At 69.4% G+C, this 57,671-nt stretch carries 47 protein-coding genes and 1 tRNA gene (2 of these 48 cut by a window edge); 19 read left to right on the forward strand and 29 right to left on the reverse strand.

What is annotated here, in order from left to right:
- Positions 1–455, forward strand: the 3' portion of a protein-coding gene (locus NR792_RS38700; RefSeq protein WP_375757704.1) for an SDR family oxidoreductase. 358 nt of this gene lie to the left of the window's left edge; only the last 455 of its 813 coding nucleotides appear in the window; the start codon falls outside the window, past its left edge; its stop codon occupies positions 453–455.
- A 218-nt stretch (positions 456–673) separates the two neighbouring features.
- Positions 674–1,861: a CmlA/FloR family chloramphenicol efflux MFS transporter gene (gene cml, locus NR792_RS38705; protein WP_375757705.1), complete on the forward strand. Its 1,188-nt coding sequence runs from the start codon at positions 674–676 to the stop codon at positions 1,859–1,861.
- Here the strand turns inward: cml and NR792_RS38710 are convergent.
- Together NR792_RS38710 and NR792_RS38715 are read right to left on the reverse strand one after the other, a co-directional pair.
- Complete coding sequence (locus NR792_RS38710) at positions 1,858–2,652, reverse strand: helix-turn-helix domain-containing protein (RefSeq protein WP_375757706.1); 795 nt, start codon at positions 2,650–2,652, stop codon at positions 1,858–1,860. The genes cml and NR792_RS38710 overlap by 4 nt on opposite strands.
- Before the next feature lie 189 nt (positions 2,653–2,841).
- Positions 2,842–3,507, reverse strand: a complete 666-nt coding sequence (locus NR792_RS38715; protein ID WP_375757707.1) for a hydrolase — start codon at positions 3,505–3,507, stop codon at positions 2,842–2,844.
- A 180-nt stretch (positions 3,508–3,687) separates the two neighbouring features.
- Between NR792_RS38715 and NR792_RS38720 the strand changes: the two genes are divergently transcribed.
- Positions 3,688–5,754 carry an ArnT family glycosyltransferase gene (locus NR792_RS38720; RefSeq protein ID WP_375757708.1) on the forward strand — a complete coding sequence of 689 codons (2,067 nt, stop codon included), beginning with the start codon at positions 3,688–3,690 and terminating at the stop codon, positions 5,752–5,754.
- 43 nt (positions 5,755–5,797) lie between these two features.
- Here the strand turns inward: NR792_RS38720 and NR792_RS38725 are convergent, their stop codons facing one another.
- From NR792_RS38725 to NR792_RS38755, 7 genes are all read right to left on the reverse strand, one after another.
- A complete protein-coding gene (locus tag NR792_RS38725) occupies positions 5,798–8,155 on the reverse strand; it encodes a DNRLRE domain-containing protein (protein ID WP_375757709.1) in 2,358 nt (785 codons plus the stop codon).
- Positions 8,156–8,464: 309 nt separating this feature from the next.
- Positions 8,465–9,895, reverse strand: coding sequence for an NAD(P)/FAD-dependent oxidoreductase (locus NR792_RS38730; RefSeq protein ID WP_375757710.1), 1,431 nt, complete (start codon positions 9,893–9,895; stop codon positions 8,465–8,467).
- A gap of 7 nt (positions 9,896–9,902) precedes the next feature.
- A complete protein-coding gene (locus NR792_RS38735) occupies positions 9,903–11,291 on the reverse strand; it encodes a radical SAM protein (RefSeq protein ID WP_375757711.1) in 1,389 nt (462 codons plus the stop codon).
- A 3-nt stretch (positions 11,292–11,294) separates the two neighbouring features.
- The gene (locus tag NR792_RS38740; RefSeq protein WP_375757712.1) at positions 11,295–12,167 is read right to left on the reverse strand and encodes a hypothetical protein; all 873 of its coding nucleotides are present in this window, start codon (positions 12,165–12,167) and stop codon (positions 11,295–11,297) included.
- A complete protein-coding gene (locus tag NR792_RS38745) occupies positions 12,164–13,567 on the reverse strand; it encodes a hypothetical protein (protein WP_375757713.1) in 1,404 nt (467 codons plus the stop codon). Before NR792_RS38745 ends, NR792_RS38740 begins: the two co-directional genes overlap by 4 nt.
- An 8-nt stretch (positions 13,568–13,575) precedes the next feature.
- On the reverse strand, positions 13,576–15,000 hold the full coding sequence (locus tag NR792_RS38750) for a ferritin-like domain-containing protein (RefSeq protein WP_375757714.1): 1,425 nt from the start codon (positions 14,998–15,000) through the stop codon (positions 13,576–13,578).
- Positions 15,001–15,226: 226 nt separating this feature from the next.
- On the reverse strand, positions 15,227–15,808 hold the full coding sequence (locus tag NR792_RS38755) for a biotin transporter BioY (RefSeq protein WP_375757715.1): 582 nt from the start codon (positions 15,806–15,808) through the stop codon (positions 15,227–15,229).
- Between the two features lie 105 nt (positions 15,809–15,913).
- Here NR792_RS38755 and NR792_RS38760 point away from each other — a divergent pair, with 105 nt between their 5' ends.
- The gene (locus tag NR792_RS38760) at positions 15,914–16,327 is read left to right on the forward strand and encodes an MAPEG family protein (protein WP_375757716.1); all 414 of its coding nucleotides are present in this window, start codon (positions 15,914–15,916) and stop codon (positions 16,325–16,327) included.
- A 49-nt stretch (positions 16,328–16,376) separates the two neighbouring features.
- Here NR792_RS38760 and NR792_RS38765 read toward each other — a convergent pair whose 3' ends face one another.
- On the reverse strand, positions 16,377–16,907 hold the full coding sequence (locus NR792_RS38765) for a hypothetical protein (RefSeq protein WP_375757717.1): 531 nt from the start codon (positions 16,905–16,907) through the stop codon (positions 16,377–16,379).
- Between the two features lie 222 nt (positions 16,908–17,129).
- The gene (locus NR792_RS38770; RefSeq protein WP_375757718.1) at positions 17,130–18,014 is read right to left on the reverse strand and encodes a LysR substrate-binding domain-containing protein; all 885 of its coding nucleotides are present in this window, start codon (positions 18,012–18,014) and stop codon (positions 17,130–17,132) included.
- 100 nt (positions 18,015–18,114) lie between these two features.
- Between NR792_RS38770 and NR792_RS38775 the strand changes: the two genes are divergently transcribed.
- From NR792_RS38775 to NR792_RS38785, 3 genes are read left to right on the forward strand one after another with little or no spacing between them, the layout of a single operon-like run.
- Positions 18,115–19,746: an acetolactate synthase large subunit gene (locus NR792_RS38775; protein WP_375757719.1), complete on the forward strand. Its 1,632-nt coding sequence runs from the start codon at positions 18,115–18,117 to the stop codon at positions 19,744–19,746.
- A gap of 33 nt (positions 19,747–19,779) precedes the next feature.
- Positions 19,780–21,213, forward strand: a complete 1,434-nt coding sequence (locus tag NR792_RS38780; protein WP_375757720.1) for an aldehyde dehydrogenase family protein — start codon at positions 19,780–19,782, stop codon at positions 21,211–21,213.
- Positions 21,214–21,268: 55 nt separating this feature from the next.
- Positions 21,269–22,159: a bile acid:sodium symporter family protein gene (locus tag NR792_RS38785; RefSeq protein WP_375757721.1), complete on the forward strand. Its 891-nt coding sequence runs from the start codon at positions 21,269–21,271 to the stop codon at positions 22,157–22,159.
- Here NR792_RS38785 and NR792_RS38790 read toward each other — a convergent pair.
- A complete protein-coding gene (locus NR792_RS38790; protein ID WP_375757722.1) occupies positions 22,156–23,244 on the reverse strand; it encodes a carbohydrate-binding protein in 1,089 nt (362 codons plus the stop codon). The genes NR792_RS38785 and NR792_RS38790 overlap by 4 nt on opposite strands.
- Before the next feature lie 143 nt (positions 23,245–23,387).
- On the opposite strand from NR792_RS38790, the gene NR792_RS38795 reads away from it, so the two are divergent.
- From NR792_RS38795 to NR792_RS38815, 5 genes are all read left to right on the forward strand, one after another.
- Positions 23,388–24,440 carry a sensor histidine kinase gene (locus NR792_RS38795; protein ID WP_375757723.1) on the forward strand — a complete coding sequence of 351 codons (1,053 nt, stop codon included), beginning with the start codon at positions 23,388–23,390 and terminating at the stop codon, positions 24,438–24,440.
- A complete protein-coding gene (locus NR792_RS38800) occupies positions 24,437–25,222 on the forward strand; it encodes a LytR/AlgR family response regulator transcription factor (RefSeq protein ID WP_375757724.1) in 786 nt (261 codons plus the stop codon). Before NR792_RS38795 ends, NR792_RS38800 begins: the two co-directional genes overlap by 4 nt.
- A 103-nt stretch (positions 25,223–25,325) precedes the next feature.
- Positions 25,326–26,267 (forward strand): TolB family protein, encoded by a 942-nt coding sequence (locus tag NR792_RS38805; RefSeq protein ID WP_375757725.1) that lies wholly within the window; start codon positions 25,326–25,328, stop codon positions 26,265–26,267.
- Between the two features lie 126 nt (positions 26,268–26,393).
- Positions 26,394–27,386: a peptidoglycan-binding protein gene (locus NR792_RS38810; protein WP_375757726.1), complete on the forward strand. Its 993-nt coding sequence runs from the start codon at positions 26,394–26,396 to the stop codon at positions 27,384–27,386.
- Positions 27,387–27,468: 82 nt separating this feature from the next.
- Positions 27,469–27,762 carry a J domain-containing protein gene (locus NR792_RS38815; protein WP_375757727.1) on the forward strand — a complete coding sequence of 98 codons (294 nt, stop codon included), beginning with the start codon at positions 27,469–27,471 and terminating at the stop codon, positions 27,760–27,762.
- 12 nt (positions 27,763–27,774) lie between these two features.
- On the opposite strand, the gene NR792_RS38820 is transcribed toward NR792_RS38815, so the two are convergent.
- Both NR792_RS38820 and NR792_RS38825 read right to left on the reverse strand, forming a co-directional pair.
- A complete protein-coding gene (locus tag NR792_RS38820) occupies positions 27,775–29,148 on the reverse strand; it encodes a hypothetical protein (RefSeq protein ID WP_375757728.1) in 1,374 nt (457 codons plus the stop codon).
- A gap of 122 nt (positions 29,149–29,270) precedes the next feature.
- Positions 29,271–30,851, reverse strand: a complete 1,581-nt coding sequence (locus NR792_RS38825; RefSeq protein WP_375757729.1) for an amidohydrolase family protein — start codon at positions 30,849–30,851, stop codon at positions 29,271–29,273.
- A 146-nt stretch (positions 30,852–30,997) separates the two neighbouring features.
- Between NR792_RS38825 and NR792_RS38830 the strand changes: the two genes are divergently transcribed.
- The gene (locus tag NR792_RS38830) at positions 30,998–31,516 is read left to right on the forward strand and encodes a putative immunity protein (protein WP_375757730.1); all 519 of its coding nucleotides are present in this window, start codon (positions 30,998–31,000) and stop codon (positions 31,514–31,516) included.
- 9 nt (positions 31,517–31,525) lie between these two features.
- Here NR792_RS38830 and NR792_RS38835 read toward each other — a convergent pair whose 3' ends face one another.
- The 11 genes from NR792_RS38835 to rpsU form a co-directional block, all read right to left on the reverse strand.
- A complete protein-coding gene (locus tag NR792_RS38835; protein WP_375757731.1) occupies positions 31,526–32,740 on the reverse strand; it encodes a methyltransferase in 1,215 nt (404 codons plus the stop codon).
- Between the two features lie 38 nt (positions 32,741–32,778).
- Entirely contained in the window at positions 32,779–32,916 is a 138-nt protein-coding gene (locus NR792_RS38840; protein WP_375757732.1) for a hypothetical protein, read from the reverse strand.
- Between the two features lie 88 nt (positions 32,917–33,004).
- The gene (locus NR792_RS38845; protein WP_375757733.1) at positions 33,005–37,087 is read right to left on the reverse strand and encodes a DUF3857 domain-containing protein; all 4,083 of its coding nucleotides are present in this window, start codon (positions 37,085–37,087) and stop codon (positions 33,005–33,007) included.
- A gap of 166 nt (positions 37,088–37,253) precedes the next feature.
- Complete coding sequence (locus NR792_RS38850; protein WP_375757734.1) at positions 37,254–37,691, reverse strand: hypothetical protein; 438 nt, start codon at positions 37,689–37,691, stop codon at positions 37,254–37,256.
- Positions 37,692–37,757: 66 nt separating this feature from the next.
- A complete protein-coding gene (locus tag NR792_RS38855) occupies positions 37,758–40,685 on the reverse strand; it encodes a hypothetical protein (protein WP_375757735.1) in 2,928 nt (975 codons plus the stop codon).
- A gap of 115 nt (positions 40,686–40,800) precedes the next feature.
- Positions 40,801–40,873 (reverse strand) — tRNA-Ile (locus NR792_RS38860).
- 72 nt (positions 40,874–40,945) lie between these two features.
- Entirely contained in the window at positions 40,946–41,275 is a 330-nt protein-coding gene (locus tag NR792_RS38865; RefSeq protein ID WP_375757736.1) for an MGMT family protein, read from the reverse strand.
- A 94-nt stretch (positions 41,276–41,369) separates the two neighbouring features.
- Positions 41,370–43,490, reverse strand: a complete 2,121-nt coding sequence (gene rpoD / locus NR792_RS38870) for an RNA polymerase sigma factor RpoD (RefSeq protein ID WP_375757737.1) — start codon at positions 43,488–43,490, stop codon at positions 41,370–41,372.
- Positions 43,491–43,580: 90 nt separating this feature from the next.
- On the reverse strand, positions 43,581–45,422 hold the full coding sequence (gene dnaG / locus NR792_RS38875) for a DNA primase (RefSeq protein ID WP_375757738.1): 1,842 nt from the start codon (positions 45,420–45,422) through the stop codon (positions 43,581–43,583).
- 334 nt (positions 45,423–45,756) lie between these two features.
- A complete protein-coding gene (locus NR792_RS38880; RefSeq protein WP_375757739.1) occupies positions 45,757–46,215 on the reverse strand; it encodes a GatB/YqeY domain-containing protein in 459 nt (152 codons plus the stop codon).
- A gap of 107 nt (positions 46,216–46,322) precedes the next feature.
- Positions 46,323–46,517 (reverse strand): 30S ribosomal protein S21, encoded by a 195-nt coding sequence (gene rpsU / locus NR792_RS38885; RefSeq protein ID WP_014395136.1) that lies wholly within the window; start codon positions 46,515–46,517, stop codon positions 46,323–46,325.
- A gap of 136 nt (positions 46,518–46,653) precedes the next feature.
- Here rpsU and NR792_RS38890 point away from each other — a divergent pair, with 136 nt between their 5' ends.
- Positions 46,654–48,246 (forward strand): HEAT repeat domain-containing protein, encoded by a 1,593-nt coding sequence (locus NR792_RS38890; protein ID WP_375757740.1) that lies wholly within the window; start codon positions 46,654–46,656, stop codon positions 48,244–48,246.
- A gap of 57 nt (positions 48,247–48,303) precedes the next feature.
- Here NR792_RS38890 and NR792_RS38895 read toward each other — a convergent pair whose 3' ends face one another.
- Positions 48,304–49,215 (reverse strand): GGDEF domain-containing protein, encoded by a 912-nt coding sequence (locus NR792_RS38895; RefSeq protein WP_014395138.1) that lies wholly within the window; start codon positions 49,213–49,215, stop codon positions 48,304–48,306.
- 71 nt (positions 49,216–49,286) lie between these two features.
- Entirely contained in the window at positions 49,287–50,348 is a 1,062-nt protein-coding gene (locus NR792_RS38900; protein WP_375757741.1) for an asparaginase, read from the reverse strand.
- Between the two features lie 104 nt (positions 50,349–50,452).
- Here NR792_RS38900 and NR792_RS38905 point away from each other — a divergent pair, with 104 nt between their 5' ends.
- Genes NR792_RS38905 through truD form a run of 3 tightly spaced genes read left to right on the forward strand, consistent with a single transcriptional unit; the run spans position 50,453 to position 53,761 of the window.
- A complete protein-coding gene (locus tag NR792_RS38905) occupies positions 50,453–51,412 on the forward strand; it encodes a DsbA family protein (protein WP_375757742.1) in 960 nt (319 codons plus the stop codon).
- Between the two features lie 7 nt (positions 51,413–51,419).
- On the forward strand, positions 51,420–52,742 hold the full coding sequence (locus tag NR792_RS38910; protein ID WP_375757743.1) for a DUF4388 domain-containing protein: 1,323 nt from the start codon (positions 51,420–51,422) through the stop codon (positions 52,740–52,742).
- On the forward strand, positions 52,739–53,761 hold the full coding sequence (gene truD, locus NR792_RS38915; protein WP_375757744.1) for a tRNA pseudouridine(13) synthase TruD: 1,023 nt from the start codon (positions 52,739–52,741) through the stop codon (positions 53,759–53,761). Before NR792_RS38910 ends, truD begins: the two co-directional genes overlap by 4 nt.
- 101 nt (positions 53,762–53,862) lie before the next feature.
- On the opposite strand, the gene NR792_RS38920 is transcribed toward truD, so the two are convergent.
- Both NR792_RS38920 and NR792_RS38925 read right to left on the reverse strand, forming a co-directional pair.
- Positions 53,863–55,287, reverse strand: coding sequence for an OmpA family protein (locus NR792_RS38920; protein ID WP_375757745.1), 1,425 nt, complete (start codon positions 55,285–55,287; stop codon positions 53,863–53,865).
- 17 nt (positions 55,288–55,304) lie between these two features.
- Positions 55,305–55,622 (reverse strand): DUF4398 domain-containing protein, encoded by a 318-nt coding sequence (locus tag NR792_RS38925; protein WP_375757746.1) that lies wholly within the window; start codon positions 55,620–55,622, stop codon positions 55,305–55,307.
- Between the two features lie 158 nt (positions 55,623–55,780).
- Between NR792_RS38925 and NR792_RS38930 the strand changes: the two genes are divergently transcribed.
- Together NR792_RS38930 and NR792_RS38935 are read left to right on the forward strand one after the other, a co-directional pair.
- Positions 55,781–56,764, forward strand: a complete 984-nt coding sequence (locus tag NR792_RS38930; RefSeq protein WP_375757747.1) for a HEAT repeat domain-containing protein — start codon at positions 55,781–55,783, stop codon at positions 56,762–56,764.
- A protein-coding gene (locus NR792_RS38935; RefSeq protein WP_375757748.1) for an N-acetylmuramoyl-L-alanine amidase-like domain-containing protein crosses the window boundary here: on the forward strand, positions 56,761–57,671 show its 5' portion. Its footprint extends 79 nt past the window's final position; only the first 911 of its 990 coding nucleotides appear in the window; it begins with the start codon at positions 56,761–56,763; its stop codon lies off the right edge, out of view. Before NR792_RS38930 ends, NR792_RS38935 begins: the two co-directional genes overlap by 4 nt.

Consider the following 57,671-nt stretch of genomic DNA (forward strand, 5'->3'; position numbering starts at 1 on the left):
ACCTGCTGGCGGCGGTCCGGCTGGATCGCGCGCTCATTCCACCCATGCTCGAGCGTGGAAGAGGCGTGGTGCTGCACATCTCATCCATCCAGCGGAGGCTTCCCCTCCACGACTCGACCATCGCGTATGCCGCCGCGAAGGCCGCGCTGTCGACGTACAGCAAGGCCCTCTCCAAGGAACTGGGTCCCCGCGGGGTCCGGGTCAACTCGATTGCTCCCGGGTGGATCCGCACGACCGCCGCCGAAGCCCTGGTGAAGCGGATCTCGGAACACGCGGGGACCGACGAGGCGGCCGCGCGCCAGAGCATCATGGACGGGCTCGGCGGCATTCCCCTGGGACGCCCGGCCTGGCCGGAAGAGGTCGCTGAGCTCGTCGCCTTCCTGGCCTCGGAGCGCGCCGCGTCCATCCACGGCGCTGAGTACGCGATCGACGGTGGAACGGTCCCGACGGTCTGACAGGGCGGGCCCGCGCTCCCTGTCAGGAAAGGGCCGGCATTTTCGTCCCGCCCGGACCTGACGCACCCGGAGCCCGCCCGATGGGAGATGCCAGTTCCGCAGATGAGTGAGCCGCGGCGACACGTCCACCGTTGCCGCGGCCCTCTGCCCCAGCTCATCCCGGTCCCCGTGGAGAGGCAGAGCGCCGCCAGATGTTCCTCATTTGCGCGGATGCCCTCATGTCTCATTCGAAAACCCTGTCGTGGAATCACTCCGTGCCAGCAGCGCTGTTGCTGATGGCCCCCTTCGACCTCCTGGCCTCGCTGGCCATGGACATCTACCTGCCCGTGGTTCCGGCCATGACCGGGATCCTCCAGACGTCTCCCTCCATCATCCAGCTCACGCTGAGCCTCTACCTGGCCGTGCTCGGGGCCGGACAACTGGTGTTCGGCCCGCTCTCGGACCGCATCGGCCGGCGCCGGGTGCTGCTGGGCGGTGCGCTGGTGTTCGCGGCCAGCTCGTTCCTGCTCGCGGGCACCTCCGAGGCCACGACGTTCGTCGGGCTCCGGTTCCTGCAAGCGGTGGGGGCGTCCGCGGCCCTCGTCGCCACGTTCGCGACCGTCCGGGACGTCTACGCGGAGCGGCCTGAAGGCGCGGTCATCTACAGCCTGTTCAGCGCCATGCTGGCCTTCGTTCCGGCGCTCGGCCCCATCGCCGGGGCCCTGCTCGCGAAACACTTCGGATGGCGGGCCCTCTTCCTCACGCTCGGCATCCTGGCCACGGCGGCGCTGCTCCAAGCCCTGCCGCGCTGGCCTGAGACACGTCCCTCCGGCATGTCCCGTCAGGCCATGGCGCTCCAGCCCATCCTGCGCAGCGCCGCGTTCTGGACGTACACCCTGGGCTTCAGCGCGGCGATGGGCTCCTTCTTCGTGTTCTTCTCCACGGCGCCCCGGGTGCTCATGGGCCGGGCCGGCTTCTCCGCGTTCGGCTTCAGCCTGGCCTTCGCCACCGCCGCGCTCGCCATGATGGTGACGACGCGTTTCGCGAAAGGCTTCGTGGCCCGCTGGGGGCTGGCGGGGAGCCTTGCGCGCGGCATGGGCCTGTTGCTCCTGGGCGCGGGGCTGCTGACGGCCGGGCAGCTTCACGCGGCGCCGTCCTTCTGGACGTTCGTTGTGCCCATGTGGGTCATCGCGGCGGGGATCGTGTTCGCCGTGTCCGTCACCGCCAACGGCGCGCTCCAGGCCTTTGGCGCCGTGGCGGGAACGGCGGTCGCGCTCTACTTCTGCGTCCAGAGCCTCATCGTGGGCGTCCTGGGAACAGGGATGGTCGTCCTGCTCGACGGCGACACGGCGTGGCCCCTGGTGGGCTACGCGTCGCTCATGGCGCTCGTGACGCTGGGCTGCCTGGGATACCTGCGACGCCGTTAGCGCTTCCGGTCCCGGCGCCACCTCGCGGGGGTGGTGCCGTGGGCCCGCCGGAAGGCCTTGCCGAAGTGCACCGCGTCGGCGAAGCCCGTCGCCTCGGCGATGCGCTCCAGCGACCTGGGCGTGGTCAGCATCATCGCCTGTGCGCGCTGGAGGCGGGCCTGCAGCTGCCATTGATAGGGCGCCACGCCGGTGGAGGCCTTGAAGGCGCGGCTGAAGTGCGCCTGTGACAGGTCCACCAGCGCCGCCAGCTCCGACAACTCGACCCGCTCGGGCAGGCGCGACTCCAGGTAGTCGAGCACCCGCCGCAGCTGCCACGGGGCCAGGCCCTTGCGCGTCGGGGGACGCTCCTCACGGCGGGAGCCCAGCTTGGCGAAGATGGCGGCGGTCAGTCCGTCGCCGTAGAGCTGCGAGGCGGGGTCGTCGTCATCCACCGCCTCGGCGAGCAAGCGCATCAGCGTCCACAGCCGGTCATCAGCGAAGCGCAGCCTCGGCGAACCCAGCTCGGCGGAAGCCAGCGACTGGCCCAGGCGCTCGCCCAGGTCCTTCGGGTCGAACGTGAGCACGGCATCGCGCACCAGGCGTGAATCGGCGCTGTAGCCCCACAGCGGCATGCCGGCGGGCATGAGGTTCAGCTGCCGGGGCACGTACCCGATGGCGCAGGGCCGGCCTTCGCGCAGGCGGGGCTCGCACGGCGACCCGACCTCCTCCAACAGCGCGCTCAGGCGAGTCTGTCCTTCCAGGCACAACGAATACTCGGCTCGACCCGAACAGCGGCTCTCATTCACGTCCACGCAGACGCCATTCCACTTCCGCCGGGTGACGGAAATGCCAACGACGTTCTCTGGAAGGGGGCTCAGCCGTTCAGCGCGAGTCTCCAAGGCCATCGTTCTCCCAGGTCCCCTGGCGGCGGGGGCAGCTCCCAGGAGAACGATGTCAGCAGTCGGCAAGGCCGTCATCCCCTACAGGGGAGCGCCGTGCGTTCAGACGCCCCGGCCGGGCCGGCCCGCCAGCAGCTGGAGCTCCCAGGCGAAGGCCACCGCGCTGCCGCCACCGTGCTCGGCCAGCACGCCAGCGAGCTCGGCGGCACTCTCCTCGCGGGCCCAGTCGCGCTGCCACTCGGCGACCACCGCCATCCAGGTGATGGGCGTCACGCCCGCCATCTGCATGCGGCGCACCGCCATGTCATGCGCCTCGCGGCTGACGCCACCCGAGGCGTCGGTGACGGCGTAGACGTCAAAGCCCTCGCCCGCGGCCTGGATGGCGGGCATGGCCAGGCAGATCTCCGTCCACAGCGCGGCGATGATCAGCTTCTTGCGGTCCGTCTTCTTCACCGCGTCCACCACGCGGCGGTCCTCCCAGGTGTTGATGAAGGTGCGGTCGATGGGCTTCTGCTCGGGGAACACGTCCTGCAGGCCCTTGATGAGGTAGCCGCCGCGCTCCTCCAGGACCGTGGTGAGGAGGGTGGGTACCTTGTAGACCCTGGCCGCCTTGGCCAGTCCGACGACGTTGTTGAGCACCATCGTCGGCTCGTGGCTGTGCAGGTTGGCGAACTGGTAGGGCTGATGGTCGATCAGCACCAGCACGCTGTTCTGCGGCGTCAGCAGGGCTTCGAGCCCGCGGTGGGAGGGGGCCTGGGTCGTGCTCATGGTCTGGAGACTCCTGGGGTGAGTGACAGGGGGTGGGCGGAAATCAGGCCCGAACCCGGGAGCGGAGACACGGTCCGGGCCTGCGCCTTCTGGTCCGTTCCTGCTCCGGAATCAGGCCGGGCCGCCGGCGCGTGCGGCTTGCGGTCCCAGGACGTGGGTGGTCAATTCCTTCCCCTTCCGATGAGCGCCCCCCTCCAGACCCCTCCCAGCCAGGACCCCGCCCGGACAAAGCTCGACGTCCTGATCCTCGTGGCGGTCGTGGTGTGGGGACTCGCGCAGCTGGCGCCGCATCTGGCCCATCCCGCCATCTACAACTGGGACGAGGCGATGCATCAGGCCGCCGCGCGCGGCACGCACGACACCTTCTTCACGCCGCACATCTACAAGGACCCGCTCTACCCGAGCGACATCCGGCACTGGTGGGCCGCGAACGTCTGGATGCACAAGCCCACGGGCCCCTTCTGGTTCGGGGCGCTGATGATGCACGTCGTGGGGGTGACGCCGCTCGCGCTGCGGCTGGCGTCGCTCCTGGGCCACCTGGCCGCGGGGGCCGCCATCTACCTCATCGCCCGGCGGCCCGCGGGGCGGCTGTGGGCCACGCTGGGGGCGGTGGGCTTCCTGGCGCTGCCCTTCGGCTGGCAGCTCGTGCAGGGGCGCTTCTTCGGGGACGTGACGGACTGCACGCTGGCGGGCTGCAACGCCGTGGCGGTGGCGCTGCTCTTCCACGCCACCTGGGAGAACTCCTGGCGGTGGGGGCTGGCGGCGGGCGGGGTGGTGGGGCTGGGCTTCCTCTGCAAGACGGGGCTCGCGCTGACCCCGCTGGGCGTGGCCGCGACGCTGTGGGCCTTGAGCCGGCTGCGCTTCTGTCCGGGCCCGAGGCTCGGCACGGTGGTGGCCATGGTGGCCGCGGCCGGAGTGGTGGCGGCGCCGTGGAGCCTCTACTCCGCGTGGCGCTGGCCCGAGCTGCACGACCTGGAGTCGCGCGTCACGCGCGCGCACCTCTTCCATGATCCGACCGTGGACGTGGGGCCCTGGCGCCGCCCGCTGGACGCCGTCCTCAACGAGGTCAACCGCACGAGCTTCCAGCCCCTCGCGAACGTGCTGCCGCTCATCGCCTTCTGCTGGCTGCTGGTGCGCGCCGTGCGCAAGCGGGAGCTGGAGACGGTGGGGCTCGCGCTGTGGGTGGGCGCGACGTGGCTCGTCCTGTCGCTGGGCACGGTGAAGGTCCCGGCCATCGCCTGGGGCGCCGTGCCCGCCGTCCTCGCCGCCCTGGCCATCGCGGGCTCGGACGCGCGGCGCCATCCGGTGCTCGCGGCGCTGCTGCTGGCGGGGCTCGCCACGCCGCTGGCCATCGAGCACCTGCCCGTCCTGACCCGCCTGCGCGAGTCGCTTCCCGCGTCCTGGGACCAGACGCGGACCCTCCCGGGGCTCGCCGAGGGGCTGGTGCTGGCCTTCTGCGCGGCGGTGCTGACCGCGATTGTCTTCAGACTCGCGCGCAGGCCCCGGTGGATGTCCTTGGGGCTGGGGCTCCTGGCCTCGGCGGTGCTCGCGTGGCACCTGGCCATCACGCTCCCGGTGGAGAAGGCGCGCTACCAGGACGAGCACCTCGACGAGCTGTACGTCAGCCATTCGCGCGAGGTGGGCCTGGCACTCTCCCGGCACACGCCGAAGCGCAGCGTCCTCTTCGCCGCGCTGGACTACGACCCGCCGCTCAGCTTCGAGAACCTGAGCCTCATGTTCTGGAGCGGGCGCATGACGTACCGGCGGGCTCCGGACGTGGCCCTCTCGCGCGAGCGTGGCTACCACCCCTATCTCGTCTCGCCCCTCGCGGAGCCCTACGCTCCCGTGCCCGGCGTGCCACCGCAGGCCGCGCTGCGGGCCTATGACCTGGAGGCGCCGCTGCCCCAGCCCGCGCCCCTGCCCGACGGCCTCACGCCGCTGTCCGTGCGGCAGGGGAGCCTGGAGGTGCTGGGGTTCGCATCCCGTGGCGTGGGCCATGGCCGTGAGCGCTACGCCTTCTATGTCCGGGCGCTCGGCCCGCCCCAGCCGCTGCGCGTCACCTTCCACGGCCCCGACGGCATCGTGGAGCGGGTGCTGGAACCCGGGGCGACGCTGCGCCACCCCCAGGCCCTGCGAGGCGCGGCGTGGTTCATCCTGCCCGCGGTGGGCCCGCCCCGCGCGAAGGTGACGCACCTGGAGTTCGGTGCGGTGGGCCAGCGCGTGGCCCTTTCCCCGCCGGCTCCCTGAGCCGGCTGCCAGCGATGGACCGTGGCAGCCGGCGGTCCTCACCTCACGGCGTGGCCGTGGGGAGGGAGTAGTAGACGATGAGCCGCGGCCAGCGGGCCGAGGTGTTCGAGTACTCGCGCGAGTCGTACACCGAGCGGCTGCCCGGCGAGTCGAGCCGCAAGGAGAGCAGCCCGTCCATGGACAGGACCTCCTGCACCACCGGCACCAGCAGCGGGCTCGCATTGATGCCCGCCTGCGTGGTGTACGGCACGGGCCGGTTCGGGAGCTGCCAGGAGCCCAGCTCGCAGCTGAAGACGGAGGGCCTGGTGTTCCAGGTCATGCCCGTCTCGCTCCACGCGTTGTTGGGAACCCACCGCGTGTAGACGTTGCCGTCCGCGCCCGCCGTGACGTCGCTGCTGCCCGTGGCCGTGGTCACCAGGACGACGGAGGCCACCTGGGCGGTGGGCGGGAGGCCCGCGAGGTTGAAGCGCAGGAAGGTCTCCGCGTCGTCCCGGTTCACGGTCAGACCCATGGACGTGCCCGCGTTCGCGTTCGGGTTGCTCATCCAGACGGACGTGTCCGCCACCGGGAAGAAGGACGCCGCCTCTAGAGGGGAGGTCACCTGCGGATCGCCGGGCTCGAAGTAGCTGACGACCAGCCGGGGCCGCTCACTGGCGACGCCGTACTCCCGCGAGCGATACACCGTGTGGTAGCCCGGCGACCGCAGCCGGAAGGAGATGAGCCCATCCGAGTCCAGCGCCTGCTGCACGGGCGCCTTCAGCTTCGGGTCGGCGTTGACGCCCAGCTGCAAGGGTTTGGGCGAGCTGTTGCTGTTCCAGAGCCACCAGGAGCCCAGGTCGCTCCCATTCACGGGGGGCCGGTTGTTCCAGGTCATGCCCGTCTCGCTCCACGTGTCGTCCGGCACCAGGTGCGCGTAGACGCTGCCGTCGCCGCCAGCCGAAGAGCCGTCATAGGCCAGGGCCTCCAACCGGACCGAGGCGATGTTGGCCCCGGCCGGGATGCCGCCCAGGTTGAAGCGCAGGTAGGTCTCACCCTTGCCGGAGTCGACCCACAGGTTCTGGTTGGCGCCGTAGTTCGTGGTCGGGCTCAACGACCAGACGTACGTATCCGCCTCCGGCTCCAGGACCACCTGCGTGGGCGCGGAGGCGACGGGCGTGGGGCAGGGGGGCGGCACGAAGTAGGAGACGATGAGCTGGGGCCAGCGGGCCTCCGTCGCGCTGTACTCGCGCGAGTGGTAGAGCGTCCGGTACCCGGGCGAATCCAGGCGCAGGGAGATCATCCCGTCCGACTCCAGCGCCTCCTGCACGGGCGCCACCAGCTTCGGGCTCGAGTTGATGCCCACCTGGGTCGTGTACTGGCCGTTGCGGTTCCACAGCAGCCAGGAGCCCAGGTCGTCGCTGGAGGCGGCGGGCTTGTTGTTCCAGGTGATGCCGGTCTCGCTCCAGGAGTCGTCGGAGACCAGCCGCGTGTAGACGTTGCCGTCCGCGTCGTCATACGCGTAGCCGTCATTGGACGTGGCCACCAGGGAGACGGCGACCACCTGCGCGTTGAGCGGGACGCTCCCCAGGCCGAAGCGGAGGAAGGACTCCGCCGCGGTCCGGTCCACGGTCAGCACCGAGCTCATGCCCTGGTTCGTGGTGGGGCTGCCCGCCAGGACCTGCGCGTCCGCCTGCGGGTAGAGGGCCACGACCTGCAGGTCGGTGGTCACCTGCGGATCCCCGGGCTCGAAGTAGTTGATGATGAGCTTGGGCCGCTCACTGGCGACGCCGTGTTCACGCGAGCGGTACACCGTGTGGTAGCCCGGGGACATCAGCCGGAAGGAGACGAGCCCATCCGAGTCCAGCGCCTGCTGCACGGGGGCCTTCAGCTTCGGGCTGAAGTTGACGCCCACCTGCAAGGGTTTGGGCGTGGCGTTGGGATTCCAGAGCCACCAGGAGCCCAGCCTGTCGCCGGTCACCGCGGGCCGGTTGGACCAGGTCATGCCCGTCTCGCTCCAGGTGTCGTCTGGAACCAGGTGCGCATAGACGCTGCCGTCACCGCCAGCGGAGGAGCCGTCGTAGGCCAGGGCCTGCAGCATGACCGAGGCGATGTGGGCGCCGGCCGGGATGGCGCTCAGGTTGAAGCGCAGGTAGGTCTCGGCCTTGGCGGAGTCGACGTACAGGTTCTGCGCGGTGCCGTAGTTCACGCCCGGGCTGGCGGCCCGGACGTATGTGTCCGCCTCCGGCTCCAGGATGAGCTGCTTGGGCGTGGGGACCGCCGTGAGCGGCGCGGCCTGGGCCCGCGCCGGTGAGGCCGGCGCCGGTGGTGCTTCGCTGGCACCACAGCCAGGGACGAGCCCCGCCACGAGCGGCGCGATGAGAAGGGAACGAAGGGACTGCTTCCACGGGGGTGCGCGATGCATGCGATGGCACTCGGGGTCATGCGCGCCGGTCCTTTCCGGCGCGACGTGCGCACCTTGAGCAACCCTTGCGCCAGGGCGCGGAGGTCGCCGAATCCCTTGTCACTTCCGGAGGTTGTGCGACGCAGGGCCGCGTGACGCCACCCGCGACGGGGAGGAACGTGCCAGAACCGGCACGCGCGCGGAGGCCCCCAGCGGACGCGGATGTCGTGGGCCTCGAATCGAGGTGCGCACCGAGCGCAACGCCCACCTCGTCAACCACGTCATGACCGGCAAGCTGGACCTCGCGCTCGCCTGGAGCGGCGGGACCCGCTAACGGAGAACGGCGTCTCCAGGGCGGAGCATCCCCTGTGCGGCCATCCACCCAGCGATCTCCAGCCCCTGGCGCATGGGCACCCAACGCGACCACCTGCGCACGACGTCGAGCAACGTCCCCCCGCGCTCCACCTCGTCCAGGAGCGGGGCCAGCTCGATTCCCCCCAGGAACGCCACCGCCCGGAGCTGGTGGGGGGGCCGCACCGCCCGGCGGGACTCGATGAAGTCACCCACGATGCAGGGGACCTCGACCCGCTTCGCCTCTTCCGAGAGTGCGACCGGCGAATGGAGCAGGGACGCCGGATCGGACACCTGGGGCCTCGCGGGAGGCTCCACGAATGACGGCGGCATTGCCTCCGCCCGCTTCCGCCAGAAGGGCTGCTCCGCGTGGCGGACCACTTCACGATAGTGCCCGGCGGCCCACTGCGCGTGTCGCTCCACGTCTTCCTGCTGCCGGTCCGCGTGGAAGGAGAACACCAGCGTGGCACTCGCCGGGCGCTTCAGGAGCGTGTGCACCGACGTGCTCCCGGCCAGCGCCATCCGCATCGCCTTCTCGATGCCGGTGGAGGAAAGCGGGTCGAGCGCGAAGGCCGCCTCCCCCAGCTTCACGAAGTCATGCCCGATGCTCGCGGGATCCGTGTAGGGCGTCGCATCCCTCGCCCGGACGGGCTCCAGCAGCGCGGCACCCGCATGGGGCGCGAACAGGGGGGACGCGGCCAGGCGGTCCCGCAGCAGCCGCTCGAGGCCGCCGCGGCCCGCGCGGGCGATGACCTCCGGTTCGAGGAAGAGCATCGTGCTGAAGGCGCCGTCCGGCAGCCGCGTGCCCCAGTACCAGCCGTCTTCCACCGCGTCGACCCGGGGCCCGTCTGGCGTTGCGCCACCATGAAGATAGGCATGAAGCGCCAGGGTCCGGGCGGCCGTGGGGCGCCGCTCGCCGGGCAGGAAGCCCCCGCGGCCGCTCGCGTCGATGACGAAGCGTGCCTCGATGGAGAGCACTTCGCTTCCTTGAAGCGCGAGGACCTCCAGTCCCCCGACATGGCGCTGGACCCGCCTTGCCGTCGCGGGCCGCAGCAGGTGCACACCGCGTTCGGCGGCGGCCGCCAGCAGCAGCCCGTCGAAGCGGGCGCGATCCACGATGAGCCCGGGCGCGGGCCCTGTCTTCTCCACCCACTCCTCGTGCTCGTGGCCCCAGCGCACCCGGGGCCTCACCGCGGGCACGAAGCCCGCGGCCGCCACCCGGTCCGTCAACGCCAGCGTCTCCAGGATGGGCCAGATGCCTGGCGTCAGGGATTCCCCCTCACGCCGCCGGGCCGTCACGCCGCGCTCAATCAGACAGACCTGATGGCCGAGCGCCTTCAGCCGGAGCGCCGCGACAGCGCCCGCGGGTCCCCCGCCAATGATGCACACGTCGGTCCGCGTGGCCTTCATGCGCGTGTCAGTCCCGGGCCGCGATACCGAACCAGTCCGGCCTCGCCCGGGAGAGCCGCAGGTAGGCCCCCAGGCTGTAGTGCAGCCATCCCCGGATGTAGTCGCAGGCCGGGCGCCCCCGGTGGATGACCTCGTGGTGGCAACCTCCGCCACACAGGTAGCGTGCCCAGCAGCGGTCACAGGGCCGTTGTGCGTGGACGTGCCGCGCTGACAGCCACTGCCCCTGGCGCGAGGCGTCCACGCCCGTGTCGACGTGGCCCAACTGTCCCTCCTTGTCACCGACGAAGCGGTGACAGGCCGCCAGCTCCCCCTCCGCGGAGATGCCCACGTAGCCGGCACCTGCCCCGCACGGGTAGGGGCGGTGGGTGCCTTTGTGGAGCTCCCGGAGCGCGTTGACCATGTTGGCGAAGGGGTAGCGCTCCCCCGCGACGATGCGCCGTTCGAACTCCCGGCCGCAGGACACCATCTGCTCCAGCATGGCCTCCAGGTCCGCCCCCTGCATCTCGTCCCTGCCGGTGGGCGAACGGAGCATCGGTGAGAAGCCGACGCTGTGGAACCCCAGCGCCACCATCTCGTCCAACGACTCGCGAAGCTGGAGGTTGCGAGGCGTCACCGTCACGCGGGCCGAGACCTGCATCCGCCGCTGGAGCGAGAGCAGGGGGGCCACCGCGGCCATCACCGCGTCGTAGCTGCCGCGTCCTCCCTTGAACGGCCGCAGGCGGTCGTGCGCCTCCCGGGGGCCGTCCAGGCTCACGGTCACCGCGAAGCCGTGCTCCTCGAAGAACTCCGCGTCCTCCGGCGTGAGCAGCGTCCCGTTGGTCGTGAGGGAGAACGTCAGCCGCACCTCCCGCGCCCGGGCCCGTTCGGCGGCGTGCCGGGTGGCCGCGCGCAGCACGGAGCGGTTCGCGAGCGGCTCGCCTCCCAGGAAGGCCAGGTTGGCGCGGCTGCCGGGCGCCTTGCCTTCGAGCAGCAGGTCCACGGAGCGCAGCGCCACCTCCAGCGGCATGTTCCGGGCCGGACCGCCGAAGTCCCCCTCCCGCGCATAGCAGTAGGTGCAGCCCAGGTTGCACTTCTGCGCGACCGCGAGCGAGACGGCGGTCACCTCCGCCGAGGCAAGCGGCTCGTCCCCGACGAACGGCGGGGCATCCACCCCCAGTGCCTCCAGGAGCCGGCGCACCGCCGCGTCGTCACCCGCCTCGGCCGCCGCGTCCAGGGCCTGGAAGGACTCGGCGTCGACGTCGAACAGGCGGCTGCCGTCCACGAGGAGCAGGGCATGGCCGTCCTCGCCGGACAGCAGGTGCAGGTCCCTGGCCCGTGGCCTCGAGGCCGCGAACAGCGCACGGGCCTCCGCCGGCGCTCCAGGAGCAACGGGCCCGGCCTCGGGAGGAAGCGGCATGGGCTACTTGCTCCCTTCGTGCTTGCCCTGGAGGGACGGAGGCCCGGGAGGGGATGCGTCCGCGTCGCGCCCCTGGACCTGGAAGCGCAGCAGGCTCTGCCACTTCTCGAACAGGTCGTCGTACGAGAAGAGGCGCGAATCCTTCCGGTTGTCGGCCACGTAGTCGCCGGTGCGCTGCTTCTGCATCCAGTTGTCACCCTGGCTCCGCCCGTCCGGCCCGGGCTGGACGTTCACGTAGTCCGGGCGGCTCGCGGCCCAGTAATAACAAGCGCACTCGCGGTAGTCGTTCTGCCACGGCGAGCACAGGCCCTGCGTGAGCTCCCCGGGCCGGAGCAGCTCCGGGTTGAGCGCGACGCCTTGCGCGGAGCCCGGATGCTCGGGCGTGGCGAAGACCTTCCGGAGCTTCAGCTGATGGGACAGCATCTTTCCATCCGCGGGGATGGGGGCATCATCCGGCGCCGGAGTCAGTGTGAAGTCGCACGTCACCAGCTCGCCCTGCTTGCTCCACAGCCGCATCAGCGCGTTGGACCACTCCATGAAGGCGGTCGCGCTGGGGTTCTGGGTGGTGCCCAGCGTGCTGGGGTCCGCGCCCGGCATCTGCGGCCCCTTGACCGTCGTGACCAGGGGAAGTCCGTCCACGCGAAGCATGCGGTGCTTCAGCACGCCCGCGTACCGGTCATCCTCCACGGCGACGACGTAGTTGGAGTTCTCCGACATCACGATGCCTTCGAACATCCGCCGCCACAGGTTGCGGAAGTCGAACTCCAGGCCCGGGAACGAGTTGGAGATGGCGCTGTCGGGCAGGGAGCTGGCGGGGTTGCCGACCGCACGGTGGTTGAGCTGCGCGGTGAGGTTCCTGGGTTCGATCTTCTTCATTTCGTCTCCCCCTTGTTCAAGCCCTCACCATCGAACAGCGAGCGGCTGGCGGTCTTGAGGATGGTGTCGATCTGCCTCCGCGTGAGGGAGAGCGCCCGGCCGTCGGCGCCTCGCATCAGCGCGGGCATCTTGCGCCGGCCGGCGTCGGACATGTCGCCGATCTCCTCCGGCCGCCGCAGCACCTCGTAGAACCAGGGCGCCGCCCCGGCGCGCAGCGCGGTGAACACGCGCTGGTGCAGCGCGAGGATGGCCAGGTTGTCCACCAGCGTGGGGGCCATGATGGGCTCGTAGTCCCGGCCGAAGTCGTTGGAGTCCTGCCGGACCATCGTGCTGGCCACGTTGAGCCGCCCGTTCACCGCGTTGCCGTTCATCACCGCGGTGTTCATCAGGCGCACCGTCTCGAAGGCCCTGCGGACGATCTCCTCCGCCTCCGCGACGGGGACATCCGCCGCCGCCGACGGCCCCAGCAGCGCCTGCTCCAGGTCGTCGTAGACGGTGCGGATGGGCAGGGTGTCGGGCGCGAAGGCGGGCGGTCCGGCACCGATGTGCGCCATCGCCTTGAGTGAGCCTGTCGCCGTCTTCAGCTCCACGGTGACGAACCCATCGCATTCGTCATCCAGGTAGCCCCAGCTCACCCGATTGCCGTCATCCGTGTCGTAGCCCGCGAAGATCTGCGCGGGGTTGGTGTACGCCGGGTTGTAGGTGGAGGTTTCCTTGTAGTCGTTGCACCAGGTGCCCCTGGCCGGGTCGTAGAGCACCTTGTCCGCGCTCTTGATGATCGGGTCCGGCTCCAGATGCGTGGCGTCCGTGTGCCGCTGGGTGCTGGAGCCGTAGACCTCGCCCCGGGCCGGGGTGAAGCGGAAGCGGATCTCCGGGAACCGGGCGGTGGGCTTGATGTAGCGCACCGTCCCCAGGGGCAGCGTCTTTCCGGGGAAGAAGTTCTCGCAGTGGCCCTGGAGCGGATGGGCCGCGTGGTCATTGAAGGGGCCGACCAGGGCTTCGATGCGGTCCTTGGCCTCCTCCGTGCGGCGCTCGATCTTGATGTTCGCCACATGCACGGACCAGTGCAGCGCCCCCGCGTCCAGGCCCTCCTCCTCGAGGATGCCGAGCGTGAGGGGCTCCAGGTCGGCGGTGTCGCCGCGCCGGACGAAGACTTCCAGGAAGGGCGCCACCGGACGGATCTTCTCCCCATCCTTGAAGCGGATGGAGCCCGGGACGTAGCTGCGTTCAATCTCTCCCGTGGCGGCGTTCACCTCCAGGGTCTCCTGGGGGATGATTTGCCGGTAGCCCAGGGGGTTCTCCGGGTCCACGCGGAGCTCGTAGGCCTCCAGTGGCGTTTCGGAGTCACCGAGCCTCGCGATGGCGAGCGGCGGCAGGATGCGGATGTCTGTGATTGCCATGGAATCTCCTAGCCGCGCCTCGCGCGGGCCGCACCGGGGTGGTCATGGAGCATCGCCTGCACTGAACGCATGGCGCGCTCATCCACGCCCATGAGCGCGACCAGGTACTTCCGCCGCTCCTCGCTGGTGATGGGCTCCAGCTCCCGCACCAGCGTCGCGGAGGCCTCCAGCAGGTCGCGGTGGAGCCGCCAGCGGTTGCGCTCGCCCTCGGGGAGGTCGAGGGTGTACGGCATCTCGAACGGGGGCGCGGCGACGTCAGTGCCCGCTTGCGCGAGCGGGGTCCGGACCAGGATGTTGGCGATGGAGCGCAGGTTGTACATCTCACCGAAGGTCGCGTTGATGATCGCGCCGCGCGCCGTGGGCATGCCTTCCTGGGTGAGAGGCCCTTCGAGCACGTAGGTATGCGCGAGGTCCGCGAGCAGCATCCGGTAGCGCAGGTTGAACAGGTGCGCCCAGAGCACGGCTTCCGGGTGGGTGATGGGGGTGCCATCGGCCTGCCCCGGCTCGCCATTCGCATCCAGGTCGTCGGCGGTCACCGGATTGGACGGGACCTCGCGCGTGGCCCTCCAGGTCTCGCCCGCGCCGGACGCCTTGAACTCCTTGTAGATGTTGAGGAAGCGCACGAAGTGCGAGGGACTGTCGGTGTCTTCCTTGGGGGACTCCCCCTGCGAGGCAATGGCCTTGAGCGCGGCGACGGCGTCGTCCCTGGAAGCCAGCGGCCTGACCAGCACGTCGGGGGTCTGGGCAATGGCCGCCTTCGTGGCGGTGGCGTAGGTCGTGCCTCGGGCGCCGCCCTGGTAGCCGCGCCCCCATTCGTCCCACGAGGCCTGGAACGGATAGGTCTCCGCGTCGAAGTCGGAGTCCGGGATGAACGGCGCGCACCCAGGCTCCGGAGGGCTGAGCAGGTCGATCATCGCGGAGTAGAGCGTGCCCACGCTGTGGAGCGGCTGCCCTCCCGTGGCCTCCTCGGCCTTGCGGCGGATCTCCTCCGCGGGCGGGTCCGTCCAGTTCGGGGGCATCTCCGCGTAGACGTACTTGGCGAGGGAGTTCAGCGTCAGCGGTTCGAGGGTGAAGGGGAAGGGGTAGAACTCGCTGCTGTAGGGATAGTCCTCCCGGTCCAGGTTGAGCGGTCCCCCGACGAGCCGGAGGACGTTCAGGACCGAGATGAAGTGCCCCATCTCCTCCTTGGCGATGCCCAGGATGACCTCCTGCCAGCCCTGCACCATCGCCTGGTGCTCAGGGGGGACCTGAGGGCCGCCCAGGGAGTAGGCCGCGTAGAGGTATTCCACCATCAGCGCGTGTTCGATCTGCGCGCCAATCTGCAGCAGCATGATGGCGTAGTCCCGGTGGTTGAACTCGGGTGGCGGTTTGCGCTGCTCCTCGCTGGTGCCTATCGCCTTGAGCGCCGGGCCGAGCGCCTTCAAGGCGCCCACGCGGGCCCTCTCGGGAGGGATCCGGAACGAACCCAGATGACGTTTCAGCCGCGAGCGCATGTGAACCCCCGTGCGTGAAAGGAATCACGCGCGGCGCATGCCAGCATGGCAAGGCTGGAATTGCAATCCTTGAAGTGAATTCGAGATTTGCCGGGGGATGGCAATGAATGCCATTGCACGGCTGTTGACAGACGGTGGCCTGTCGAAGGCACAGCGCGTCAGGCCTTCATGCCGCGCGAGGCCGGACGAACTTCCACGCAAGGGGCATGAGCAACCCCGCGATGGCGGCCTTGAGCAGTCCGCCGGGAACGAAGGGCACGAAGCCCTTCTGGACGGCCGTGGCGAAGTCGAGCCCCGTCTTCACGCGGAGCCAGGACACGCCAATGGCCAGGATGAGCAGCTGGCCCGCGAGGAACAGCGGGCCCGCCGTCCACCACCGCCGGTCATGGCCACGGCGCGCCGCGAGGCCCACGAGGAAGGCCGCGGGGAGGAAGGCCACCAGGAAGCCGCCCGTCGGCCCGGCGAGCTGCCCCCAGCCGCTGGCCCCTTTCGCGAAGAAGGGCAGCCCCACCGCCCCCAGCAGGAGATAGGCGAACTGCCCGGCCAGACCCCGTCCAGGTCCGAGCGCCGCCGCCGTGAGGACGACCGCGAGCGTCTGGCCCGTGATGGGCACCGGGGACCCCGGCACCGGGATGGCGACCTGGGCAAGCAGCGCGGTGCAGAGCGCCGCGCCCAGGACGAGCACACCCTCCTGCGCGCGCGTGCGTACGAAGCCGTCGGCCAGGACTCGATGGGGGAGGGAAGACACGCGCCGATGCTCGGCGAGGGCGGACCCCGGTGCAAGGCTGCCGGTGCCCACGGAGGTCATGAACCGGCTACGTTCCCCGCCCTCTCGTGGTCGGAGGCTTCTCCTGTGACGACTCCCTTGCTCGGCACATCGTTGTTCCTGGTCCCGGTGACGTCGCTCTACGCCGCGCTCAACGCCTTCCTCACGCTGGCGCTCTCCATCAACGTCAGCCTGGTCCGCACGAAGCTCAAGGTCTTCCGGGGCGACGGAGGCCATGCCGGCCTCGGGTCCGCCATCCGCGCGCATGGCAACAACGTCGAGCAGGTTCCCCTGGCGCTCCTCCTGCTGCTGTTGGCGGAGCTGAGCGGTGGCAACTCGACGGCGCTTCACGTCTTCGGCGGCGCGCTGTTCGTGGCGCGGCTGGCGCATGCCTTCGGGATGCTGCGCGGAAGTCCCGTCCAGGCGGTCGGCGCGACGCTGACCCTGGTCGTGCAGCTGGGCCTGGCCGGTTGGGTGCTCTGGCTGCGGCCCTGGAGCTGAAGCCCCAGCCCGGGGGCGCGAGCGTCAGTGCCCGCGCCCCGCTCCGCGCCTACCGCTTGGTGATGTGCAGCAGGACGTTGCCGCAAGCGCCTTGATAACCCTCGACGATGATGAGCAATTGATAGCCCTTGATGAGCGTGAGGGACATGGCGGACGTCGTGCCAATGCTCGAGTCATCGTTGCACTTCAAGACCTCCGACGTGGCCTTGTAGTTCCGGATCTCCATGATGGTGTCGAAGTTGGAGCCCCTCGTGCTGAACGTATAGGTCGCCGTCTCGGGAACCTTCCAGATGTAGGCGACGTCTCGCGATGCGCCTGAACGGCACGTGGTTGCCCACTGATTGCTGGCAGTGCAGGTCGTGGGGTACGTCGCGACCGGAGAGCTGATGGCGCTTCCCAGGTCTCCCGCGAGCGCCTGCGCCTCCAGGCGACGGGGCTCCTCGGACTGGCTGTCGTCCAGGACCTCGGCCTCGCCGGGCACGGAGTCGTCGAACTCCTCACCCTCGGGAAGGGGGCCGCAAGCGCCGAGCAACAACGCACACGAGGCCACACCCACAACGGTCTTGCCGAAGTTCGCCATGGTTCACCTGGGGACGCCGCCATCCGGGACAAGAAGGCCCGCCTCCCCCTGATGGGGAATCCGGGCGGACGGACACGGACGGCTGTGTCCGACTTGAACCGAAGGTGCGTCTCCCCTCGAGTGACAGCCATTGCCCCAACCGGCCACGACACGGCCAGTTATGGATAGTGAGGATTCATGGCTTTCACGGGCTCCCATCGGCTGAGAGTCCCCGGGTAGTTCCTACCCTACGTCTTCCTTTGCGCGGGTCCGGACCTCCGCGGCGAACAGCTCCGCCGCGGGCGTGCGCGGAGCCCCCTTGCGCCAGAGGAGCGCCGCCAGCTCCGAGCGGGGAGCGGGAGACAGCCGCTTCACCACCAGCCGCTCCGCGTCCGCGAGCCGTGGCTCGGGAAGCACCGTGACGGCGAGGCCCGCGCGGACGATGGCCAGCACGGTGGCCACCGCGTTGGACTCGAGCGCGATCCGGGGCGCGAACCGCATCGCCGCGAAGTGTGCGTCCACCCGGGCGCGCACCCGCAGGCCGCGTGACAGGAGCGCGAAGGGTTCCTCCGTGAGCAGCTTCATCCCCACGGACTCCACGCCCGCCAGCGCATGTCCCCGTGCGACGACGAGCGCGAGCCGGCTGTCGAAGACGGGCTCCGCGTCCAGGTCCGCCAGACGCGCGGGGGCATAGCCCAGGCCCACCTCCAGCTTGCCGTCCGCCAGCTGCCGCTCCAGCTTCCGGACGACGGCCTCCTGCGCGCTCAACGCCAGCCCGGGGTGCTTGCGGAGCACCGCCGTCAGCGCGGGCACCACGAGGCCGCGCATGCTCGGCGGATAGCCCACGCGCAGGGCCCCCGTGGCGAGCCCCCGCAGCGCGCCCACCGCGGACAGGCCCGCGTTCACGTCCTCCAGCGCGCGCGAGGCATAGGTGCGGAACAGCTCCCCTGCCTGCGTCAGCCGCACCCCGGTGCGAGCCCTCTCGAAGAGCGGTGTGCCGACCTCTTCCTCCAGCTGGTGGATCTGGTGCGACAGCGTGGGCTGGGAGACGTGCAGCCGCCGCGCGGCGCGCCCGAAGTGCAGCGCGTCGGCGACGGCGGAGAAGTAGCGGAGGTGTCGAAGCTCCATGGGGCCATCATAGACGCCATCTATCGACCCGATGAAAACAGACGAATGTACGAATCGACGCCCGCCGGTACATCTTCCTCGCAACGAAGGAGAGGCACCCATGAAGGCATCGGATCTGTTCGTGAAGGCGCTCGAAGCCGAGGGCGTCCGCTGTGTCTACGGACTTCCCGGCGAGGAGAACCTGGACCTGCTCGAGTCCATGCGCGCCGCGGGCATGCGCCTCATCGTCACGCGCCACGAGCAGGCGGCCGGGTTCATGGCCGCGACGCAAGGAAGGCTCACCGGACGCGCGGGCGTGTGTCTGGCGACGCTGGGGCCGGGGGCCACCAACCTGGTCACCGCCGCCGCGTACGCGCAGCTCGGCGCCATGCCCATGGTGATGCTCACCGGCCAGAAGCCCATAAAGGCGAGCAAGCAGGGGCACTTCCAGATCGTCGACGTCGTCGGGATGATGCGGCCCCTCACCAAGTCCACCCGCACGCTCGTCTCCGCGGAGCACGTCCCCTCAGCGGTCCGCGAGGCCTTCCGCCGCGCGGAGGAGGAGCGCCCCGGCGCCACCCACCTGGAGCTGCCCGAGGACGTGGCGCGTGAGACCACCGAGGCCGTGCCCCTGTCGCCGGGTGTCCCGCGAAGGCCCGTGGCGGACGAGGGGTCCATCGCGCAGGCGGTGGAGGCCCTCGCTTCGGCCCGCCGTCCGCTGCTGATGATTGGCGCGGGGGCCAACCGCAAGCTGACCTCGGAGATGCTCCGCGCGTTCGTGGACCGCGTGGGCCTGCCCTTCTTCAGCACGCAGATGGGCAAGGGCGTGGTGGATGAAACACACCCGCTGTGGATGGGCACCGCGGCGCTGTCCGACGGCGACTTCGTCCACCGCGCCATCGAGGCCTCGGACTGCATCCTCAACGTGGGCCATGACGTCATCGAGAAGCCCCCGTTCGTGATGCGCGACGGCCGCCGCACGGTCATCCACCTGAACTTCTCCTCCGCGGAGGTCGACCCCGTGTACTTCCCGCAGGTGCAGGTGACGGGAGACCTGGCCAATGCCGTGTGGCGCATCGCGGAAGGGGTGGGCCCGCGCTCGCACTGGGACTTCACGCCCTTCGAGCGCTCGCGGGCGGGGCTCGACGCGCAGTTCGTGAGCGGCGCGGGTGACGACCGCTTCCCCATCTACCCCGCGCGGCTCGTCGCGGAGGTGCGCCGCGCCATGCCGGATGACGGCGTCGTGTGCCTGGACAACGGCATGTACAAGCTGTGGTTCGCCCGCTACTACCGCTGCCGCCGGCCCAACACGCTGCTGCTCGACAACGCGCTCGCGACGATGGGCGCGGGCCTGCCGTCCGCCATCGCCGCGAAGCTCGTCCACCCCCGGCGCAAGGTGGTGGCCGTCTGCGGTGACGGCGGGTTCATGATGAACTCGCAGGAGCTGGAGACGGCGGTGCGGCTGAAGCTCGACCTGACCGTGGTCGTGGTGCGCGACGACGGCTACGGGATGATCCGCTGGAAGCAGGAGGAGATGGGCCTGCCCGACTTCGGGATGACGTTGGGCAACCCGGACTTCGTCCGCTACGCGGAGGCGTACGGCGCACGCGGACACCGCCCGGCGAGCGCCACCGAGTTCGGCGCCACGCTCACCCGCTGCCTGGAGTCGGGCGGGGTGCACGTCATCGACCTGCCCATTGACTACACGGACACCGCGCAGGCGCTCGGTGCCGGCACCCTGGTGGAGTCGTGAGCCATGGGCACCCAAGTGAAAGTGAGGAACGCCATGCTGGCTGAGCGCTATCCGTACTATCTGGCCAACCGCCCGAGGCAGCCCAACGCGGAGCTGCCCGTCACCGACAAGTACTCGGGGGAGGTCGTCACGCGCGTGGCCGTCGCCGACGCGGCCGCGGTGGAGGAGGCCATCGCCGCGGCGGTGCGCGCGACGGACCCCATGCGCAGGCTGGCGCCGTATGCCCGGCAGCAGGTGCTGGAGCACTGCGTGCGCCGCTTCCAGGAGCGCGCGGAGGAGTTCGCGCTCGCCCTCTGCATCGAAGCCGGCAAGCCGCTGCGCGACGCGCGGGCGGAGGTCACCCGGCTCATCGAGACCTTCAAGGCGGCGGCGGAGGAGGCGGTGCGCGGCGGCGGCGAGGTCCTCAACCTGGAGGTGTCGCAGCGCACGGCGGGCTACCGGGGCTTCACGCAGCGCGTGCCGGTGGGGCCGTGCTCGTTCATCACGCCGTTCAACTTCCCGCTCAACCTGGTAGCGCACAAGGTGGCGCCCGCCATCGCCGCGGGCTGCCCCTTCGTCCTCAAGCCGTCGGACCGCACGCCGGTGAGCGCGCTGCTCATGGCGGAGGTGCTCGCGGAGACGGCCCTGCCGGAAGGCGCCTTCTCGGTGCTGCCCACGCGCCTGGAGGACGTGGGTCCGTTCATCGAGGACGACCGGTTGAAGCTGTTGTCGTTCACTGGCTCGGAGAAGGTGGGCTGGGATTTGAAGGCCCGCGCCGGCCGCAAGAAGGTGGTGCTGGAGCTGGGCGGCAACGCGGCCTGCGTGGTGGACGCGGACCAGGCAGGGCGCCTGGACTTCGTCGCGGACCGCATCGCCCAGGGCGCCTTCTTCCAGGCGGGGCAGAGCTGCATCTCGGTGCAGCGGGTCCTCGCGCACGAGTCGCTGTACGACGCCCTGCGGGAGCGCATCGTGGCGAGGGCGGGGGCCCTGCGCGCGGGCAACCCCCGGGACGAGTCCACCACGCTGGGGCCGCTGATTGACGAGCCCGCGGCGCGGCGGCTGGAGGGCTGGATTCAAGAGGCCGTGGCGCGAGGCGCCCGGGTGCTGACCGGAGGAGGGCGGCGCGGCGCGTTGCTGGAGGCCACGGTGCTGGAGGGCGTCGCCGAGGACGCGTCGCTGTGCGCGGAGGAGGCCTTCGGCCCCGTGGTGCTCCTCCAGCCGTTCCGCGACTTCGACGAGGCCCTGCGCCGGGTGAATGCCAGCCGTTACGGCTTGCAGGCCGGGCTCTTCACGCAGGACCTGTCACGCGCGATGCGGGCCTGGGACGAGCTGGAGGTGGGCGGAGTCGTCGTCGGTGACGTGCCGAGCTTCCGTGTCGACACCATGCCCTACGGCGGCGTGAAGGGCTCCGGGCTGGGCCGCGAGGGCGTGAAGTATGCCATTGAGGACATGACGGAGCTCCGGCTGCTGGTGCTTCGTCAAGGGTGAGTCTGCCTGCCGGCGGGCTTTCTGGCAGAGTGGGTGCTTTCGCTGGGGGCCCGCCATGCAGAGCAGTGCCATCACCGAGGTGTTCCTGCCGATTGCCCTGGGGGTGATCATGCTCGGCCTCGGGCTGAGCCTCACCCTCGCGGACTTCCGCCGCGTGGCGTTGTTCCCGCGCGCGGCGCTGGTGGGCCTGGGCTGTCAGACGCTGTTCATGCCTGGGGTCTGTTACGCCATCGCGACCGGCTTCGGGCTGCCTCCCCAGCTCGCTGTCGGGTTGATGCTGCTCTCCGCCACGCCGGGCGGCGCGACCGCGAACCTCTTCAGCCACCTGGCCAAGGGCGATGTCGCGCTGAACGTCAGCCTGACGGCGGTCAACAGCGTGCTGTCACTGTTCACGCTGCCGCTCATCGTGAACTTCTCCCTGGCGCACTTCATGGGGGAGGAGCGGGCCATCCCGTTGCAGTTCGCCAAGATTGTCCAGGTGTTCGGCATCGTCCTGGTGCCCATCTCGCTGGGAATGTGGGTGCGCGCGAAGCGGCCGGCGCTCGCGGATGGCCTGGACCGGCCCGTGCGCATCATCTCGGCGCTGTTCCTGGTGCTCGTGGTGCTCGCGGCGACGCTCAAGGAGCGGGACCAGCTGGTCACGTACTTCCAGAGCGTGGGGCTCGCGGCGCTCGCCTTCAACCTGGCCAGCATGGCGGTGGGGTTCGTGGTGCCCGTCCTGCTGCGGGTCGAGCGCAAGCAGGCGGTGGCGATCGCGATGGAGGTGGGCATCCACAACGGCACGCTCGCCATCGCCATCGCCTCCAGTCCCCGGCTGCTCAATGACGGCGTGATGGCCATTCCCGCGGCCATCTACAGCGTCATCATGTTCTTCACCGCCGGAGTCTTCGGCGCCCTGGTCGCGCGGCGGCAGGCCACCAGCGCGACCCGGACGCTCGGGGCCTAGTCGAAGCGCAGGCTGCTGAAGCTGCCGAACGTGCCGCCGCCGCTCACGCCGAACGAGATGCGGATCACGTGCGTCCCCTGGGTGAGCGGGATGGCGTTGAAGAAGAAGTTGCTGAAGGTCTGGGGGCCGCCGGTGGCCCCCACGAAGCCAATGGCCTGCGTGCCGCCATCCACGTCCACGTTGACCTGTCCGCCGCTGGCCGACGCCAGCCGGAGCATGAGGGAGTAGTTGCGCGTCTGGGTGGCGTAGACGGTGTACTCCAGCCACTCCCCGCTCTGGATGGAGCCGACCGCGTACCCCTGGCCATCCAGCCCCGCGAAGACGTCCACGCCCTCCGTCCGGTAGACGCCTCCCTCGTTGACCGCGTCCGTGTCGTGGTAGGCCACGTCCTCACCGCCGCTGTCGAACCGGGCGGCAGGAATGGTGTTGTAGGGGAGCGACGGCGGGTTGTTGGCGATGGGGTAGGGGAACTGGATGCCGCTGTCGTCCCGCTTCATTTCGAAGCCGTCCACGTTGCCCACGAACCCGGTCGGGCCCACCGTGTCGAAGACGAGCCGCAGCGTGTGCTCACCCGGCGGAAGGGGGAAGCTCGCCGTCACGTCCGTCCACGTCTGCCAGCCTCCGGTGTCCGGGACCTGGAGGCTGCCGGTGAGGGCGACGCCGTCCAGCTCCAGGTGGAACGTCCCGCCAACGCCCGCGGACGCCACGCGCGCCTTGAAGCTGTGCGTGTAGGTCGCGAGCTCATCCACCTCGATGGAGTAGTCCAGCCACTCGCCCGCGCGGGTCCACGAGAGGCTCGTCACGCCGTTGACCTCATCCATGTCCACGGACTCCGTGGGCCGCAGCGTAGAGGTGCCCCGGCGGAGGGTGTCCGTGTCGTGATAGGCGACCCCTTCGCCTCCCCGGTTGAACCACTCCGCCGGGAGGTTGATGGGGAGCAGATGCGCGCCCGGAGAGGGGTAGGGCAGGCCGCCTGCCAGCGCGGTGGCGCCGTGCAACAGCACCGACGCGGACAGCAGGCCTGTCGCCGCACGGCCGACGGCGCGCAAGGAAGAGAGCAGAGAACGGCGGGGAAGGGGCGTCATGCGTGGCTCCTGCAAGAGGGGGCGGCACCTTCGCATCGGCCTCTGACATTGGCGTGCCTGGCCCGTCTGTCGTGACTTGCGGGGAAGTGTATGGCGTTGAGCGCGTGAAGTCCCGGCCCGCGAACCCCGTAGAGTGCGGAACCATGTCACTTCGCGACACCTGGCAGGCGTGGGCCGCCGCAACCGCCTATTGGACGCTGGCCGGACTTGCGGCCGCGAGCGAAGCCCACGCCACGGGCGGGATGGGCTGGGGGCACGCGCTGCTCACGTCGATGGTGGCGCACCTCCTCTGGGTGCCCCTCACCCTCGGCATCCTCGAGTTCGGGCTGCGCTTCCCCCTGGAGCGGCGGCACGTGGCCTCGCGGGCCGCGCTCCACGTGGCGGGTGCGCTCGCCGTCGCGCTCCTCCGCGCGGCGATGATCTTCTCCCTGGACCCGTGGGTCGGCTGGTACGCGCAGCGTCCCGCCTTCCTGGACGTGCTCGTGCACGCGCTGCTCTCCAACCCGTTCGTCTACCTCACCGTGCTGGGGGTGGCGCACGCCGTCTACTACGCGGACCAGCTGCGGCTGCGGGACACCCAGCTGGCCCGCGCGCAGCTGCACGCGCTCAAGGCCCAGCTCCACCCCCACTTCCTCTTCAACACGCTGAACACCATCTCCGCGCTCGTGCATCGCGACCCGCACGGGAGCGAGCGGATGATCGCGCGGCTGAGCGACCTGCTCCGCGGCACGCTCGAGGCCGCGGGCACGGAGGAGGTGCCGCTCCAGGAGGAGCTGCGCTCGCTGCAGCCGTACCTGGACATCCAGGGGGTGCGCTTCGCGGACCGGCTCACGGTGAGGCAGGACATCGCGGCGGACGCGCTCACGGCCCACGTCCCCCACCTCGTCCTCCAGCCGCTCGTGGAGAACGCCATCCAGCATGGCATCGCGCCGGGCTCCGAGCCGGGGACGGTGACGCTGGTCGCGCGGCGCGAGGGGCCCGAGCTCCACCTGGAGGTCCGCGATGACGGCGTCGGCCTCAAGGAGCACCCGGCGGACGTCTCCCGGGGCGCGGGAGGCGGCCTCGGGCTGCGCATCACCCGCGAGCGCCTGGTGCAGCACTATGGCGGCGCCCACCGGCTGGAGCTGAGGGACGCCGTGGGCGGTGGCACCACGGTGGCCCTCGCCATCCCCTTCCGCACGGCGCCCAGCCCATGAGTGCCCCCCTGCGCGTGCTCATCGTCGATGACGAACCGCTCGCCCGTCAGCGCCTGAAGGACCTGCTGGCCGAAGCGCCCGACATGCAGCTGGTGGGGGAGTGCCGCAACGGTCACGAGGCCATCGCGGCCATCGGCGCCGAGCGTCCGGACCTCGTCCTCCTGGACGTGGAGATGCCGGGGCCGGACGGCTTCGGCGTCCTCCGGGCGCTCGCCCCGGAACCCACGCCCTCGGTCATCTTCGTCACGGCCCACCGTGACTTCGCGGTGCAGGCGTTCGAGGCCAACGCGCTCGACTACCTGCTCAAGCCCTTCGACCGGGAGCGCTTCCGCTCCAGCCTGGAGCGCGCGAGAGAGCGGCGGCGGACCGTGCCGGCCTCCCTGGACGCGGCGCTGCTCGCGCGGCTGGAATCGCTCGCCGCGCGCCCGTCCGCCGAGCCCGCGCGCTACGTGACGCGGCTCGTGGCCCGGGTGGGCTGGCGCATGCGCTTCCTGCCGGTGGAGGACATCGACTACCTGACGGCGGAGGGGAACTACGTCGCCGTGCACGTGGGGAAGCAGTCGCACCTCACGCGCGAGACGATGGCGGCGCTGGAGGAGAAGCTGGACCCGAGGCAGTTCCTGCGCGCGCACCGCTCGTTCATCGTGCGGTTGGATCGCATCGAGGAGGTGGAGCCCCTTCCCCCCGGCGAATACGTGTTCGTCCTGAAGGATGGCACCCGGCTGACCACGGGCCGCAGCTACCGCGCGCAGGTGCAGCGGGCGCTGGAGCTGCCGACCTGAGGCCGCCTTCCACCGTTCGTCCCTGACCCTCCACGGTTCGTCACATCTCCTTGGACCCCTTCGCCGCCGCCGGGCGACGGTGCTCTCAACAAAGGAGATGCACATGCACCGTTTCGCCAGGCAGTGGTCGATGAACGTCCTCCTCGCCGTCTCCGCCGTGACGACGGCTGGCACCGCCGGGGCCCAGGAGGCCGAAGGGTTCGCGCCGGAGTCCGCGTCCTGGGGACAGCCCCGGTGCGAGCCGGGAGGCAGCCTCTTCGCGCCCGGGGAGATCTCCCTGGAGGAGCGCTCGGAGTACCGGCTCGCGTTCTCCTCGGACGGGAGGACGGCGTACTACCACGTGGACTCGGACACGCCGCCGTACCAGGCCATCTACGTGACCCAGCTGAAGAACGGCCACTGGAGCCCCGGTGAGGTGGTGTCGTTCTCGGGGACGTACAAGGACTCGGATCCGTTCCTCTCCCCGGATGGGCAGTCCCTCTTCTACTCCTCCACCCGCCCGGTGAACGGCGGCGTCGAGCGGCCGGACACCGACCTCTGGGTCGTGCACCGCGTCCGCAACGGCTGGGGAACGCCCGAGCACCTGGGGCCGCTCGTGAACACAGACAGGGAGGAGCTGTACCCCAGCGTGACGCGCGACGGGACGGTCTACTTCGCGAGCGGCACGTTCGAGACGGACTTCGAGATGTACCGCGTGCGGCGCCTGGGCAACCGCTACACCGCGCCGGAGAACCTGGGCCCCGCGCTGAACAGCCCTGACTCCTGGGAGTACAACCCCTGGGTGTCCCCGGATGGGCGGGTCCTCGTCTTCGCCTCGCTGAACCGCCCCGGGGGCTACGGGCTGGGCGACCTGTACGTGAGCTTCAACGTCGCGGGCACCTGGACCCCAGCCGTCAACCTGGGGCCCGAGGTGAACACGGAGAAGGACGAGTTCCACCCCGTGGTGAGCCGCGACCTGAGCCAGCTCTACTTCGTGCGGCAGACGTGGGATCCGTTCGTCCCCTCGGACTTCTACACCCTGGACACGCGCTGCCTCTGGCGCTGACGGCGCGAGACGGCGGGGCAGGAACAGACGGAAAAGGGTTCCGCTGATGTTTTTTACCTGTGCTGGATTTTCTTGTTTCCCGAGGATCCAGCACAACATTCGGGCGGCTATGTTCGAGAATGGGTCATGCGCCTCAAGCCCGACGCCAAAGCCCCACACCCGCACCGCCTGGGGGTGGGTTCCAGCGGTCCCGACGTCAAACGGTTGGAGAAGAAGCTCATCCAGCACGGCCTGCTGAAGGGTCAGGCGGATGATCACTTCGACACGCAGACCCGGGCGGCGGTGAAGCAGTTCGAGCGCAAGAACGACTTCCAGCACGTGGACGGCGTGGTGGGCGGTGGCGTCTGGCGCCGCCTGGAACTGGGCGCGGCCCACGAGGGGCACGTCAGCGAGCAATCGCTGGCGGGCACCCGCGACACCTTCAAGACCGTCACCATCAACGTGAAGAGCAACCCGGTGATGGACCAGGCCGCGGTGGTGCACGACGTGAAGCGGGCGGCGTCCCAGGGCGGCCTGATTGGCTGGAACGAGATCAGCCCCGACCGCTACTTCAAGGCCATCCGCGACCTGGGCCCGGAGTGGGGGCACTACATGCCCCGCGACGGCGGCCTGCGGATTCCCAATCCCATCTCCTGGAAGAAGTCCGAGTGGAAGCTCCAGGACGAGGGCTTCCTGCGGACCCATGAAGGCAAGAAAGGGGTCTCCCCGAACCGCTACGTCACCTGGGTGAAGCTGAAGAACGAGGAGACGGGCAAGAGCATCATCCGGATGAACACGCACCTGGTCAGCGGCGCCTGGAGCGGCAACAAGCCCCACAAGGAGTGGCGGCAGGACATGTGGAACAAGCACATGGACCGGCTGGACCGGCTGGTCACCCATTTCGAGAAGAAGGGTTTGCCGGTCATCGTGGGCGGCGACTTCAACCGGGACAGCTACAAGGTCCTGGGCAACCAGGTGAAGTACGACAACAAGCTCAACGTCGGCACCCACGGCCACGGCACCCTCGACTACCTGATGCACACGCCCAGTGGCTCGCTGAAGAGCCACGGCGCCCACGTCGACCGCGGCTTCCGCTCGGACCACGACAGCGTGTCGGTGAAGTACACGATCAAGGGCTGAGCCCGGACGTGAGGGACCGGACGAACGCGTGCGTCTCGCGGTCCGTTTGCCGTGAGTGCGCAACGTCTCCAGGTTCCGGTCCATGGTGGACCTGTATGCGGTGCTTGGCGTGACGACGACCGCGGACGCGCGCGACATCCGGCGCGCGTACCTGCGACAGGTGCGAGAGTGTCACCCGGACCGGGACTCCCGGCCTGAATCCACGGAGCACTTCCTCCGCATCCAGGCCGCGTACGACGAGCTGGGCGACGCGGCGAAACGCCAGCGCTACGACGCCAGGAATCGCGTCGCCCCCTCCATGCCCGCGTCCCCTGCGCCAAGGTCCACGCTGAACATCCCCCGGGGACGCATGAGCGTGAAGGTGCGGATGCATTGATGCTGGCCGGGCCTACAGGCCCGTGCTCTTCAACAACAGACGCGCGTTCTCATCGGGGAAGAACCCGGATGAGTAGACGTTCGCGTCCGTGACGAAGGCCCGGTCGCCCAGGATGGCCAGCTTCGGTCCGGTGGTGGAGCGGACGAAGAGCGGGACCGCGAGCTGCGTCTCCGGCCAGCGCACCATGCCGTCCGTGCCGAAGGACGTGTCCAGGTCGCCGTTGGCCTGGAGCCGGAAGAGCACGGGCTTCGCATACACGTCCGCGAAGACGAGGACCTTTCCATCCGCCTGGATGCGCAGGCCGCTGACGTCCACCACGTCGAGCACCCCCGCGGGCGCGGTGAGCTGCCGCACGCCCGCGGGACCGAAGGTGACGTCCGGCTTGCCGTCCGCCGTGTACGCCACGAGCTTGAGCACGCCGTGCCATTCGCCGCCGACCTTTACGTCCTGCTCGGAGCCCGCGAGCAGGAAGCCGCCGTTGGGGCGCGCCACCAGGGCGTGGGCCTGGCCGCCCTCGCTCTTGGCGAGGCCTTGGGTTCCGAACGTCAGGTCCTGGCTGCCGCTGGAGGTGATGCGCACGGCCGCGAAGTGGTCACCCCCGCCCAGGACGACGCTGGAGCCCTGGAGCACCATGCCCTGTACGGACTCGGCGTCCGTGTACGCGCCGCCAATCCAGCTGCCGGACGGGCTGCCCGCGGACTTGAACGTCGTGTCGAGCGAGCCGTCCGCGTTGTAGCGGATCAGCGCGAAGTCCTCGTCGAGCCCGTCGGACTTGGTCAGGAAGCCGCCGACGTAGAAGCGGCCGTCGGCCAGGGGCAGGAGGCCGCGGAGGGTGCCCACGAAGTTGACGCTGTTCTCCTCGCCGAAATGCAGCCGGGACTTGCCCGTCTTGTTGAAGCCCGTGTCCAGCTGGCCATTGGCCTTGAGCTTCACCACCACGAAGTCGCGTGAATTCGAAGCGCTGCCGCCCCGCGCGAAGCCCGCGGCCAGGATGCTGCCATCCGCGAGCACCGCCACCGTGTCCGCGCGGTCGTCCTGCTCCCGCTGGCCGGAGATGGAACCCTTGGCGGGACCCTCGAAGTCGAGCACCACGGAGCCCTGCGTGCCGAACGACGTGTCCACCTCACCGGAAGCGGTGTAGCGCCGCACGAGCAGGTCCACGCCCGTGGTGGCCAGGTTCGCCTCGGTGGAGCCCACCACGACGAGTCCGCCATTGGATACAGCGAGCGCCCGGCCCTCCTCGGCGGGGAGCTTCGTGCCGGCATCGGGTTGCGTCCCCGCGTCCGAGGACGGGTTGTCCTCCGGGGGGCTGTCGTCGCCTCCGCAGGCCCCGCCACCCACGAGCAGGGCACCCGCCGTCAGTGCCCCCCACCATGCCTTCCGCACGCTGTGATTCATTCGAGATGTCCCTTCCGGCCTGTCCGGTGCTGCCGCCGCACCGGGGTTACGCCGTCAGGGGCATTTATTTCCTGCCCGGAAGGGGAGGGTGCCTCCGCCCCGGGCGTCCGTCACGCATAGTCCTGCCGCAGTTGTTGTTTCAGGGTGTCATCCAGGTTGGTCTGTGCCGACAGGAGCGCCCAGTAGTCCTCCCCGCCCACGGTGGGCGCGTCGAGCGTGATGCGTCCGGCGACGCGGTGGAGGTCGGTGAGGAACGCGAAGTCATCGGACCCGGTGGCGAAGACGTCCTGCGGCTCATTGTCGAGCACGAGCGCGAACGGCTCCGGGCCCGCGCGGTCGCGCTCCGCGTGTTCCATCCGTTGCTGGAAGCCCGGCAGGTCCGCCATGGCCTCTTCGAGGAGGGAGCGCGCCGCTTCGAAGCCCAGGTCGTTGAGGGGGGAGTCCTCCGCCCAAAGGGAGAAGGCCTTCTCGACGCCGTCGACGGTCCAGGGCTCGGAGGGATGGCTCGGGTCGAAGACGAGCTGTTCCATCAGCGCGCGGTCTCCGTAGCGGGCGACGCCATCCACGGTGACGAGGCGCACCTGTTTCTCCGTGGCGGAGATCAACGTGTCATAGGGGTCGCCGTCCGTGCCCGCGATGACCAGCAGGTCCGCGAGGGCGTTGGCCCGGAGGGTGCCCACCTGGGTCTGCCAGCCCGCGACCCGGGCGGCGTCCGCCGTCACCGAGCGCACCAGGGTCCGTGAGGACAGGGACACGCCCTGTCGCGCGGCTTCGTGGCGAGCGACCTTCAGTTCCTGGAGGAGGTTCTTGCTGCCAGTGGGGGACCAATCACAGCCCAGCGAGAACGTCACGCCCGCGCCGAGCAGGTCCGACACCGGTAACGTCTGTCCATACAGCAGCAGGTTGCTGAAGGGGGACCACACGACCTTTGCACCCCTGTCCGCCATCCTGTCCAGGTCCGGGCGCTGCAATCCCAGACTGTGGATGCCGACCAGTGACGGCTGGATGAGGTCATGGTCAGCCAGGTCGAGGTAGCGGCGGTGGGCGTAGTCATCCACGCCTTCGCCCAGGTGGTAGAAGTACGCGGCGCGGGACTCCAGGGCGTCGCGGAAGGACTTGATGTCCTCGGCGTCGTCATGCAGGTCCATCACGCGGGTGCTGCCTGCGGGCAGGTGGTCGTCGCGGGGCTCCTCGACGTTGCGCATGGCGCCCCGGAAGAGGGCCTCTCCGCCGGACACGCGGGTCCGGATCCCCTGGCCGGTGGTGGTCCCGGCCAGCAGCGCCTTGGCTTCGATGTACCGGACGATGGCGCGGGCCGTAGGGGCATGGCCACCGAGCACGCGGACCGGCAGGGAGATACGCGGGCCATATTCCGCGTGGCGCGGCCACTGGGTGCGATTGAGATACTTTCTCGGCACCCGCCACAGCGTCAGCACGTCGTAGACGAAGTGGTTGTGCAGGTCGATGAGCCCTGGATACAGCGTCCCCCGGGTGTGGATGACGGGCGCGTCCCGGAAGGCTTCGGGGAGCGGGCCGCCTGACGGCTCGACCGCGACGATGCGGCTGCCTCGGACGAGGACGCGCCCGTGTTCCAGCACCTCGTCCCGGGAGTTGAGGGTGACCACCCGGCCTTCCAGGACGTAGCGGGGGACCGCGTCGGCGGGCTTGGGGATGGATGCTCCGGTGCTCATGGCTCGCCTCCGTGGCGAAAGGCCTCAGGACCTTGAAGATAGGGACGGAGAGGAGCGGGTGGGGGAGGGATGGTCCAAGGGCGTTGCCCCATGCCCGCTTCGATTTCCGAGCCCTGAAGGGGAGGAGGCTGAGCGAGGATCCGTCCATGCCGATCCTGCCGAAAGAGCGAGACCCCCGGTTGATCACGATTCGTCGTGGCGGGAGCCTGACCGACGAGGACCACCACCTGCTCGCGGAGTGGGCCGCCGTCTGCGCGGAGCACGTCCTGCCCTTCTTCGAGAACGCGCGCCCTGGGGACGCGCGTCCCCGTGAAGCCATCGCCGTGGGGCGGGCGTGGATCCGGGGCGAGGTGCCGATGCGTGACGCCCACCGGACCGCGTTCGTGGCCAACGCCGCGGGGCGTGGGTTGCCGGACCCGGCCAGGTTCGCGGCGCTCGCGGCAGGCCAGGCGGTGGCCGTCGCCCACGTCGCCGCGCACTACTTGGGCGCGGCGGCGTACGCCCTCCGGGCCGCCGCCGCGTCGGTCGCCGAGGATGACGCGGAAGGGGCTCGCATGAAGGAGCTCGGATGGCAGCGAAAACGGATCCCCGCGCCCCTCCGTGAGTTCGTCCTCGAAGACCAGCGGGCGCGGAACGACATCTGCTGGGGCGTCTTCACCGGGTGACGAAGGTCCTCAAGCGCTCCGCGACGCGATGAGCGCGAGGTTGCGCGGAGACAAGCGCGGATCGAAGAGCTGGAGCAGATCGACTTGAAAGCCCAGCTCCTCCAGGAGCAGCGCGCGGTCCAGCAGGAGCACGACCTCCAGCGCCCTCGAGAAGCGGTCCCTCAACAGATGGCAGAGCAAGAGGTCGCGCGTCTCGGCGCGAACGGACACCTCGAAGGCGTCCAGCTCGGCGTCCGTCATGCCAGGTTCGAGGTCCAGGCGCGCCAGGCGGTCGCGCGCGTAGAGGGCGAAGCGTCCGTCATAGAGCGTCCGGGGCGCGTCTCCGGCCCTCACGAAGCCGCGCTCGGGAAAGCGCTGCCTCGACAGGAGGTCAAACGCGAAGCGCCACGCGTACACCCGCTTCATCCGCGCGAACTCCCCCTCGGTCTTGTGATGCCGTCCCCGGGTCGTCAGCGCCAGGGCATGCGGGGTGAAGGGCAGCGGATGCGCACCCCCGAAGCGGGAGACGGGGTAATCCCGCGGGGCCTCCAGCTTGTCGTAGCAGCAGCCGATGTTCAGGACGAAGCCCGCCCCCTGGCTCTTGCGAATCTGCGTGAGGGCGAGCGGCCCGCAGGTGTGCAGACCGATGGAGGCCCGGTCCCGGCCGGAGAAGAGCGGATCAATCCGCGGTTGGGGCCCGTCCTCGACGGAGGCCTGGATGAACCACAGGGTGTCCCCGCCCGGGTGAGGGGTTCTCGTCAGCCACCGCCGGCCCTTGTCCTGCAACGCGGCGTCCCGATCGATGCTGTGGAAGTTCCACCCGAACGTCCGCGCACAGAGGCGGGCGAGATGTCCCATGCCGCCGCCGATATCGACCGCCTGGTGGATGAAGCGCGTCCTCGGCGCGAGCAGGGCAAGCACCCGCTCGAGCTCGTGGGTCTTCTTGGCGCTGAGGCCCTGCGTCTGCGCGACCGTCAGCGGGTGAAGGCCCTCGTGCCAGGGCAGCGCCGTCAGCTCCTGGAGCGCGCCCAGGAGCGCGCCCAGGGACGGCGGCGGAACGCCCACGAGCACCCCCTGGTCCAGCTGGCGCTCGCCCGCCTCATCGAGCGACCGGGCATAGGCCAGCCAGTCCTCGGGATACGCGGCGCCGGACCCGGGCCAGCCCTGGAGGATGGAGTGGGACCAGAGCGCGGACCAGGGCCGGAGCTGACGTGTCAGGGCCTCAAGTCGCGCCTGGAAGTCCATGTCCGCGCATCCTATGCGCCGCCGCCCCGCCGGTTCGTTCAGTTCTCAGCCAGGCCGAGGTTTGTCACGCGGCCATCCGGGATGATGCGCACCATGTAGCGCCAGGTCGCGTTCCCGAACTTCACCAGGTATGTGTAGACGCGGTCATTTGCGATGGATTTCGACGCGTTGCGCATAGGGGCTCCCCGCGCCCGAAAGAGTGCATCTCCAGGCGTCCCCGACCGCGCGAACGATGCAGTCAGGGTGCAAGTGATTGACGTCGGACTACTCCTGGACGGCCGCGGACGCGGGCCCGCGCAGCGATACGCGTTGCTCCAAGGCCCCCAGCGCGGCCTGCACGGCGTCCTTGTACGCCGCGTACCTGGAGGCCTCGTAGCGTCCCTTCGCCCGTTGGATGCGGAAGTCTCGCGTGAGCACGCCATCGGCCAGTCGGGACGCCAGCTTCCACTCCGCATGGTCCGTGGTGGCGGAGCGCTCCTTCAGGTCCTGCTCCGTGAGCTCCTGTCCCGAGGGCACCTCGAAATGGGTCACGCTCTCGATGACGAGGGCCGCCCTCATCTCAAAGGGAGAGTCGCGTCGCTCCGTCTCCCGGAGACTCAGGAAGTTGTGCTCCCAGGGCGAGGGCAGCTGCCCCACGATACCGCCGCCCGCGGAGGCGAAGCGGCCGCGCACGACATATTCAATCCTCAGGGTCAGCGGGCGCTCGGGCTCCTCCAGGTCGGGGGCCTCCAGGGTGGTGACGCTCACGCCGGCGCGGGAGCCTCCCATCATGGAGGCCATCAGCTCCGCGCGCTCGGAGGGCTCCTCGCTGGTGAGGTAGTAGCGCAGGGCGGAGGCATGGCCTCCCGTCAGCGTCACCTGCTCCTTCACGTGCAGCGTCGTCCCCTGGAGGCGGACGTGGCGTTCAGCGCGGACGTGGCTCTGGGAGGACGGGGGAATGCGCACGAGCCGGGACTTCGTGCCCTCCAGCACCAACGCGTCCCGGCCGCCCAACCCAATCTCCCCGCTGGTCATGGGCGCGATGGACTTGTTCGTCGCATCCACGAAGGTGCCCCCGCCCACCGTCGGCAGGTACACGACCATGTGGTCGAACTGGTCCAACGAGGGCGTGTCCGCGACGATGGGGCCGCCCGTCCGCACGAGCGCCAGCTGCGAGGCAATCCCGGCCGCGCCAAGCAGCTGGTGCAGCAGGAGCGAGTGGTCCTTGCAGTCGCCGGTGCGGTTGCCGAGGATTTCGTCCACGGTGTGCGGGATGCGGGCCCGGGCGCCAAAGAGGATGCCTCGGTAGGTCAGGCTCTTCTGGACCCACCGGGCCAGCGCGGCGGCACGCGTCGCCTCCTCCTTGGCCGTCCCACCCTCCTTGGCGGCCAGGGCCTTCACGGTGGACGCGGGCACGAGCTGCGCGGCAATGGACTTCAGGTAGTCGGTCCCCTCGGCCTCCCACGTCGTGCCGACGGGGGCCAGCCACGCCATGGGCAGGTACTCCTGGTAGTCGGGCTGCATGCCCTCCTCGCGGTAGATGGCGGGCTGCTCGACGACGAAGGTCCATGCGTCGGGCGCCTGGAGGGGCTTGATGCCGGGCGAGGCCCGCCACTGCATCGCGTCCACGTCGCCGCGGACGTAGAGCACGGCGCGTGACGTGGGGATGCCCGTGGAGAAGTCATGCTCGAGGAAGTGCATGGACTGCCTCGGCGTGAGGTCGCGCCGGGTGACCACCACGTCCACGGTGTGCCCGGGCTTGAGGCCTGGCACGGGCACCACCAGGGTGCGGCGCTGGGTGCCCTGCTGCGCGGAGGCCTTGTCGGAGACGTAGCAGTCCTCCACCTTGCCCCTGGCCACCACGCGGCCCTGCTCATCCCGGACCTCCACCCGGTTGACGAAGATCTCCTCGGCCAGCGGGTCGAACTCGAACTCGAAGGTGTTGAAGCGCTCCACGCCCGCCGCGTTGTGCACCAGCACCCGGCGCAGGTCGGTGGTGCGCAGCTCCTTTCCCTTCACGAAGGAGATGGCGGTGGCGCGCAGGAGGTACTGGCCATTGTGGCCCGGCGCCTCGGCGGGCTTGCCCTTCCGGGCCAGCAGGTCCGGCGGCAGCGCGACCTCCTCGATGGGCGTCTTGAGCACCGAGTTCACCCCCTGGCCCAGCATGCCGGACACGTGCTCGAGGAACTGGCGTGTGTCCGCGGAAGAGGGCTCCAGCTCGAGCGCCTTCTCCAGGGAGGACTGGGTCTCCGCATAGCGCTTGAGCGCGTACTGCGCGCGGGCCCGGACCTGGTAGCCCTTGGGGGACTGCGCTGACTTGCTCACCATCTCCTCGGCGACTTCCAGGGCGAGCTTGGGCTTCCGGGCCTCCAACCACGTGTCCGCCAGGGCTTCGGACAGCTCCAGGGTGTAGCCCGCTTGCTTCTGCCGCTGACGCAGGAGGGCGGCGGCCTGCGCGTGGGAACCCTTGCGCCGCAGGATGCCCGCATGCGTGAGCGTGGCGCTCGTCGAGTCGGCTCGCTTCCGGTATCGCTGGATGACCTGGAGCGCCTGTGCGGTACGGCCCTTCTCCTCGAGCAGCGAGAGATACCGGTCCAGGTGGAACTCGTTGGTGAAGCGGGATGGAAAAATCGAGGCGTAGGCTTGAAACCCCTCGGTCTCACGACCGCTGCGCACGAGCAGCCAGGCCCGCCAGGCCTCCAGCCGCAGCTCCCCCCGGAACCGTTTCGCGTGGGCGTGGATGAGGGCGAGCCCCTCCGCGTACTGCCCCGCGTTGCCGTACCCGGCCGCGGCGTTGACGAGCAGCACCGGGTCTCCGGGCTCCAGCTCGAAGGCGCGCTTGAACCAGGGGAGCGCCGCGGCGAAGTCCTCCCGGTCGGTGTAGTACAGCGCGATCCTGTTGAAGGTCCTCGCGTGGGTGGTCGCGGAGGCCTTGCCCACCGCCGCGGAGCGGGGCGCGGTCGAGGGGGCGCTGAGCGTGACGGCATCCAGCGCCGAGCGGACCCGGGCGCCGAGCGTGGGCTGGTTCTTGGCCCACCATCCGGCGAGCAGGTACGCCATGTCCCCGTCCCGGAACACGCGCAGCTCGTACTCGTCGACCGCTCCCGCTTCGTTCTGGGTCTCGTAGGTGAAGGCCCGGCCGGAGAGCTTGCCCGTGGTGACCTCGCGGGCATTGCGGACCGTGGCTTCGCGGGAGTCGATGTCGAGGACGCCCAGCAGGCCGTGGTTCAGAGCATCCGGAGAGGGCTCCTCGCCGAAGAGCCAGAGGGGGACGACGATCATGCTGGTGTCGTCACCGGTCGCGCCGAAGTCCGCTTCGGGAAACGCCGTCGCGAGGTTGGGGGGCCGTCCCCAGAGCCGCCCGTCCAATTCGACGGAGTAGCCATACTCCGTGGAGTGTCCCTTCAGCGGGCTTGTGGCCGCGGCGGCGGGGGTGGCCTTGCGCTGGGGATCCACCATGGAGAAGTGCGAGAACAGGCGGTCCGCCTCCGCGAAGAGCTCCTTCTCGTCCTGGGTGCTTCCCCAGGCCATGAGCTGATAGGCGTACCCTTCGTGCGCGTAGACCCACTGCACGTAGGTCAGCGGCATCTGCTTGTGCTGGGCGCGGGTGCGCATGCGGATGCCCTTCATCTCTCCGACGGCATGGGGTTCGCGCGACAGTTTTTCGACCGCGCCCATGCCGCTCTCGAGGTTGGCGGCCACGATGTCCGCGATGAGCTCGGTGCTCTCCTCTCCGCCAGGGACCTCTCCGTCCGCGGACTTCTCCGGGATGATGATGAAGAACATCTGGCTCTTGCCACCGCGAGCCATGGCGAACTTCGCGAGCTTGTTGAGCCGTGGGGCGTTCATCGTCGTCCAGGGCTTGCCTGGGTGCCGGAAGGCGAAGTTGAACTCCTCGTCGCGGATGCCTTCCTCGGGCTTCGCCGCCCGGAAGTCCGCCGGGATTTCGTCCCGGCGTGCGAGGGCGCTGAAGAAGCCGAAGCCCATGCCGCCAAGGAGGAGGACCGAGAGCGCGACGGCCCACCCCGCGTGCGTGCGTCCCTTCAGCCGCCGTTCCTTGTCGGAGCGGAGCTCCAGCAGGCTGGTGACGGCGAGGAACAGTCCCAGCAGCAAGAGGACGAACGCGACCAGTGGCGCCAGGACGGCCCACAGGGGGCCATCGAGCACGGGCTTGATCAAGCGCGAGACGAGCATCACCAGCGCGGCGATCTCCACGGCCACCAGCGAATAGATCGCCTTGCGGTTCGTGGAGGCTTCTCGAAGGGCCTCCCGGTGTTTGAAGAGGCCGAAGAGGATGGCAAGGATCCAGATGAGATTGCCGGAGAACAGGTCAGGATCCGTCGCCGCGGCGAAGAGCAGGGTGGTCATGTGAGGATGGGCCGCAGCGTAGCAGGAGCGGCGTTGGCCATCCCATCCCCCCTGTGATGCACAGAGGCGACACGCGGGGTTCAAAGCGCGTAAGTCATTGTCTTCCGGAAAGAGTCAATGCCGGGGCGAGGTCTGGCATTACCCAGCCAGACGCTGACCTACAGTTCTACTTCTTCGTTGCATCGATCCTCGGGGCGAAGGAACTGGTCGTCGACCAATCCGGGCACACGGCCGTGTTCGTCCGAGAGAGATCGATGACCAGCGTTTTGCCGCTCAGGGGGCCGGTCCCTTCGGCGACGTTCTGCGTGACCTCACAGTCCGCGACCTCCTTGGCCGGGCAGTACTTGGAGACCACCTGGAACGTCGAGTCGCTCTTCACGGGCGCCCCGATGTCGCAGTCGGAGTCCTCGATGATCACCGTGTCCGCGCCCTTGCCCTCCACGATGGTCAACGTCCCTTTCGTGGGATTGCCCTGGGTGGTCTCTCCGTTAGAGGTGAGGATCGGCATTGTCACGCTGTCGTATTCGCCCACGAAGTTACCGCTCGCGGAGCCACAGGCGGAGGGGGAGAGGAAGGTGAGAAGGGAGGCGATACGTGGGGCCATGGTGGAGAAGTCTCCTGGTGGATGGGCCGCAGGATGACACTGCTCCTTCTTCTCTGCGTGTGCCCATCAATCCAGCCAGCGTGAGAGTTCGAATCGGACTCGTTGCAGGTCGTACGCCTTGCGCTCCTTCCACTCCTCCGCCATCAATTCATCGGTCTCACGAATGAAGCCCCAGAGGGCTCGGGCTATCTCTGCTTCAGATTTGCGCTCTCCTGCTGCATTCTGGGCTGTCCACTGGACCAGCTTGTGGGGGCTGGGGACTGTTACCTGTCTGTCACGCGAGACGAAGGGGCAGACCATTCGAGGCCGGTACCAGGGAGCCAGTCGACCAAAGAGCTCGTCTCTCTCTCCTGGGATATATTGAAGGGTTTGGTATTCGTCGGGGCAGGGTATCGAAAGCCGATAACTGGCACCGAAGAAGGCAGCTCTTGAGTGCAAGTTTTGCATGAGCGAACGCATCCCCTCCTTCGAAACGCCTGAATCTTTGCGATAACGAGAGAAGATATATATGCCGATGTTTCGTTGTCCATATGCATGGTAGCCGTGGTGTTCGAAGGACTCTGGCAGTAAGTAGTTGAGCCACCAGTAGTCGCCTCCCATCTGGATCTCAACTTGGGATTCTCCCCTTCGAAAGACAAGAGTAGGGGAGCCACTTGAGTACCCGTCAGGGTGAATCAAGTCGACTCGCTCTTTGGAGAGAAGCTCATCGAGAGACATCTCCTTCCCGTCGCGCACGATGAGTTGGTAGCCGAGCCACTCCTTGCGAGCAATGTGAGCATCTAGGTTGAGAAGCTTGGCAGACAATGATGCAGCCTTGATTTCAGGAGATTCCGGCTGCTTCCTGCGCAGCTCGCTGATGTGACGGGGAAGGACCTTTTTGATTGTCTTTTCCAGGCTCTTCTGGATGGCTTGCTCACCCTCATCCGTCAGTTGCTCCCGGTTGATCAACAGAAAGTCACTGGCCCGGCCGTCATGAATATTGCAGTGTATGTTTAGGAATTGATGGCTGCTACGATGGCTGATGGTGTTGAGAGGCGCCCCCCTGTAGTAAAGGCGAGCATGCGTATCGTCGCGGGTGGTGACCTCTAGGGTGAGCTCCAGATTTGTTTCGGGATCAAAATCCGCCTTGTCGAACAAATTCTCAGTAGGGGGCGCCTGAGGAGGGATGCCTTGTATCGTGATGGGACAGGCGCAGGCTTCCGAGAAATTGCGAATGATCGCCTTGGTGAACTCAATTTCATGAGGGAAGTCGAGACCTGTCACCGGGTCAAAAGCCTTACGTGCTTCTGAGAAATGTGTTGACGCAATGAAGCCGCGCGATTTCGGGATACGAGCGAGTGCAAGATGGAACTCCACCGTGGTTCCAACGGGGATCCTGGCCTCAGCCCCCTCGAGTCGTCTGATCGAAAGCCCATCCATGCCATTACCCTGGCCATTCTGGAGGATCACTTCGATCGCCTCTTGCGTTGCATGGTGACGTGACCTGAGCATCACCTTGTCTGTGAAGAGGAAGGCGCTCTGCAGCCCGATGCCGAAGATCCCGGAGGGCCGCATCCATTCCGGCATCTCCCGAATCATCCGTTGCCGATCAGGATTTTTCGAGGAGGCACCGATTCGCTGGATGTACCTGACGTCGTTCAGCGAGATCCCCGTGCCCTTGTCTTCGATGAAAACCCGCCAGCGGCCCGTCTGTGACGCCTCGTCGGACGGGACGCGCTCGAATCCGACGCGGATGGGAAACTCCTTCAGGACCTCGCGGAGGCTCGCGGGCGTCAGCTTCGACAGTTCCTCGCTCGACTTCGACGACCATCGGTCCGCCCAGACGCGAAGGATGGTTGCATCGACGGCATTCTGCAGCAGCTCGCGGATGCAGCTGAAATGGTTCGCATAGATGTTAGCCCCTCGGACCAACGTGAGGATCTGCTCGCGGTCCACCTCGAAGCGGGGCCTGCGGCCTGGCTCCAGTGTGAGGTAGCCTTTGATATGCGCCTGGACCTTGCCGAGGCTGGGCAATGCCCCGAAGTCTCGGGACGGCGCGACCTCCGACCACTGAGCCATCTGGTTCTTCAGCTCGCCGCGAAGCCATTCCAGCCACTGGTCCGTGACCTCATAGGCTTCATAGGACGCACACTCAGTCTCCACCTCGATCCGCGTAGGTGAGACCTGGAAGTGGTTGATGGAAGCGTGTTTCTCGTAATGTGCCAGGGAGGACGCCGGGAGCGTTCCAAAACTCCGGCTCATGACAGGGCAGAAGCGGCCGTTGTCCAGGTCCAACAGGTCGCCCAGCCGGAGCATGCAGGCCACGAAGCGTGGGTGCGCATCATCCGTTCCGAGGCCGGCTTCCTCGAACGGAAGCAGCATCGTGTCCTCGAAGGAACGCCCGTGATGCGCGCAGATCTTGCCCAGGAGCCGGAACAGCCGCGCGGGAATCAGGTGGGTCCGGGGACTCTGAAGCCCGATGGTCCGCACCGGATCCATGATGATCTGAGCCGCATTCGACGCATGCTGCCGCCTTGCGTATTCAGCGATGGTGAGGGTCAGGATGCGGCTGACCTCAACGGGCCAGTCCCTGGCGAGGCCATCCGGTGGAGCGCGCCCGTCGAACAGCGTTGAGGCTTGGCGCAGCTCCGCGTCCGGACTGTCTCGCAGCTGCGACACGAAGTCCTTGAAGCCTGGAGTGTTCCACCAGTTGCGCACCTGCTCATCGGTCACCACCATGCCGATGTCGTGCTGGTAGGCCGCCTCAAGCAAGAGCCAGAGGTCCGTCGCGGACAGGGCCTCGATTCGCGCCGGTCCCAGCATGCGCGCCACTTGCACGAGAATCGTGTTGGAGTGGGATGCGTCGTGACGACTGTAGTGAGGGAAGTAGCGCAGGATCGTCTGCAACGCGTCGGAGACGAGCCGCCGGTCATACTCCCACTGGCTCAGGAGCAGAGACAGGTCAGGGTTCTGCTCGCACTTTCTTCGGAGTGCCTGCTCGAACGTGAACCGCATGGAGTGGAGCCTCGCTGAAGCTGCGAAAGAGCGCTGCACCCCAGGGATAACATGCGGACACGCACAGATGCCTCCGGGGAGACTTCGGAGGCACTGCAACGCATTGAGGGGAAGGTGGGCCCTCCTGGATTCGAACCAGGGACCAATCGGTTATGAGCCGACAGCTCTAACCGCTGAGCTAAGGGCCCTCATGTCTCTGACGCCAGACGCGAGGCGGACTATCTCTCCGCCCGCGCGCGCCTGGCAAGCGCCGCCGCGTGTCAGGCCTTGCCGTCCTTCTTCACCACGCGGAACACCTGCCCACGCTCGTTCACGGTGACGCCCTCCGCGCGCAGGCGCTTCGCCTGCTCGTGCGCCACCGGGGGCGCCAGCGTTCCGTCCGAGCGGATGACCCGCCACCACGGCACCTGCGTGGCCTGCCCCGGCAGGTGCTTCAGCTCCCTCCCCACGCCTCGCGCCGCGCCCGGCCTCCCCGCGTAGATGGCCACCTGCGCGTAGGAGCGCACCTCCCCGCGAGGAATGGAGCGCACCTGCTTCATCACGCTGTCGGAGAAGGGCAGGGGCTTCTCGGCGGGCTTCTTCGCGGCCACGGCGCACCTCCACGGGGACGTCCAAACGACGAAGGCCCCCGGTCCACTTGAGGGAACGGAGGCCTTCGAATCCAATCAGCTCAACGGCCCTGCGTCAGCTCTCCACGAAGGAGCGCAGGCGCTTGGAGCGGCTGGGGTGGCGCAGCTTGCGCAGCGCCTTGGCTTCAATCTGGCGGATGCGCTCGCGCGTCACCTCGAAGTCCTGGCCCACCTCTTCCAACGTGTGGTCGCTCTTCTCGCCAATGCCGAAGCGCATGCGCAGGACCTTCTCCTCGCGCGGCGTGAGCGTGGCCAGCACCTTCCGCGTCTGCTCGGCCAGGTTCATGTTGATGACCGCGTCCGCGGGCGACACGAGGCTCTTGTCCTCGATGAAGTCGCCCAGGTGGCTGTCCTCTTCCTCGCCAATGGGCGTCTCCAGGGAGATGGGCTCCTTGGCGATCTTCAGGACCTTGCGCACCTTGTCGAGCGGCAGCTCCATCTTCTCCGCGATCTCTTCCGGCGTCGGCTCGCGGCCAATCTCCTGCACGAGGTAGCGGCTCGTGCGGATGAGCTTGTTGATGGTCTCGATCATGTGCACCGGGATGCGGATGGTGCGGGCCTGGTCCGCGATGGCGCGGGTGATGGCCTGACGGATCCACCAGGTGGCGTACGTCGAGAACTTGTAGCCGCGCTTGTACTCGAACTTGTCCACCGCCTTCATCAGGCCGATGTTGCCCTCCTGGATGAGGTCCAGGAACTGCAGGCCGCGGTTCGTGTACTTCTTCGCGATGGACACCACGAGGCGCAGGTTCGCCTCCACCAGCTCGCTCTTGGCGCGCTCGGCGCGCTTCTCACCCAGGCGGATGGCGTCGTAGTTGCGGCGGAGCGCATCCACGGGGAGGTTGGCTTCCTCTTCCACGCGCTTGATCTTCCGCACCGCCGTGCGCACGTCGCGGTCCAGGACCTCCAGCTGCTCGGGCGTGAAGTTGAGCTGCTTCTGGATCTTCTTGGCGATGTTCGGGTTCTCGCGCGACTCCTTGAGCTGCGGGCGCAGGTCCTTCATGTTGACCTGGTAGCGGCGCTCCAGGTCCCCGAGCTCCTCCTCCGCCTTCTCCACGCGCTCGATGAGGCCCTTGAGGTTCAGGACGATGCGGTCCACCTGCTTCTTGTTCAGCCGCATCTCCTCCAGGACCTCCATCATCTTGGTCCGGAGGTCCTTCACCTCCTGCTTGAGCTCCTTCTTGCGCACTTCCGTGAGCTTCTTCTTCCCGGAGAGCTCCTCCTCCAGCACTTCGCAGTCCTTGGCGAACTTGCGGAAGCGCTCGATCTGCTTGGAGATCTGCTCGATCTTGTTCAGCTCGCTCTGCGCCAGCTGCGCGGGGGCCTCGCCCTCGGCCGCTTCCTCGGCGGGCTCTTCCGCGTTCTCAGACTGGGCCTCTTCGGGCGCGTCCTTGATGACGTCGCGCACGCGCAGCTTGCCCGTCTTCAGGCGGTTGCTGATGTCCAGGATGTCCGCCACGGCGACGCGGCAGGCGAGCAGGGCGCGCAGGACTTCCTTCTCACCCTCTTCGATGCGCTTGGCGATCTCCACCTCGCCCTCGCGGGTGAGGAGGCTGACGCTGCCCATCTTGCGCAGGTAGAGGCGGACGGGGTCGTTGGACTTGCCACCCGGCTCGTCGTCCTCGTCCTTCTCGTCCTCGTCCTGGTCTTCCTTCTCTTCCTCGACGGCGACGGTGGGCTTGATCTCGTTGGACTGCGCGGCCTTCTGCGCGTCCACGATCTCGATGTCGTTGTCGCCGAACATGCTCATCACGTCGTCGATCTGATCGGACGACACGATGTCGGCGGGGAGGGCGTCGTTCACCTCGTCATAGGTGAGGAAGCCCTTCTCGCGGCCCGCGGCCAGCAGGTCCTTGACCTCCTTGCGCTCGGCGACGGGATCCTCCTCCACGTCGTCTTCCACGGCGTCCGGGTCCACCTGGACGGCGGCGGCGGCTTCCTCCGCGGCCTCCTCGGGGTCCACGTCGTCGGCCATGGCGGCGACGCCCTTCTTCTTCTTGATCTTCTCGGGCGCCTCGGCGGGGGCGTCCTTCGCCAGCAGCTCCTTCTCCTCAGGCTCCGCTGCCTTCGTGACCTTCGCCGCAGGGCTGTCCGGGGCCTTCTTCTTGCGGATCACCGGGTCCACCTTCTTCTTGGTGGGCTTCACGGATGCCTTGGGGGGCTTCTGCGTCGGCATTCGGGTACTTCTCCTTAAGAAAATCAGGTGCTTTGGCCTGGGCGAGCCGGCCGATCTACCGCAAAGTCGAGCTTTCTTACAAACGCGAACTCAAACCGGTTGCATTGGTGCCTTTGTTCCCGTTGCCGAGGAAGCGGGCCTCAGCTCATCCAGGACGCGCTTGCGGAGGGCCAGCAGCTCTTTGCGCTCGGACAGGAGCTGACGGGTCTCCTCTGTCAAATCAAAAGCCCCCGGAGTCTGTTCCGTCGCTCGCTTTATATAAACGAGCCGCTCGTCGATACGCCGCACCATGATGTCGCGGCACGCGAGGATGAACTCCGCCTCCAGCTCCATTCCCCCGGGGGAGAGCCGGCGGCCGGCCTCCAGGAGCGTCCGCTTGACGACCTCCGTCGCCTCGAAGAGCGCCTCCTCCAGCCCCTGCCCGGACGTGGCCTGCGCCAACACCATCCGCAGCCCCATGTGGGACAGCTCATCACACACGCGGAAGGTGTCCCGGGCGAGCAGCCGGGAATCCCGAAGGATTGCGGCCACATAGAGCGCCTCCGACTCCGGCGGGGGACGCTCCGCCTGGGGCTTGGGCACGGGGCGGGGCGCGGCCTGGGCGGGGACGACGTGGGGCTGCTGCGCCGCGGCGGCCGGCTTGGGCGTGGGGGGCGGCTTGTACTGGAGCGACGACTCGATCTGCGCCGGCATCCAGCCGAAGTGCCCCGCCAGCGCGCTGATGAGCGCCGAGCGCGTCAGGCCCGGAGGCACCTGGGCGGTGACGGGCTTGAGCCGCTCCAGCGCGGCCATCTTCTCCTCGAAGCTCGCCTGCCTGCCCGAGGGCAGCAGGGTGGCGAAGAGGTAGGCGGTGAGGGGCTGGGCGCCCTCCAGGAGGCGCTCCACGCCGTCGGTGCCCTCGCGGCGGGCGAACACGTCCGGGTCATCCCCCTGGGGTAGGAGCGCCACCCGGGTGGGGGCGCCCGCGGCGAGCAGGGGACCGGCCAGTCGTTCCACGGCGGCGAGGCCCGCGGAGTCCCCGTCCAGGAGGAGCACCAGGTCGCGGGCCTCCGCGCGCTTGAGCACCTGGAGGTGGCCGGCGGTGAGGTTGGTGGAGCACAGGGCCACCGCGTGGCGCACGCCCACCTGATGCAAGCCGATGCAGTCGAAGTAGCCCTCCACGAGCACGGCCGTCTTGCGCTTGTGGATCTCATCGCGCGCCTGGTCCATGCCGAAGAGCGTCTCGCTCTTGTTGTAGAGCCGGGACTCGCGCGAGTTGAGGTACTTGGGCCCGTCCTCCGCCGCGACCAGCCGGCCGCCAAAGGCGATGGGCCGCCCCTCCGGCGCGCGGATGGGCACCATCAGGCGGCTGCGGAAGAAGTCGATGCAACCCTCGCCGCTGTTGCGCTTCGTGATGAGGCCCGCCTTGAGGCCCCACTCCAGCATCCCGTTCTTCTGGAAGCGGTCCGCCAGCAGGCTCCACTGCGCGGGCGCCCACCCCAGGCCGAAGCCCTGGGCCACCTCGTCGGACACGCCCCGGCTGGCCAGGTAGGCCCGGGCCGCGCGGCCCTCGTCCTCGTGCCAGAGCAGGGCGCGGAAGTGCTCCGCGGCGAAGTCCGTGGCCTCCTTGACCTGCTGGCGCTCCTTGAGGCCCGGGTCCTGCGCGGCCTCCAGGTCGATGCCCACTTCCTGCGCCAGGTCCCGCACCGCGTCCTGGAACGTCTTGCCCAGGTAGCGCTGGATGAAGGACACCGCGTCGCCGCTCGCCCGGCAGCCGTGGCAGAAATAGAAGCGCTTCTCCGGTACGACGTAGAACGAAGGCGTCTTCTCCTGGTGGAAGGGGCAGCGGCCCTTGAACTCGCGCCCGGCCTTCTTCAGCTCCACGTGACGGGACACCAGCGACACGATGTCCACGCGGTCGAGGACCTCCTGGATCTTGTGCTCCGGAATCACGACGCCCCTCCATCCATCCGCATGAGCGCGGCCTTCCGCCCGCAATCCTGACGCCCCGGTCTGACTCGGCCCGCACCGCCGCTTCCCCGCCCGCCCGCCCGGACAGGTAGGGCAGGCGGACGCGGGCGGGGCGCGGAAACAGACGGGAGCTGGGACACGGCGCGCACTCCTGAAGGCTGGCTGCTCGCCTCCCGGGGTGGGGGACGGGCGGACGGCCTTGGGATCAGCGCTTAATGGCCAGCGGGCGAGGGATCAAAAAATCCGCTCGAGCCCGGGCCGGGAAGGGCACCTGGGAGACGTTCCCGGCGCCCCGTTCCCTGAAAACGGCGGTGCTTCAGGACAGCCTGGCCAGCTGGGCCTTCACTTCCTCGGAGATGGCCTTGCCCTCGGCCTTGCCCTGGAGCTTGGGGTTCACGTTCTTCATGACCGCGCCCATGTCCTTGGGGCCCTTGGCGCCGACCTCGGCGATGGAGGCCTGGACGGCGGCGGTGAGCTCTGCCGGGGTGAGCTGCTGGGGCAGGTAGCGCTGCAGGACGGAGATCTCCTGCTCTTCCTTCTCCGCCAGCTCCGGACGGCCTCCGGCCTTGAACTGCTCGACGGAGTCGCGGCGCTGCTTGATGAGGGTGGCGATGACCTGCTGGATGCCCGCGTCGTCCAGCTCGCTGGCTCCCGGCTCGACCTCCTTGTACTTCACGGCGCTCTTGAGCATGCGCACCACGCTCAGGGTCAGCTCGTCCTTGGCCTTCATCGCGTCCTTCAGGTCCGCGGTCAGGCGCTCTTTCAGGGTGGTCATGTCGGGATTCCTCACGGGCGGGGAAAAGGGTCGCCGCGCCAGCGGATGGGACGGCGGGAGCCAGGGCACCTGACTGCTGGAGCCCCGGCTCCTCACTGCGGGCCTGCTTAGTACGACTTGCGGGCCTTCTTCACAGCGCGCTTCTTGGCGGCGAGGGCCTTCTTCTTCCGCTTCACGGAAGGCTTCTCGTAGTGCTCGCGCTTGCGGATCTCGGAAAGGATTCCGGCCTTCTCGGTGGCCTTCTTGAAGCGCTTGAGAGCGCTTTCGATGGACTCACCTTCCTTCACTCGAATACCGGGCATGCAGTCACCTCCTTCCGCCTAGCTGGATGCAATCTGGAAATCTTCAGAGGGTCGGGGGGTATGGCGCAGCGGGCTGGAAAAGGCAAGGAGACCCGCACGGAAAGGATGGGCCCGGGTGCGCTAGAGTGTCCGGCGCGTGTCCCGTCTCCTCCTCCTGGTGCTCCTGCTGGCGGCCAGCCCCTCCCGGGCCGGCACGGTCGCTTCCGAGTGCTGGGCCTCCTGCCGCCGCCACGTCGCGGACCCGTCGCTGCGCGCCCGGACCTGTGGGGCCTGCGTCACCGGGGGCCGGGTGGACAGCTGGGTGGCGTCCCTGGGGACGGGTGGGGTGGAGGCGCAGCGGGCCCTGGAGTCGGCGCTCCAGGACGGAAGCTGGCGGGTGCGCTGGGCGGCGGTGCGCGCGGGGGCCCGGAGCCGGGGCCTGACCGAGCGGCGGGCCCTGGCGGACTGGATCATGGACACCCCGCCAGACGCGGACCTGGGGGCCTGCCTCACCGCCGTCCGAGCCGCCGCCGACACCGGCCGGTCCACGGCGGACTTCCTGCGGGAGGCCGGAGCCCGGGGTCCCTCCGCCGCCGCCCGGGTGTGGGCGAAGCGGGACGCCGTGCGCCAGTCACTGTCGCTGGAGATGTTCTCGCAGGAGCCGTCCGTGCGGCTGCCCGCGCTCCTGCACCTGGCCACCTTCCAGGGGCGGTCGGCGACGCGCGTGGTGCTGGACGCGGTGGCGTCGCGGCCCGTCGCGGGCGACGCGGTGATGGCGGAGCTCCTCTTCGCCGTCGCCGAGCGGCAGCGCGCGTCCGTGGGCCGGCTGCTCCTGACGGAGGCGAAGCCCCCGGACGAGGCCGTCATCAACCGGCTCTTCGCCGTGTACTCGCGGGAGCTGGACGCGCTGCGGCCGGACCTCGCGTCCGGTGACGTGCAGCGCCGGCGCACGGCGGTGGCCACCCTGCGCCGCTACGGTCCGCTGGCGAAGCGGGAGCTGGAGGGCGCGCTGGGGGACGAGGACGCGCGCATCCGCGAGCTGGCGGCGCGCGGCCTGGCGGAGTCGGCCGGGAAGCCCCTGCGGGACGTGGCGCTCCAGGGCGTGAAGGCCGCGGAGACGGTGGAGGCCGCCCGGCCGTGGCTGGGCGCGATGGCCCACGAGAAGGGGTGTTTCGCCTTCCTGCGGGACGTGGCCGAGGGGCGCAACGCCCGGACGCCCGAGATTCAAGGGGAGGCGGTGGCGCTCCTGGGGGACTGCGCGGAGGGCCCGCCTCCCACCCGGAAGCTGGCACCCTTCCTGTCGTCGAGCGTGGCGCCGGTGCGCGCGGGCGCCGTGCGCGCGCTGGGGTCGCTGCCCCGGAACGGCGAGGCGATGGCGCTGGCGGCGAAGGCGCTGGAGGACGGAGCGCCGGAGGTGGTGGTGGCCGCGCTGGACGTGCTGTCCGCCTACCGGCAGCCGTCGCGAGGGGACGAGGCTGCGGGCCTGCTGGCGTCGGATCATCCGGTGGTGCGTGCCGCGGCGGCGCGGGCGCTGGAGTTCGTGGGCCGCGCCGCGCACGTGCGCGTCCTGGCCGAGCGCCTGCGCGGGGATCCGGTGGCGGACGTGCGCGTCGCGGCGGCGAGGTCGCTGACGGCGCTGGGCGGACCGCATGCCGTGGCGGCGCTGAGCGAGGCGGCGGCGCGCGACGCGGACACGCACGTGAAGCACGTGTCGGAGGAAGGGCTGCGCCGGCTGGGCTTCGGGCGCTGACGGCGGGGGACACCGGAAGGTGGAAGGCCCGTGCTCAGGCCTCCCACCCGAAGACGCTCACGGGCCGCTGATGGCCTTGGCGTCCACGCGGTTGCGGCCCGCGTGCTTGGCCCGGTAGAGGTACTTGTCCGCGGCGGAGATGAGGTCCTCCGGCTGGGAGAAGTCCGAGTCCAGCAGCGTCGCCACGCCCAGGCTGATGGTCACCTTGATGGGCGTGCCGCTGAAGATGAAGTCCGCGCGGTCCACCGCCACGCGGCAGCGCTCCGCGCACGCCAGGGCCGCGTCCTCCGCGGACTCGCGCAGCATCAGCGCGAACTCCTCGCCGCCGTAGCGCGCGAGCAGGTCCTCGGTGCGCACCGTGTCCGCCACCCGCTGCGCGATGCGCGTCAGCACGAAGTCACCGGCCGGGTGGCCGTACACGTCGTTGATGCGCTTGAAGTGGTCCACGTCGAAGAGGACCAGCGACAGCGGCACGCGGTGGCGCAGGCAGTACGCGAACTCCTTGCGCACCGTCTCCATGAAGTACTTCTTGTTGTAGACGCGGGTGAGGCCGTCGCGCGTGGCGGACTCGTAGATGCTGCGCTGGTACTGCTCCTCCAGCGCGTCCTGGATGCTGAACTTCAGCACCGTGTTGGACCCGATTTGAATCTTGTCGCCGTCGTACAGCGGCGCGGCGCTCACCTTCAGGCCGTTCAAGTACGTGCCGTTGGTGCTGCCCAGGTCCACGAGCTGGAAGCGGCCGTCCCCAATGGCGACGACCTTCGCGTGCTTGCGGGAGATGCCGTCGTCCTCCACCTGGAACTGGGCCTCCGAGCTGCGGCCCAGCACCACCTCCGAGCGGTCCAGCTTGAACATCCGCCCGATGCCGGCGGCGGACTTGGCGCTGATGACGATCAGATACGCGCTCTGCTGCTGGGCGCTGCCCAGCAGGTCCGAAATGGAATGGACGGAAGTTTTCTCCTCGGACATCGCACCTCCCATCTTAGGGGCCGCCTTTTCACGGCGGCAAGCACGCCCACGCTCCTTTCACGCGCCCGGTATCAGCCGACCCGCCCCACCCGCGCCGGCCGGCGCCTTTTTTTCTCCGGTGGAGGAACTGTCGGCCGTCCGACGGACAGCTCGCCCGCCACGGGCGTCCGGAGGAAGCGCGAGAGGGCCTCGCCCCCCCGGGGGTGCTCCGCCAGCCCCTGCATCAGCTTCACCAGCGCCGCGGACGGGGTCATGTCCGCACCGCCGACCGCCCCCTCCGCCAGCGCCTTCGCCCCGGACTCATAGAGCGTGAGGTCCACCCCGTTGCGGTACGCCTGGCTCACCACCAACACCGGGATTCCCCGCTCCCGCGCCTGGACGAAGAGCGGCAGGAGCGAGCGGCCCAGCTCCGGCGCGATGGGCACGTTGCCCGCGCCGTACGCCTCCACCACCAGCCCCTTCACGTGCGGCAGGAGCTGCAGGGGCAGGGCGGGGTCCAGCCCCGGGTACACCTTGAGGAGGAAGACGCGCGGATCCAGCTTCTCGTGGAGCCGGAAGGGGCCTCGCGAGGGGAGGCCCTCCTCGAAGGTGGCGTCCACGCCCAGCGTGCCCAGCACGGGGAAGTTGGGGCTCTCGAAGGCGTCGTACTCCGCCACCTTCACCTTGCGCGTGCGGTTGCCCCGGTACAGGTGCGAGTCGAAGCAGATGGTCACCTCGCGCGGCCCCTGGAGCGCGGAGAGCACCGCGTCGATGAGGTTCAGCCGCGCGTCCGAGCGGATCTCCCCCAGCGGGCGCTGCGAGCCCGTCAGCACCACGGGGCAGGGCGGGTTTCGCAACATGAACGACAGTGCACTGGCCGTGAAGGCGAGCGTGTCCGTTCCGTGGGTCACCACCGCCCCGTCGAAGTCCTGCAGTCGACGGTGGAGGTGGGCGGCCATCCGGCTCCAGAGCTCCGGCTGCATCTCCGAGCTGTCCAGGTTGGAGAACAGCTCGAGCTCGATGTCGGCCAGCTGGAACAGCTCCGGGGCTCGCTTGCGGAGCGTCTTGAAGAAGGCCGAGGGACGCAGGGCGGAGGGCCGGCCACCGGCCATTCCGAGCGTGCCTCCGGTGTGCAGCAGCAGGACTCTGGGCATGGGCGAGGGGCCTCCCTGCCAAAGGCCGCCTTGCTTTACAAGCCCTGCGCGCATGGCTAAACCCCGGAGCCGTGCTCCTCCCTCGATGGAAGCGTGTTGCTCCCGTGCTGGCCGCGGCGACCCTGATGGGCGCCGGCTGCACCAAGAGCGCGGAAGTCCCGGCCACCGCCAAGGCCCCGCCGCCGGCCTCCAACCCGGCCCCGGCCCCCACCGCCGCACCGGCCGCGAGCCCCGCCGCGGAGGCACCGTCGGATCCGGCCCAGGCGCTGACGGGCATCCCCGGCATGGACTTCTCCGCGCTGCCCCCGGCGGCCAGACGCGAGCTGGCCACGGTGTTCAGCGACGAGTTCTGCTACTGCGGCTGCCCCCACTCGCTGGGCGCGTGCCTCAAGCAGCACACGCCCTGCAAGCACGCGAAGCGCATGGCGCGGCTGTCCGCCCGGATGGTGGCGGAGGGCGGGCCCGCGAGCGAGGTCATCGTCACGCTGTCGAAGTACTACGCGTCCTTCCGCGAGCCGCGCGTGCAGCTCAAGGTGGATCCGCGCATGTGCCAGGGCGACGCGAACGCGCCCGTGACGGTGGCGGAGTTCTCCGACTTCGAGTGCCCCTTCTGCGGCAAGGCCCGGCCCATCCTGGAGGGCTTCGCGAAGAAGCACCCCAGCGAGGTGCGCTTCTGCTACCTGCCGTTCCCGCTCTCCATGCACCCCAACGCCGTCCCCGCCGCGCAGGCGGTGCTGTGGGCGCGCGACCAGGGCAAGTTCTGGCAGATGCACGACGCCCTCTTCGGCCAGCAGGAGAACCTCAAGCCGGAGGCGCTGCCCGCGCTGGCGAAGTCGGTGGGCCTGGACGGGGACAAGCTGGCCGCGGTGCTGAAGACGGACCAGTACAAGGCGGAGATCGAGGGCTTCCAGGCGCAGGGGCGCATGGCCTCCATCAACAGCACCCCGTCCGTGTTCTTCAACGGACGCGCCTACGAACTGGGCTTCCAGGAATCCCAGCTCGAGCACAGCATGGAGGACGAGGTGGAGTGGCGCGCGAACAACAACGCGTGGGCCGCTGACTGACCCTTCGATGAGCCAACGCTTCCGCATCGATGGCGCCACGCGGCTGGTCCCCGAGGACCGGTCCGGCATCCCCGCGCTCGCGGGACGCTCGGGGACGTACGCGCTGATGCCCACCGCGCCCGACCTGCTCGTGTTCTCCCGCACGCCGCCGGAAGGGGGCTCCATCCCCACGCCGCGCGTGGTGCTTTCCGGGGACGCGGGCGGCTTCCCGCTGTCCGACCTCATCGCGTTCCTCAGCCAGTCGCGCTGGAGCGGCGTCATCCGCGTGCACACGCCGGGCGGCGAGCGCTCCCTGACGCTGCGCGAGGGCGAGGTGCGCGGCGCCACCTCCGAGGAGCCCGCGGACCGGCTGGGCGAGGTGCTGGTGCGGCTGGGCTACGCGGACCGCGCGCAGGTGGAGGCGGTGCTGCGCGAGCAGTCGCACGCGAAGCTGGGCCGGGCGCTGGTGGAGAAGGGCGTGCTCCAGGCGCACGACCTGTTCAAGTGCGTCACCCACCAGGTGAGTGAGATCTTCCACGCCATCGTGCTGTGCCGCGAGGGGGCGTTCTTCCTCATCGACCAGCCGCTGGACGAGAAGACGGGCCACTCGCTCCAGCTGTCCACGCAGAGCCTGCTGATGGACAGCATCCGGAAGATCGACGAGATGGCGCACTTCCGGAAGCGCATCCCCCACGGCCGCATGTACGTGGCGCGCAAGCGTCCGTCCGACGGCAAGCTGGAGGAGGACGAGGACCGCGTGCTGGCGATGCTGGACGGGCGGCGCACGGTGCTGGAGCTGGGGCACGCGGCGCGGCTGTCCGAGTTCGACGTCACCAAGGTCGTCTTCCGCCTCTTGGAGGGTGGCTTCGCCGGGCTGACGGACAAGCCGGTGGGGGCTCCCGCCGCTGCCGCCGTGGCGCCGGAGAAGGCGGCCACGCCGCGCGTGCGTCCCCCGGTGCGCACGGTGGCTCCGGTGGATGCCCGCCCGGTGGCGCGCGTCTTCAACTTCATCTTCCGGGAGATCCGCGACGAGGTGGCCCGCTCCGGCATGGACCGCGAGTTCATCGCGGCGGCCAACGCGGCGCTGGCCAACCAGGCGCTGTCGTCGTCGCCGGTGCTGGAGGGGCTGGCGTTCGCGGCGGATGGCAGCCTTCCGGAAGGCCGGTTGATGGAGGCCTTCGACAAGCACCGCGCCCACCTGGGCAGTGAGCCGCTGGCCTCGTTCCGCCAGGCGCTGAGCGACGTGATGTTCTTCCTGCTGTTCCAGGCGGGGGAGCTCTTGGAGTCGCGCGCGGACGAGGACCTGGCCCGCCGGGTGAAGGAACTCCTGGCCACGCTCGAGGCGCCGTGACGGACACCGGCTTCCCGAGGCTGACCGCGGGAGTGCCCGGGTGCGGTGGCGCGTTCAAGCTCACGCCCGAGGACTTCGAGGTGGAGGAGCTGCCCGCGTACCTGCCGTCCGGCGAGGGCACGCACCTGTACCTCTGGGTGGAGAAGCGCGGCCGGGACACGCGTGAAGTCGTGCGCGCGCTGGCGACCGCGTTGGGCGTGCGCGAGGACGACATCGGCTCGGCGGGGATGAAGGACCGGCAGGCCGTGACGCGGCAGTGGCTGTCCGTGCCCGCGAACGCGGAAGGACGCGTGCCGGAGTTCGCGCTCGACGGCGTCCGTGTGCTGGAGGTGAAGCGGCACGGCAACAAGCTGCGCACCGGCCACCTCAAGGGGAACCGCTTCCGGCTGCGGCTGCGCGGCGTGAAGGACCTGGGCGCGGCGCGCGAGTCCTTCTCCCGGCTGTCCGCGCAGGGCGTGCCCAACTACTTCGGGGAGCAGCGCTTCGGACGGGCCGGTGACAACGCGGACCTGGGCCGGATGCTGCTGCTGGGGCAGCGGCTGCCGAAGCGGCCGGACCGCTTCCAGCGCAAGCTCTACCTGTCCGCCTTCCAGTCGCGCCTCTTCAACCAGGCGCTGGCCGCGCGGCTCGAGGCGGGCACCTTCGCCACGGCGCTCCTGGGCGATGTCCTGCGCAAGGAGGAGACGGGCGGCCTCTTCGTGTGCGAGGCGCCGGAGGTGGACGGCCCCCGGGTCGCCGCATTCGAGGTGAGCCCGGCGGGCCCGATGTTCGGCCCGAAGATGACCGCCTCGAAGGGCGAGGTGGCGGAGGCCGAGGCCCGGCTGCTCGTCGATGCCGGCGTCACGCTGAGCGACTTCCAGCGCGGCGGGGACGAGACGGAGGGCACGCGCCGGCCGTACCGCGTGCGGCTGGGCGCTCCGGACCTCACGGTGGACGGCGAGGACGCGCTGCTGACCTTCGAGCTGCCGCGCGGCGCCTACGCCACCGAAGTGCTGCACGAGCTGCTCAAGGACGGCTGAGCCCCCTGAAACGACCGCGCCTCCCAGGGCTCGAGGCCCGGGGAGGCGCGAAGGGACCGCGGGTCCCGCTCCGTCATGGACGGAGCGGGGTGGGCGTCACGTCACTGCCGGATGACGTTGAACTCCGTGCGGCGGTTGAGCGCGCGGCCCGCCTTCGTGTTGTTCGGCGCCACGGGCTTGGTCTCACCGAAGCCCACGGCCTCCATGCGGCCCGGGTCGATGCCGCGCTTGAGCAGCTGCGCCATCACCGCGTCGGCGCGCTTCTGGGACAGCTTCAGGTTCGCCGTGTCGTTGCCCAGCGAGTCGGTGTGGCCCTCGATGCGCATCTTGCGGATCCACGGCGCGTCCTTCAGCGCCTGCGCCACCTCGTCCAGGATGGTGGTGCTCTGCTTGCCGATGATCTTCGCGGAGCCGGTGCCGAAGAGGATCTGCTTCTTGATCTCAATCCGGTCCTTCTTGACGATGACCATCTTGTACTGCTTGGCGCATCCGCGCTCCTCCTTCACGCCCGGGTCGTCAGGGCAGGAGTCCAGGCGGTCCACCACGCCGTCGCCGTCGCGGTCCGGATCCGGGCAGCCGCCGTTCTCCTGCGGACCGGTCTCACCGGGGCACTTGTCCTGCGCGTCCGGCACGCCGTCGCTGTCGTTGTCCAGGTCCGGGCAGCCGTCGTCGTCCTGGAAGCCGTCTTTGTCCTCCGGCTCGTCCGGGCACTTGTCCTTGTCGTCGTTGAGCCCGTCCCCGTCCTTGTCCACGATGGGGCAGCCCAGGTTCTGCAGCGGACCCGCCTCGCTGGGGCACTTGTCCGTGCCGTCCACGATGCCGTCCAGGTCGTTGTCCAGCTCCGCGCAGCCGTCGTCGTCCTGGAAGCCGTCCTTGTCCTCCGGCTGATCCGGGCACTTGTCGGCGTTGTCGAGCACGCCGTCGCCGTCGCGGTCCTTGGGGGCCTCCGGCGGGCAGCCGTTGTTCTCCGCCACGCCGGGGATGAGCGGGCACTTGTCCGCCGCGTCGAGGACGCCGTCGTTGTCGTTGTCGTTGTCCGGGCAGCCGTCCTGGTCCTGGAAGCCGTCCACGTCCTCGGCCTGCTCGGGGCAGGGGTCGTCCTTGTCGAGCACGCCGTCGCCGTCGCCGTCCGTCTCCTCGATGCTCACCACCACCTGCTGCTGGGGCTGGGTGGGCTGCTGCGGCTGTTCCGCCTGCTGCGGCGTCTCCGGACGGTCGCGCACCAGCACCTGGCGCGGGCCGCAGTTCTTGGAGAGCTCCAGGGCGCGCTTCACCGCGGTGTCGGCGTCGCGCACGTGCTGGGCGGCGCGCGAGCTGTTGCCCTGGCTGAGCTCTCCGCGGGCGAAGTCGAGGTTGGCCTCCGCGGCGGCCAGCTCCGCGGGGGCGCAACGCAGGGCGCCGCCCCGGCGGGCGCGCTCCACGTCGGCGGTGAGCACCTCCGTGTCAGCGCGGATCTTGTTGCCGCTGACGCAGGCGAGGGAGGTGAGGAGCAGGGTGAAAAGCGCGGACTGGGTCAGACGCTTCATCGGGGAGCGCTCGGGCGTCACGGGTTCTGGGGGCGGCCCTGGGAGTCGCCGCTGGTGGCCGCGGACATGGCCTTCTCCCGCGCCTCGTTGGCGAAGCGCGAGGCCTTCACGGCGAAGTCCACGCCGGCCTGGTAGTCCGAATAGCCGACCTCCTCCCGCGCCTTCTGCAGGTAGAGGTTGGCGGCCGTCCACTCGTAGGGGGCTTCCTTCTCCGCCCCTGCGGTGCGCGCGGCCTGGATCTGCACCTCGGCGTCGAGGATGTTGGACGTGGACTTCACGGGGCCACATGCGGTCAGCACGCCCGCGAACGCCAACAGGAGCGACTGCTTCGTCATCACGAGGGCCTCGGTCGACAGAGCGGAGACAGACTGGCCGCCGGTCGTATCAATCGCGTCCGGGGGGGTCAAGAATCGGGCGGTTGGCGTGAAGCAGGGAGCCGGGCAAAGGGGTGGACTTTGACGGCGGGGGCGGTGCTTGCCATCGTTCCGCCCCTGTGCGTCCTCCGTCCGTCCGTGCCCTGCTCGTCGTGCTGCTCCTGCCCCTGACCGGCCTCGCCGGGCCGGGGGCCGCGTCCAAGAAGGCCCAGAGCCGGGCGGAGGCGGACACCGTCCTCGCCCAGGTGGCCAACGGTGCCCCCGTCCCCACCGCCACGTCGCGCCTGCGCTTCCTGCGGGAAGAGGCCTACGCGGCCGAGGAGATTGGCCCGCTTTTGCGCACCACCTACGAGGAGCGCACCCGCCGCAACCTGGTGGCGCTGCTGGCGTCGCTGGGCGCGCGCAACGGGGAGTCCACGCTGGTGAAGCTGGCGTCCGACGGCGACAGCACCGTGCGCATGTACGCGGCGCAGGGCCTGGCCCGGCTGGGCAGCCGCAACACCGGCGCCGTGCTGCCGCTCCTCCAGGACAAGAGCAGCGGCGTGCGCCGCGAGGCCGCGCGGGCCCTGGGCGCCTCCAAAAACCCCAAGATGGGCAAGCCGCTGATGGCCGCCGCCAAGGACGAGCAGGACCTGGAGGTCCGCGCGGCGATGCTGGAGGCCGCGGGCGCCACCGGTGACGCGAAGCAGAAGGCCGCGCTCAAGGCGTACCTGGACAGCGACTCGGAGAGCACGCGCTTCGCCGCGGCCCGGGGCCTGTGCCGGCTGGGCGCCCCGGAGGGCTTCACCTACGCGCAGAAGCTCCTGGGCAACAGCGACAGGTTCGTGCGCCGCCAGGGGCTGGTGCTCTTCGAGGGCGTGCCGGCCAAGAAGGCCAGCCCCGTGCTGTCGCCGCTCCTGAAGGACGCGGACCGCACCGTGGCCGCCACCGCCGCGCGCGTGCTGTACCAGGGCGGCGATGCCGCGTCGCTGGACTGGCTGGTGCTCGCGTCGTGGAACGCGAAGGGCGAGGAGAAGCTCGTCTACGAGAAGGAGCTGGAGACGCTCCAGCTCGCGGACGACCGGCGCAAGGCCATCCTGCGCAAGGCCGGGGTGACGCCGTGAGCCTGTGGGGTGTGTGCGCGCTCGCGCTGCTGTCCCAGGCCCCGGTGAAGGCTTCCCCCTCCGAGCAGGCCGTGCCTCCGGCGCGCGCGGTGCCCGCGTCGCTCACCGCGCCCGTGCCTCCGGCGCCAGTCCCGGTGGCCCCGCCCCTCCGGGAGAACGGCTGGAGCGCGCTCACGCCCGAGCAGCGCGCGGCCCTCATCGCGGACCGGGCCGAGTCCCCGCTGTCGGAGCGCCTCCTGGGCATGAGCGAGAAGTTCCTCAACACGCCCTACGTCCTGTCGCCCCTGGGCGAGGGCCAGGGCGTGGACCCGGACCCGACCTTCCGCCTGGACGCGGTGGACTGCCTCACCTTCGTGGAGGAGACGCTGGCCCTGGGCATGGCGTACGGCGAGCCGGAGGTGCCGGCGCTGCTGGAGCGGATCCGCTACGCGAGCACGCCCACCTACGAGGACCGCAACCACCTGATGGAAGCGCAGTGGCTGCCCAACAACATTAAGAAGGGCCTGCTGGTGGACGTGACGCGCAAGTACGCGAAGGAGGACACCGTCACCGTCACCAAGACGCTCACCGCGCACACCTGGCAGTCGAAGTCGTCCATGGCCCTGCAGCTGCCCCGCGAGCGTCAGCCCGTGGGCACCTTCACCCTGGACATGATTCCGCTGGACAAGGTGCTGGAGCGCGCGCGCGGAGTCCCCTCCGGCACCATCCTCGTCGTGATGCGGGAGGACCTGCCGCTCAAGGCCACGCGCATCACCCACCTGGGCTTCGTGGTGCAGAAGAAGAAGCGCACGTACCTGCGCCACGCGTCCCGCGGCGGCTACAACCGCGTGGTGGACGAGGACCTGGAGACGTTCCTCGCCCGCAACGCGCGCTACGACAAGTGGAGGGTGACGGGCGTGAGCCTCTT

Source organism: Corallococcus exercitus (assembly GCF_042231735.1).
Classification (GTDB): Bacteria; Myxococcota; Myxococcia; order Myxococcales; family Myxococcaceae; genus Corallococcus; species Corallococcus exercitus_B.

Bases quoted from the DNA above. Each gene is read 5' to 3' on its own strand.
- cml (WP_375757705.1), top strand. From the start codon at position 674: ATGTCTCATTCGAAAACCCTGTCGTGGAATCACTCCGTGCCAGCAGCG.
- NR792_RS38715 (WP_375757707.1), bottom strand. From the start codon at position 3,507: ATGAGCACGACCCAGGCCCCCTCCCACCGCGGGCTCGAAGCCCTGCTG.
- NR792_RS38720 (WP_375757708.1), top strand. From the start codon at position 3,688: ATGAGCGCCCCCCTCCAGACCCCTCCCAGCCAGGACCCCGCCCGGACA.
- NR792_RS38725 (WP_375757709.1), bottom strand. From the start codon at position 8,155: ATGCATCGCGCACCCCCGTGGAAGCAGTCCCTTCGTTCCCTTCTCATC.
- NR792_RS38730 (WP_375757710.1), bottom strand. From the start codon at position 9,895: ATGAAGGCCACGCGGACCGACGTGTGCATCATTGGCGGGGGACCCGCG.
- NR792_RS38735 (WP_375757711.1), bottom strand. From the start codon at position 11,291: ATGCCGCTTCCTCCCGAGGCCGGGCCCGTTGCTCCTGGAGCGCCGGCG.
- NR792_RS38740 (WP_375757712.1), bottom strand. From the start codon at position 12,167: ATGAAGAAGATCGAACCCAGGAACCTCACCGCGCAGCTCAACCACCGT.
- NR792_RS38745 (WP_375757713.1), bottom strand. From the start codon at position 13,567: ATGGCAATCACAGACATCCGCATCCTGCCGCCGCTCGCCATCGCGAGG.
- NR792_RS38765 (WP_375757717.1), bottom strand. From the start codon at position 16,907: ATGGCGAACTTCGGCAAGACCGTTGTGGGTGTGGCCTCGTGTGCGTTG.
- NR792_RS38770 (WP_375757718.1), bottom strand. From the start codon at position 18,014: ATGGAGCTTCGACACCTCCGCTACTTCTCCGCCGTCGCCGACGCGCTG.
- NR792_RS38775 (WP_375757719.1), top strand. From the start codon at position 18,115: ATGAAGGCATCGGATCTGTTCGTGAAGGCGCTCGAAGCCGAGGGCGTC.
- NR792_RS38780 (WP_375757720.1), top strand. From the start codon at position 19,780: ATGCTGGCTGAGCGCTATCCGTACTATCTGGCCAACCGCCCGAGGCAG.
- NR792_RS38785 (WP_375757721.1), top strand. From the start codon at position 21,269: ATGCAGAGCAGTGCCATCACCGAGGTGTTCCTGCCGATTGCCCTGGGG.
- NR792_RS38790 (WP_375757722.1), bottom strand. From the start codon at position 23,244: ATGACGCCCCTTCCCCGCCGTTCTCTGCTCTCTTCCTTGCGCGCCGTC.
- NR792_RS38795 (WP_375757723.1), top strand. From the start codon at position 23,388: ATGTCACTTCGCGACACCTGGCAGGCGTGGGCCGCCGCAACCGCCTAT.
- NR792_RS38800 (WP_375757724.1), top strand. From the start codon at position 24,437: ATGAGTGCCCCCCTGCGCGTGCTCATCGTCGATGACGAACCGCTCGCC.
- NR792_RS38805 (WP_375757725.1), top strand. From the start codon at position 25,326: ATGCACCGTTTCGCCAGGCAGTGGTCGATGAACGTCCTCCTCGCCGTC.
- NR792_RS38810 (WP_375757726.1), top strand. From the start codon at position 26,394: ATGCGCCTCAAGCCCGACGCCAAAGCCCCACACCCGCACCGCCTGGGG.
- NR792_RS38815 (WP_375757727.1), top strand. From the start codon at position 27,469: ATGGTGGACCTGTATGCGGTGCTTGGCGTGACGACGACCGCGGACGCG.
- NR792_RS38825 (WP_375757729.1), bottom strand. From the start codon at position 30,851: ATGAGCACCGGAGCATCCATCCCCAAGCCCGCCGACGCGGTCCCCCGC.
- NR792_RS38830 (WP_375757730.1), top strand. From the start codon at position 30,998: ATGCCGATCCTGCCGAAAGAGCGAGACCCCCGGTTGATCACGATTCGT.
- NR792_RS38835 (WP_375757731.1), bottom strand. From the start codon at position 32,740: ATGGACTTCCAGGCGCGACTTGAGGCCCTGACACGTCAGCTCCGGCCC.
- NR792_RS38840 (WP_375757732.1), bottom strand. From the start codon at position 32,916: ATGCGCAACGCGTCGAAATCCATCGCAAATGACCGCGTCTACACATAC.
- NR792_RS38845 (WP_375757733.1), bottom strand. From the start codon at position 37,087: ATGACCACCCTGCTCTTCGCCGCGGCGACGGATCCTGACCTGTTCTCC.
- NR792_RS38850 (WP_375757734.1), bottom strand. From the start codon at position 37,691: ATGGCCCCACGTATCGCCTCCCTTCTCACCTTCCTCTCCCCCTCCGCC.
- NR792_RS38855 (WP_375757735.1), bottom strand. From the start codon at position 40,685: ATGCGGTTCACGTTCGAGCAGGCACTCCGAAGAAAGTGCGAGCAGAAC.
- rpoD (WP_375757737.1), bottom strand. From the start codon at position 43,490: ATGCCGACGCAGAAGCCCCCCAAGGCATCCGTGAAGCCCACCAAGAAG.
- NR792_RS38880 (WP_375757739.1), bottom strand. From the start codon at position 46,215: ATGACCACCCTGAAAGAGCGCCTGACCGCGGACCTGAAGGACGCGATG.
- rpsU (WP_014395136.1), bottom strand. From the start codon at position 46,517: ATGCCCGGTATTCGAGTGAAGGAAGGTGAGTCCATCGAAAGCGCTCTC.
- NR792_RS38895 (WP_014395138.1), bottom strand. From the start codon at position 49,215: ATGTCCGAGGAGAAAACTTCCGTCCATTCCATTTCGGACCTGCTGGGC.
- NR792_RS38900 (WP_375757741.1), bottom strand. From the start codon at position 50,348: ATGCCCAGAGTCCTGCTGCTGCACACCGGAGGCACGCTCGGAATGGCC.
- NR792_RS38910 (WP_375757743.1), top strand. From the start codon at position 51,420: ATGAGCCAACGCTTCCGCATCGATGGCGCCACGCGGCTGGTCCCCGAG.
- NR792_RS38920 (WP_375757745.1), bottom strand. From the start codon at position 55,287: ATGAAGCGTCTGACCCAGTCCGCGCTTTTCACCCTGCTCCTCACCTCC.
- NR792_RS38925 (WP_375757746.1), bottom strand. From the start codon at position 55,622: ATGACGAAGCAGTCGCTCCTGTTGGCGTTCGCGGGCGTGCTGACCGCA.